54 protein-coding genes, 1 pseudogene and 1 riboswitch are annotated in these 55,766 nt (G+C 67.6%); of the genes and pseudogenes, 33 read left to right on the forward strand and 22 right to left on the reverse strand.

All coding sequences use genetic code 11. The annotated features are described in order from the left end of the window. Positions 1-213: 213 nt before the first annotated feature. Complete coding sequence (locus ACM0O9_RS10855; protein ID WP_005420993.1) at positions 214-828, forward strand: DUF938 domain-containing protein; 615 nt, start codon at positions 214-216, stop codon at positions 826-828. Positions 829-900: 72 nt separating this feature from the next. Here the strand turns inward: ACM0O9_RS10855 and ACM0O9_RS10860 are convergent, their stop codons facing one another. Further along, entirely contained in the window at positions 901-4,587 is a 3,687-nt protein-coding gene (locus tag ACM0O9_RS10860; protein WP_065195962.1) for an indolepyruvate ferredoxin oxidoreductase family protein, read from the reverse strand. 172 nt (positions 4,588-4,759) lie between these two features. On the opposite strand from ACM0O9_RS10860, the gene ACM0O9_RS10865 reads away from it, so the two are divergent. Next, complete coding sequence (locus ACM0O9_RS10865) at positions 4,760-5,395, forward strand: tetratricopeptide repeat protein (protein ID WP_014035497.1); 636 nt, start codon at positions 4,760-4,762, stop codon at positions 5,393-5,395. Between the two features lie 624 nt (positions 5,396-6,019). Here the strand turns inward: ACM0O9_RS10865 and ACM0O9_RS10870 are convergent. Then, the gene (locus ACM0O9_RS10870; RefSeq protein WP_005420987.1) at positions 6,020-7,504 is read right to left on the reverse strand and encodes an AAA family ATPase; all 1,485 of its coding nucleotides are present in this window, start codon (positions 7,502-7,504) and stop codon (positions 6,020-6,022) included. Positions 7,505-7,627: 123 nt separating this feature from the next. Between ACM0O9_RS10870 and ACM0O9_RS10875 the strand changes: the two genes are divergently transcribed. The 9 genes from ACM0O9_RS10875 (at position 7,628) to ACM0O9_RS10915 (ending at position 16,604) form a co-directional block, all read left to right on the forward strand. Next, complete coding sequence (locus tag ACM0O9_RS10875; protein WP_005420986.1) at positions 7,628-8,257, forward strand: nucleotide-binding protein; 630 nt, start codon at positions 7,628-7,630, stop codon at positions 8,255-8,257. A gap of 49 nt (positions 8,258-8,306) precedes the next feature. Continuing rightward, positions 8,307-8,783, forward strand: coding sequence for a SixA phosphatase family protein (locus ACM0O9_RS10880; RefSeq protein WP_005420985.1), 477 nt, complete (start codon positions 8,307-8,309; stop codon positions 8,781-8,783). 4 nt (positions 8,784-8,787) lie between these two features. Beyond that, positions 8,788-9,405 carry a YceI family protein gene (locus ACM0O9_RS10885; protein WP_005420984.1) on the forward strand — a complete coding sequence of 206 codons (618 nt, stop codon included), beginning with the start codon at positions 8,788-8,790 and terminating at the stop codon, positions 9,403-9,405. Further along, on the forward strand, positions 9,402-11,459 hold the full coding sequence (locus tag ACM0O9_RS10890; protein WP_065185545.1) for a phospholipase D family protein: 2,058 nt from the start codon (positions 9,402-9,404) through the stop codon (positions 11,457-11,459). The genes ACM0O9_RS10885 and ACM0O9_RS10890 overlap by 4 nt, the downstream gene beginning before the upstream one ends. Positions 11,460-11,469: 10 nt before the next feature. Next, the gene (locus tag ACM0O9_RS10895) at positions 11,470-11,904 is read left to right on the forward strand and encodes a hotdog fold thioesterase (protein ID WP_065195963.1); all 435 of its coding nucleotides are present in this window, start codon (positions 11,470-11,472) and stop codon (positions 11,902-11,904) included. Between the two features lie 118 nt (positions 11,905-12,022). Beyond that, positions 12,023-12,814, forward strand: a complete 792-nt coding sequence (locus tag ACM0O9_RS10900) for a lysophospholipid acyltransferase family protein (protein WP_065195964.1) — start codon at positions 12,023-12,025, stop codon at positions 12,812-12,814. 52 nt (positions 12,815-12,866) lie between these two features. Then, positions 12,867-13,856 carry a YheT family hydrolase gene (locus tag ACM0O9_RS10905; protein WP_050562730.1) on the forward strand — a complete coding sequence of 330 codons (990 nt, stop codon included), beginning with the start codon at positions 12,867-12,869 and terminating at the stop codon, positions 13,854-13,856. Between the two features lie 56 nt (positions 13,857-13,912). Beyond that, positions 13,913-15,982 carry a tetratricopeptide repeat protein gene (locus ACM0O9_RS10910; RefSeq protein WP_065185547.1) on the forward strand — a complete coding sequence of 690 codons (2,070 nt, stop codon included), beginning with the start codon at positions 13,913-13,915 and terminating at the stop codon, positions 15,980-15,982. Between the two features lie 10 nt (positions 15,983-15,992). Next, positions 15,993-16,604, forward strand: a complete 612-nt coding sequence (locus ACM0O9_RS10915; protein WP_065185548.1) for a YbhB/YbcL family Raf kinase inhibitor-like protein — start codon at positions 15,993-15,995, stop codon at positions 16,602-16,604. A 126-nt stretch (positions 16,605-16,730) separates the two neighbouring features. Here the strand turns inward: ACM0O9_RS10915 and ACM0O9_RS10920 are convergent, their stop codons facing one another. The 3 genes from ACM0O9_RS10920 to ACM0O9_RS10930 form a co-directional block, all read right to left on the reverse strand. Then, positions 16,731-17,189 carry an META domain-containing protein gene (locus ACM0O9_RS10920; RefSeq protein ID WP_065185549.1) on the reverse strand — a complete coding sequence of 153 codons (459 nt, stop codon included), beginning with the start codon at positions 17,187-17,189 and terminating at the stop codon, positions 16,731-16,733. A gap of 143 nt (positions 17,190-17,332) precedes the next feature. Next, positions 17,333-18,160, reverse strand: a complete 828-nt coding sequence (locus tag ACM0O9_RS10925; protein WP_414604045.1) for an META domain-containing protein — start codon at positions 18,158-18,160, stop codon at positions 17,333-17,335. Positions 18,161-18,233: 73 nt separating this feature from the next. Next, on the reverse strand, positions 18,234-19,028 hold the full coding sequence (locus ACM0O9_RS10930; RefSeq protein ID WP_065195965.1) for an undecaprenyl-diphosphate phosphatase: 795 nt from the start codon (positions 19,026-19,028) through the stop codon (positions 18,234-18,236). A 223-nt stretch (positions 19,029-19,251) separates the two neighbouring features. Here ACM0O9_RS10930 and glnA point away from each other — a divergent pair, with 223 nt between their 5' ends. The 11 genes from glnA to ACM0O9_RS10985 all read left to right on the forward strand — a co-directional run bounded on the left by glnA (position 19,252) and on the right by ACM0O9_RS10985 (position 31,560). After that, positions 19,252-20,661 carry a type I glutamate--ammonia ligase gene (gene glnA / locus ACM0O9_RS10935; protein WP_005420964.1) on the forward strand — a complete coding sequence of 470 codons (1,410 nt, stop codon included), beginning with the start codon at positions 19,252-19,254 and terminating at the stop codon, positions 20,659-20,661. A gap of 341 nt (positions 20,662-21,002) precedes the next feature. After that, positions 21,003-21,341: a P-II family nitrogen regulator gene (locus ACM0O9_RS10940; protein ID WP_004134334.1), complete on the forward strand. Its 339-nt coding sequence runs from the start codon at positions 21,003-21,005 to the stop codon at positions 21,339-21,341. A gap of 22 nt (positions 21,342-21,363) precedes the next feature. Then, positions 21,364-22,794, forward strand: coding sequence for an ammonium transporter (gene amt / locus ACM0O9_RS10945; RefSeq protein ID WP_065178700.1), 1,431 nt, complete (start codon positions 21,364-21,366; stop codon positions 22,792-22,794). A gap of 217 nt (positions 22,795-23,011) precedes the next feature. Further along, entirely contained in the window at positions 23,012-23,758 is a 747-nt protein-coding gene (locus tag ACM0O9_RS10950) for an N-acetylmuramoyl-L-alanine amidase (RefSeq protein WP_053497808.1), read from the forward strand. Between the two features lie 67 nt (positions 23,759-23,825). Next, a complete protein-coding gene (mltA, locus tag ACM0O9_RS10955) occupies positions 23,826-24,992 on the forward strand; it encodes a murein transglycosylase A (protein ID WP_065196051.1) in 1,167 nt (388 codons plus the stop codon). A 107-nt stretch (positions 24,993-25,099) separates the two neighbouring features. Further along, positions 25,100-25,414, forward strand: a complete 315-nt coding sequence (locus ACM0O9_RS10960) for a hypothetical protein (RefSeq protein ID WP_005420957.1) — start codon at positions 25,100-25,102, stop codon at positions 25,412-25,414. A 104-nt stretch (positions 25,415-25,518) separates the two neighbouring features. Further along, a complete protein-coding gene (locus tag ACM0O9_RS10965) occupies positions 25,519-27,564 on the forward strand; it encodes a TonB-dependent receptor (RefSeq protein WP_414604046.1) in 2,046 nt (681 codons plus the stop codon). Between the two features lie 171 nt (positions 27,565-27,735). Continuing rightward, complete coding sequence (locus ACM0O9_RS10970; RefSeq protein ID WP_005420952.1) at positions 27,736-28,797, forward strand: two-component system sensor histidine kinase NtrB; 1,062 nt, start codon at positions 27,736-27,738, stop codon at positions 28,795-28,797. Next, positions 28,790-30,238, forward strand: coding sequence for a nitrogen regulation protein NR(I) (gene ntrC / locus ACM0O9_RS10975; protein ID WP_139726581.1), 1,449 nt, complete (start codon positions 28,790-28,792; stop codon positions 30,236-30,238). Before ACM0O9_RS10970 ends, ntrC begins: the two co-directional genes overlap by 8 nt. 93 nt (positions 30,239-30,331) lie before the next feature. Then, positions 30,332-30,901, forward strand: a complete 570-nt coding sequence (locus ACM0O9_RS10980; RefSeq protein ID WP_065178703.1) for a superoxide dismutase family protein — start codon at positions 30,332-30,334, stop codon at positions 30,899-30,901. A 32-nt stretch (positions 30,902-30,933) separates the two neighbouring features. Next, on the forward strand, positions 30,934-31,560 hold the full coding sequence (locus tag ACM0O9_RS10985) for a superoxide dismutase family protein (RefSeq protein WP_414604047.1): 627 nt from the start codon (positions 30,934-30,936) through the stop codon (positions 31,558-31,560). Between the two features lie 121 nt (positions 31,561-31,681). On the opposite strand, the gene ACM0O9_RS10990 is transcribed toward ACM0O9_RS10985, so the two are convergent. Continuing rightward, positions 31,682-32,569: a hypothetical protein gene (locus ACM0O9_RS10990; RefSeq protein WP_065178704.1), complete on the reverse strand. Its 888-nt coding sequence runs from the start codon at positions 32,567-32,569 to the stop codon at positions 31,682-31,684. A gap of 93 nt (positions 32,570-32,662) precedes the next feature. Here ACM0O9_RS10990 and ACM0O9_RS10995 point away from each other — a divergent pair, with 93 nt between their 5' ends. Then, on the forward strand, positions 32,663-33,958 hold the full coding sequence (locus tag ACM0O9_RS10995; RefSeq protein WP_005420942.1) for an acetyl-CoA C-acetyltransferase: 1,296 nt from the start codon (positions 32,663-32,665) through the stop codon (positions 33,956-33,958). Positions 33,959-34,119: 161 nt separating this feature from the next. Here ACM0O9_RS10995 and ACM0O9_RS11000 read toward each other — a convergent pair whose 3' ends face one another. The 3 genes from ACM0O9_RS11000 to ACM0O9_RS11010 form a co-directional block, all read right to left on the reverse strand. Then, positions 34,120-35,415: a heme biosynthesis HemY N-terminal domain-containing protein gene (locus ACM0O9_RS11000; protein WP_139726583.1), complete on the reverse strand. Its 1,296-nt coding sequence runs from the start codon at positions 35,413-35,415 to the stop codon at positions 34,120-34,122. Positions 35,416-35,421: 6 nt separating this feature from the next. Beyond that, entirely contained in the window at positions 35,422-36,396 is a 975-nt protein-coding gene (locus tag ACM0O9_RS11005) for a uroporphyrinogen-III C-methyltransferase (protein WP_329915835.1), read from the reverse strand. Positions 36,397-36,500: 104 nt separating this feature from the next. After that, a complete protein-coding gene (locus ACM0O9_RS11010; RefSeq protein WP_065195988.1) occupies positions 36,501-37,310 on the reverse strand; it encodes a uroporphyrinogen-III synthase in 810 nt (269 codons plus the stop codon). Positions 37,311-37,345: 35 nt separating this feature from the next. Here ACM0O9_RS11010 and ACM0O9_RS11015 point away from each other — a divergent pair, with 35 nt between their 5' ends. The 5 genes from ACM0O9_RS11015 (at position 37,346) to ACM0O9_RS11035 (ending at position 40,431) form a co-directional block, all read left to right on the forward strand. Further along, entirely contained in the window at positions 37,346-37,813 is a 468-nt protein-coding gene (locus ACM0O9_RS11015; protein ID WP_005407593.1) for a YiiD C-terminal domain-containing protein, read from the forward strand. A 32-nt stretch (positions 37,814-37,845) separates the two neighbouring features. Continuing rightward, the gene (locus tag ACM0O9_RS11020) at positions 37,846-38,271 is read left to right on the forward strand and encodes a hypothetical protein (protein WP_065195989.1); all 426 of its coding nucleotides are present in this window, start codon (positions 37,846-37,848) and stop codon (positions 38,269-38,271) included. 57 nt (positions 38,272-38,328) lie between these two features. Next, positions 38,329-38,766: a rhodanese-like domain-containing protein gene (locus ACM0O9_RS11025; protein WP_053497787.1), complete on the forward strand. Its 438-nt coding sequence runs from the start codon at positions 38,329-38,331 to the stop codon at positions 38,764-38,766. A 100-nt stretch (positions 38,767-38,866) separates the two neighbouring features. Beyond that, positions 38,867-39,385: a protein-export chaperone SecB gene (gene secB / locus ACM0O9_RS11030; RefSeq protein ID WP_005407596.1), complete on the forward strand. Its 519-nt coding sequence runs from the start codon at positions 38,867-38,869 to the stop codon at positions 39,383-39,385. A gap of 20 nt (positions 39,386-39,405) precedes the next feature. Next, the gene (locus ACM0O9_RS11035) at positions 39,406-40,431 is read left to right on the forward strand and encodes an NAD(P)H-dependent glycerol-3-phosphate dehydrogenase (protein WP_065195990.1); all 1,026 of its coding nucleotides are present in this window, start codon (positions 39,406-39,408) and stop codon (positions 40,429-40,431) included. Between the two features lie 143 nt (positions 40,432-40,574). Here the strand turns inward: ACM0O9_RS11035 and ACM0O9_RS11040 are convergent, their stop codons facing one another. After that, complete coding sequence (locus ACM0O9_RS11040) at positions 40,575-41,030, reverse strand: YybH family protein (protein ID WP_065178709.1); 456 nt, start codon at positions 41,028-41,030, stop codon at positions 40,575-40,577. Positions 41,031-41,165: 135 nt separating this feature from the next. Between ACM0O9_RS11040 and ACM0O9_RS11045 the strand changes: the two genes are divergently transcribed. After that, positions 41,166-41,840: a hypothetical protein gene (locus ACM0O9_RS11045; protein ID WP_414604178.1), complete on the forward strand. Its 675-nt coding sequence runs from the start codon at positions 41,166-41,168 to the stop codon at positions 41,838-41,840. A 60-nt stretch (positions 41,841-41,900) separates the two neighbouring features. On the opposite strand, the gene ACM0O9_RS11050 is transcribed toward ACM0O9_RS11045, so the two are convergent. The 5 genes and pseudogenes from ACM0O9_RS11050 to ACM0O9_RS11070 form a co-directional block, all read right to left on the reverse strand. After that, positions 41,901-42,275 (reverse strand): hypothetical protein, encoded by a 375-nt coding sequence (locus tag ACM0O9_RS11050; RefSeq protein WP_053497779.1) that lies wholly within the window; start codon positions 42,273-42,275, stop codon positions 41,901-41,903. A gap of 480 nt (positions 42,276-42,755) precedes the next feature. Next, entirely contained in the window at positions 42,756-43,787 is a 1,032-nt protein-coding gene (gene arsB, locus ACM0O9_RS11055; RefSeq protein WP_164229926.1) for an ACR3 family arsenite efflux transporter, read from the reverse strand. A 13-nt stretch (positions 43,788-43,800) separates the two neighbouring features. Then, positions 43,801-44,304 (reverse strand): arsenate reductase ArsC, encoded by a 504-nt coding sequence (locus ACM0O9_RS11060; protein ID WP_414604186.1) that lies wholly within the window; start codon positions 44,302-44,304, stop codon positions 43,801-43,803. A 36-nt stretch (positions 44,305-44,340) separates the two neighbouring features. Beyond that, a pseudogene (arsN2, locus tag ACM0O9_RS11065) lies at positions 44,341-44,760 on the reverse strand (arsenic resistance N-acetyltransferase ArsN2); the annotation flags it as partial. Position 44,761: 1 nt separating this feature from the next. Then, a complete protein-coding gene (locus ACM0O9_RS11070) occupies positions 44,762-45,091 on the reverse strand; it encodes an ArsR/SmtB family transcription factor (protein ID WP_065178712.1) in 330 nt (109 codons plus the stop codon). A gap of 17 nt (positions 45,092-45,108) precedes the next feature. On the opposite strand from ACM0O9_RS11070, the gene arsH reads away from it, so the two are divergent. Continuing rightward, a complete protein-coding gene (gene arsH, locus ACM0O9_RS11075) occupies positions 45,109-45,837 on the forward strand; it encodes an arsenical resistance protein ArsH (RefSeq protein ID WP_065185559.1) in 729 nt (242 codons plus the stop codon). Positions 45,838-45,852: 15 nt separating this feature from the next. Here the strand turns inward: arsH and ACM0O9_RS11080 are convergent, their stop codons facing one another. The 3 genes from ACM0O9_RS11080 to ACM0O9_RS11090 all read right to left on the reverse strand — a co-directional run bounded on the left by ACM0O9_RS11080 (position 45,853) and on the right by ACM0O9_RS11090 (position 48,124). Next, entirely contained in the window at positions 45,853-46,539 is a 687-nt protein-coding gene (locus ACM0O9_RS11080; RefSeq protein WP_053497771.1) for a L,D-transpeptidase, read from the reverse strand. A 158-nt stretch (positions 46,540-46,697) separates the two neighbouring features. Continuing rightward, complete coding sequence (locus ACM0O9_RS11085) at positions 46,698-46,970, reverse strand: hypothetical protein (protein ID WP_005420910.1); 273 nt, start codon at positions 46,968-46,970, stop codon at positions 46,698-46,700. Positions 46,971-47,182: 212 nt separating this feature from the next. Then, the gene (locus ACM0O9_RS11090) at positions 47,183-48,124 is read right to left on the reverse strand and encodes a DUF2268 domain-containing putative Zn-dependent protease (RefSeq protein WP_065185661.1); all 942 of its coding nucleotides are present in this window, start codon (positions 48,122-48,124) and stop codon (positions 47,183-47,185) included. 215 nt (positions 48,125-48,339) lie between these two features. Here ACM0O9_RS11090 and ACM0O9_RS11095 point away from each other — a divergent pair, with 215 nt between their 5' ends. From ACM0O9_RS11095 to ACM0O9_RS11105, 3 genes are all read left to right on the forward strand, one after another. Then, positions 48,340-48,915, forward strand: a complete 576-nt coding sequence (locus ACM0O9_RS11095; RefSeq protein WP_049465985.1) for an OmpO family porin — start codon at positions 48,340-48,342, stop codon at positions 48,913-48,915. Positions 48,916-49,181: 266 nt separating this feature from the next. Next, positions 49,182-50,156, forward strand: coding sequence for a Dyp-type peroxidase (locus ACM0O9_RS11100; protein ID WP_414604179.1), 975 nt, complete (start codon positions 49,182-49,184; stop codon positions 50,154-50,156). A gap of 86 nt (positions 50,157-50,242) precedes the next feature. Continuing rightward, positions 50,243-50,653, forward strand: coding sequence for a hypothetical protein (locus tag ACM0O9_RS11105; RefSeq protein ID WP_414604180.1), 411 nt, complete (start codon positions 50,243-50,245; stop codon positions 50,651-50,653). 59 nt (positions 50,654-50,712) lie between these two features. Here the strand turns inward: ACM0O9_RS11105 and pnuC are convergent, their stop codons facing one another. The 4 genes from pnuC to ACM0O9_RS11125 all read right to left on the reverse strand — a co-directional run bounded on the left by pnuC (position 50,713) and on the right by ACM0O9_RS11125 (position 55,405). Then, positions 50,713-51,282, reverse strand: a complete 570-nt coding sequence (gene pnuC / locus ACM0O9_RS11110) for a nicotinamide riboside transporter PnuC (RefSeq protein ID WP_414604181.1) — start codon at positions 51,280-51,282, stop codon at positions 50,713-50,715. An 8-nt stretch (positions 51,283-51,290) separates the two neighbouring features. Then, positions 51,291-53,480 (reverse strand): TonB-dependent receptor, encoded by a 2,190-nt coding sequence (locus tag ACM0O9_RS11115; protein ID WP_414604182.1) that lies wholly within the window; start codon positions 53,478-53,480, stop codon positions 51,291-51,293. Positions 53,481-53,550: 70 nt separating this feature from the next. Continuing rightward, positions 53,551-53,646: riboswitch (TPP riboswitch) on the reverse strand. A 98-nt stretch (positions 53,647-53,744) separates the two neighbouring features. After that, positions 53,745-54,869 (reverse strand): phosphotransferase enzyme family protein, encoded by a 1,125-nt coding sequence (locus ACM0O9_RS11120; RefSeq protein ID WP_414604183.1) that lies wholly within the window; start codon positions 54,867-54,869, stop codon positions 53,745-53,747. A 128-nt stretch (positions 54,870-54,997) separates the two neighbouring features. Further along, a complete protein-coding gene (locus ACM0O9_RS11125) occupies positions 54,998-55,405 on the reverse strand; it encodes a glycine zipper 2TM domain-containing protein (protein WP_065185565.1) in 408 nt (135 codons plus the stop codon). Between the last annotated feature and the right edge of the window lie 361 nt (positions 55,406-55,766).

Raw genomic sequence — 55,766 nt, forward strand, 5'->3', positions numbered from 1 at the left:
CTGCGGGCTTGGCTGCGGCATGGATGCCGCGGCCAAGCCCCCAAGGACGGGTTTACGGCGTCCCCCGCAACCGGACCAACCCTGCCATCCCACGGAATGCCAGCTTTTGACGTTGCTCTGGCTCTGGCTCTGGCTCCGGCGGGTGCAGGGCTGCAAGCCCTGCAGACACCCCCTCGTGCACAATGGGGCCGACCCCGCCTGGACACCGTCCTGATGTCGAGCAAGCCGTATTCAGAAGCCTGCGAGCGCAACCGCGAACCCATCGCCACCGCACTCGACCCGTGGATGGGCGACCGCCATCGGGTGCTGGAGATCGGCAGTGGTACCGGCCAGCACGCAGCCTTCTTCGCCGAGCGCTGGCCGTGGCTGCGCTGGCAGCCCAGCGACCATCCGGACCATCTGCCCGGCATCGAAGCCTGGCGTGCGGAGGCCGCGCTGCTGAACCTGCTGCCGCCGGTGGCGCTGCAGGTGGAGCTGCCACCGGCAACGGGCCTGGACCTTCCAGAAAGCAGCACGTTCGACGCCGCATTCAGCGCCAACACGCTGCACATCATGGGCTGGGAGTACGTGCAGGTGCTGTTCGGCGCGCTGCCGCCACTGTTGCGTCACGGTGCGCTGCTGGCGATCTACGGTCCGTTCAACTATGGCGGCCGCTATACCAGTGACAGCAATGCGCAGTTCGATGCCTGGCTGAAGGCGCGCGACCCGCGCAGCGGTATCCGTGACAGCGAAGCGGTGCAGGCGCTGGCGGCCGACAACGGGTTTACCCGGTTGGGTGACGTGGCGATGCCGGCCAATAACCGGCTATTGCTGTGGCGGTTGGGGTGAACCACCGGCAGTGCCGGCCGTTGGCCGGCAACCGATTGCCAGGAAGATGCCGGCCAGCGGCCGGCACCACCTTCAGGCCACCTGCACGATATGCAGCGCCTTCGGATTGCGCCACTGCGCCAGCAGGGCCGCTTCGCGCGCCTTGGCCTGCTCGAAATGCGCTTCCTTGACATGGCCGAAGCCGCGGATGTGCTCGGGAATGCTGGCAATCTCCACCGCCAGCGACAGACGGTCATCCTCCAGCCCGTCCAGCAGCATCTGCACCGTCGCCTCGTAATCAGCAATCAGCTTGCGCTCCATGCGGCGCTCCTCGGTGCGTCCGAACACATCGAAGCGGCCGCCACGCAGGAACTTCAGCTTCGCCAACAGACCGAAGACCTTGAACATCCACGGGCCGTATTCCTTCTTCAACAGCCGTCCCTGCTCGTCCTTCTTCGCGAACAGCGGCGGTGCCAGATGGAAGCGCAGCTGGTAGTCGCCCTCGAACTGCTGCTGCAGGCGGCGCTGGAAGTCACCGCTGGTGTACAGGCGCGCCACTTCGTACTCGTCCTTGTAGGCCATCAGCTTGAACAGGTACCGCGCCACGGTCTCGGTCAGCGCAGTGGAACCGCCGATGCGGTCGGCTTCGGTGGCGCGTACGCGCGCTACCAGGTCACGGTAGCGCTTGGCGTAGGCGGCATCCTGGTACTCGACCAGGAACGCGGCGCGGCGCTCGATCATTTCATCCAGCGAGCGCGACAGGCGGGCGTCGTCCAGCGGCAGGAACGCCACTTCGCCACCGTGCGAGGGCAGGCCACGCAGTTCGCGTTCGTCGCCGGTGTTGCGCGGTGCCGCAGTGGCACCCCATTCATTGCCCTCCCACTCGCCTGGCGGCAGCGGATGCAGCGGGCCGGGGGTGGATTCGGTATCGGTATGGCGGTTGCGCACCAGGCCGGCCGCCTGCTGCACGGCCTGCGGATCGACCACGGCCAGGCGGCCCCAGGCGAAGGCCTGCTGGTTCATCGCCACGGCGGCGCCATTGAGCTCGATGGCGCGCATCAGTGAATCGAACGAGAGCGGCACCAGGCCCTGCTGCCAGGCGTAGCCGAGGATGAACAGGTTGGCGGCAATGGCGTCGCCCAGCAGCGCGGTGGCCAGCTGGGTGGCATCGAGCAGCAGCGGCTCCTGGCCGCCCAGTGCCACGCGCACGCCGGCGATGATGTCGGCGGCGGGGAACTGCATGTCCGGGCGGGTGGTGAAGGTGCCCGGCATCGCTTCGTAGGTGTTCAGCACCACCTGCGAACGGCCGGCACGCACCTTCGACAGTGCCCAGTAGTCATTGACCACCACCATGTCGCAGCCCAGCACCAGGTCGGCCTCGCCAGCGGCGATACGCACGGCATGGATGTCTTCAGGGCGACGGGCAATGCGGATATGCGTGGTCACCGCGCCGCCCTTCTGCGCCAGGCCGGTCTGGTCGAGCACGGTTGCACCCTTGCCTTCCAGGTGGCCGGCCATGCCCAGCAGCGCACCGATGGTCACCACGCCGGTACCGCCGACGCCGGTGATCAGGATGTTCCAGGGCTGTTCCAGGCTGTCGCGGAGGGTCGGCGCCGGCAGGTTGTCCAGCAGCGTGGACGCATCGCGCTTGCTGCCCTTGCGCGGCTGGCCACCGTGCACGGTGACGAAGCTGGGGCAGAAGCCGTTCACGCAGGAATAGTCCTTGTTGCAGTTGGACTGGTCGATCTCGCGCTTGCGCCCGAACTCGGTTTCCTTCGGCAGCACCGACACGCAGAAGCTCTTCTTGCCGCAGTCACCGCAGCCTTCGCAGACCAGCGAGTTGATCATCACCCGCTTCTGCGGGTCTTCCAGCTTGCCGCGCTTGCGGCGGCGACGCTTCTCGGTGGCGCAGGTCTGTTCGTAGATCAGGATCGAAACACCCTTCACTTCGCGCAGGCGCTTCTGCACTTCGTCCAGCTCGCTGCGGTCATGGAACTCGACGTCGCTGGGGAAGTGCTCGCGCTGGCCGGTCCACTTGCCGATGTTGTCCGACAGCACCACGATGGTGTGGATGCCTTCGGCACGCATCTGTCGTGCGATGTCCGGCACGCTCAGCGGACCGTCCACCGGCTGGCCGCCGGTCATCGCCACCGCATCGTTGTAGAGGATCTTGTAGGTGATGTTGACGCCGGCGGCGACCGCCTGGCGGATCGCCAGCGAGCCGCTGTGGAAGTAGGTGCCGTCGCCCAGGTTCTGGAACACGTGCGGGGTATCGGTGAACGGCGCCTGCCCGGCCCAGGTCACGCCTTCGCCGCCCATGTGGGTGAAGGTGTCGGTGCTGCGGTCCATCCAGGTCACCATGTAATGGCAACCGATGCCGGCCAGCGCACGCGAGCCTTCCGGCACGTTGGTGGAGGTGTTGTGCGGACAGCCCGAGCAGTAATGCGGCACGCGCGGGAAGCTGGCGCGCGGCAACGCAAGCTCGGCTTCCTTCTCCTGCATCCACTGCAGCCGCTGCTCGATCGATGCGTTGTTGAAGAACTTCTGGATGCGGCGGCCGATCACGCCGGCGATGGTGGCCGGGGTCAGCTCGCCGGTCGACGGCAGGATCCATTCGCCGCTCTCGTCGTACTTGCCGACGATGGACGGGCGCTGGCCCCAGCTGGCCGGCCAGTTGAAGAACTGTTCCTTCATCTGGCGCTCGATGAAGGCACGCTTCTCCTCCACCACGATGATGTCTTCCAGGCCCTGCGCGAAGCGCGCGATGCCCTGCGGCTCCAGCGGCCAGGTCATGCCGACCTTGTACACGCGGATGCCGATGTCGGCGCAGGCGGCTTCGTCCAGGCCCAGGTATTCCAGCGCCTGCAGCACGTCCAGGTAGCTCTTGCCGGTGGTGACGATGCCCAGCCGCGCGCGCGGCGCGTCCATCACCACCTTGTCGATGCCGTTGGCGCGGGCGAACGCCTGTGCGGCCTTCACCGCATAGCGGTGCAGGCGCATTTCCTGGTCCAGCGGCGGGTCCGGCCAGCGGATGTTGAGCCCGCCGGTCGGCATCTCGAAGTCTTCCGGCAGCACGATGCGGCGCGCCATCGGGTCGACCTCGACCGAGGCCGACGATTCGACTGTCTCGGCGATCGTCTTGAAGCCGACCCAGCGCCCGGTATAGCGGCTCATCGCCCAGCCCAGCAGGCCCATGTCGAGGATGTCCTGCACACCGGCCGGATTCAGTACCGGCATCATCGCGCTGACGAACTCGTCCTCGCTGCCATGCGGCAGGGTTGAACTGCGGCAGGCATGGTCATCGGCGGCCAGTGCCAGCACCCCGCCGTAGCGCGAGGTGCCGGCGGCATTGGCGTGCTTGAACACGTCGCCGCAGCGGTCCACGCCCGGGCCCTTGCCGTACCACATGCCGAACACGCCCTGCACGTTGGCGCCGGGGAACAGGTTGGTCTGCTGGGTGCCCCACACCATGGTGGCGCCCAGGTCCTCGTTCAGGCCGGGGGTGAACTTCACCTTGGCCGCGTCGAGGTGTTTGCGTGCGCGCCACAGCTCCAGGTCGAAGCCGCCCAGCGGGCTGCCGCGGTAGCCGCTGACGAAGCCGGCGCTGTCGATGCCTTCGTGTGCGTCGCGCAGCCGCTGCATCAGCGGCAGCTTCACCAGCGCCTGCACGCCACTCAGATAGATCCGCCCCTCGTTGCGGGTGTACTTGTGGTCGAGCGTGTAGTCACGGTCGATCAGGTCGGTGGAGGAGGGCGACGTGAGTTGCGCGGTACTGGTCATGGCTGGCCCGGTCAGGATCGGCTGGCACCGGCCGCGTGCAGGCACGCGGCGGGAAAGGCGCGAATTGTAGCAGCGAGGTCCGGCCGCCCCGGCACTCGCGCCGGCGGCCATGCTGGGGTTAGGATCGGGGAGAGAGAGAGAGGGGGCTGCGGTTGCGGCCTGGGGAGAAGGGATGTCAGTTGCAGGAAAGATCCTGGGCAGCATGTTGCTGGTCTCGGGAACGGCCCCGGTGTGGGCCGCGCCGGCGGTGCCGGCACCACAGGAGTTCTACTTCGACAGCGATGCGGCCGCCGTGCCCATGATCGTGGTCCAGTCCGACGGGGATGCGCTGGTGGCGCAGCTGCTCAAGCAGCGCGAGCGCGGCCGGCGGACCGTGGAGGCCACCGTGCAGCTGGCGTCGGTGGCCATTGCCCAGGGCCGTACCGAACTGGGTGAACAGCTGTATCGCGAAGCGCTGAAGGATGCCCCGGTGCAGGGCAGCCTGGGCCGTGGCGTGCGCTGGAACTACGGCTGGGACCTGCTGCGTCAGGGCCAGCCCGAAGCCGCCCTGGAGCAATGGCAGGCCGCTGCCGGTGGTTCGCTGAGCAAGCCGGGCTGGTTGCCACCGACCTATGCGCTGGCGCTGTGGCGGGCCGGGCAGAAGCAGGAGGCGGTGCAGTGGTATGCCGCCGCAGTGCGTACCGAGCCGACGCAATGGAGCGACAGCAGCCGCTATGCGCAGTTGCTGCCGTTGTGGCGCGACGACGAGCGTGCCTCGCTGGCCGAAGTGCAGCAGGCCTGGGCGGCCGCGCCGCCGGCCTGGCCCTGAGGGAGGGGGTTGCGCCGGGTTGCACCCGGCACCCGCAGAGGCAACAGCCGAAGCAACAGCAACAGCGGGCAATCCGCGGGATGGCGGGGTGGTGTGGGTTGGCAGGACACGCCGTAAACCCCGCTCCGCGGCCCGGCCCAGCCGCTGGAGGCTGGGCGTTCGGGCGCTTGCGAAGCAGTGCTTCGCAAGCAAAGCGCCCTCACCCATGGGGGCTCGATGGCGCCATCCATGGCGCCATCGGTCCTGCAGCCCCAGACCGCGTCGACCCCGACAGGTTATCGGCGGCGGTGGGTAGATCCACGCCATGCGTGGATGAATCCGCATCGGAATCAACTATTCGATATCTGATCGAAATGCAGCCGAGCGTGGGCTCGGCTCTACAGAAAGCGGCCAGCCGACCGGCTTTTGCTTTTGATCATCTTTTTTCTTCTCCGTGGCGGACGCCCCCGGAAACTGTCAGGGGGCGGGTGGGTAGGCTGCGCAGGGGCGTGAGCCGCATGGATGCGGCGACCGAGCTTACAGGGACGTACTTGCAGCGCCCCCTGCGCAGCCTACCCACCCGGCCAACCACGACTGTCGCTTTGAGCGACCAACCACGAGGGGCTGCGCCGTTCGCGGGAAACCTCAATCGTCCGCGGAAACCGTCCGCCCCGACGCCCACGCGCGCAAGGCCTCGACCTGCTCGGCCATCAGCACCGACAGCGGCCTCGTCGCGCGGATCTCGTTCATCAGCAGCTCGGTGTCCAGCGGCCGGCCTTCGGCGTGCGCTGCGTACAGTCCGGCCACGATCGCCTGCTCGATCTCCGCGCCGGAGAAACCATTCGCCGCGGCCGCCAACGCCGGCAGTGCAAAGTCGTCCCCATTGAGCTGGCGTCGCCCCAGATGCAGCCGCAGCAGTTCCACGCGCACTTCGGGGGTGGGCAGGTCGACGAAGAAGATCTCGTCGAAACGGCCCTTGCGCAGCAGCTCGGCCGGCAGTTCGTGCACCTGGTTGGCGGTGGCGACGATGAAGACCGGCGCCTTGCGTTCGGCCATCCAGGTCAGCAGGTAGCCGAGCACGCGGCGCGATACGCCACCGTCCTCGCCACCACTGGCCAGGCCCTTCTCGATCTCGTCCATCCACAACACGCAGGGCGCCAGCTGCTCGGCCGAGGCCAGCGCCTGGCGCAGGTTGGCCTCGGTCTCGCCGTGGTACTTGTTGTACAGCGCACCCACGTCCAGGCGCAGCAGCGGTACACCGAAGCCGGCGGCGGTGGCCTTGGCCAGCATCGATTTGCCGCAGCCCTGCACGCCCAGCAGCAACATGCCGCGCGGCGGGTCCAGGCCGGCCGGTGCCGAGCCGGCGATGAAGGCCACCCGGCGCTGGCTGATCCAGCGCTTGAGCCGGTTGGCGCCGGCCACGTCGCCGAAGCGTGCGCTGTCGTGCTCGAAGAACAGGTGGCCGCTGCGGTTGAGCAGCTCGAACTTAAGCCGTGCCAGCTGCGGCAGGTCGTCGTCGCGCAGCGCGCCATCGGCGTAGATCAGCTGGCGGGCAATGCGGCGGGCATCGACCAGGCTCAGGCCCTGCAGGTTCTTCAGGATCTTCTTCACCGCCTCGCTGTCGACCTCGACGCGGCGGCCGCCGTGTTCGCGCGCATAGGCGTCGGCCTCCTCGCGCAGCATCTTCAGCAGGGCGTTGGCATCGGGCAGGCGCGGGTTGAAGCGCACCGCCAGTGCTTCCAGCTCGGCCGGCAGCTCGACCTTGGCGCCGATCAGCACCAGCACGTGCGGTTCGCTGTGGCGGCGCTGGATCAGGTCGCGCAGTGCGCGCTGGTGGCTGGCATAGCCCAGGTAGGGGTGGAAATCGAGCAGCAGGTAGACACCGCGCTGATCAGCCTGGCGGATCATCTGCAGCGCGGCGCTGGCATCGGGCGGGCCGACCGGCGGATCCTCGCGGTCCAGGTCGATGCGGCGCAGGCCCTCGGTGATGGACCAGCGGTGCAGGGCCCGCCACACGTGCATAAGCGTCTGCCGGAACAGTTCAACGATGCGCCCCTCATCCTGGGTCTCGATCACGATCAGGGGGGTATTGGCGCGGATCAGTGCGCTCAGGTCCTGCAGTTCGCTCATGCCGGTTCGATCCTTCGGGGGCGCCACGATAGCAAAGGCGATGGCCACGGGTTCAGCACGGCGCTACCTCCCGTCACCACCGCCGGTGTACGCTCGGGGCACGTACCCGGAAGCGAGGCTGGCATGAAGACGATCCTGGTGGCCGGTTCCAAGGGCGGGGTGGGCAAGACCACCGTCGCCACCCACCTGGCCGCGTACGCGGCATTGCAGGGCAAGGCCACGGTGATCGCCGATGCCGACCCGCAGGGCTCCAGCACCCGCTGGGCACAACGGCGTGCCGGGCTGGAAAGCGCGGTGCTCCCCATCGATGTGTATCGGAAGAAGCAGTGGGCGCAGAAGCTGCCCGACGGTACCGATACCGTCATCATTGATGCACCCGCCGGTGCGCTGGCCGACGATATCCCCCATTTCCTGGACGCGGCCGACGCCGTGGTGGTGCCGGTGCTGCCCTCGGCGCTGGATATCGAAGCCATCGTCGGCTTCCTCAACAGCCTGGCCCAGAACCCGCGCGTGCACAGCCGCAAGCTGCCGGTAGGGCTGGTCCTCAACCGCACCAAACCCTGGACCCAGACCTCGCAGCAGGCATTGCAGATGCTGGCCGAATGGCCGTACCCGGTGGTCGCGCAGCTGCGTGACAGCCAGAGCTACGTGGTCATGACCGGCCTGGGCCGCAGCCTGTTCGACTATCGCTCCGCCCAGGTGCGCGAACACCAGGCGGACTGGGAACCGCTGCTGTCCTGGCTCAAGCTTTGATGCCTGCCTCACTTCTCCTGCTGCATCCTCTTCTCCATGGAAACCCGCGATGCGTGAACTGATCCTGCTGCGCCATGCCCATGCCGAACCCGCCGTTTCCGGCCAGGCCGACCTCGACCGGCCGCTGTCGCCGGTGGGGCTGGCCGAAGCTGAAGCCGCCGGCAAGTGGTTGAAGGAAAACAACCTGCTGCCGGACTGCGTGCTGTGCTCGCCGTCGCGACGTACCCGTGAGACCCTGGAAGCGGTGATGACGGCCATCGGCTATGTCGAGAAGCGCCTGGAAGACCGGATCTACGAAGCCACCCCGGGCACCCTGGCGGCGCTGGTGGACGAACGTCGCGACCTGGACCGGGTGCTGATCGTGGGCCACAACCCGGGCCTGGAGCAGCTGGTGGCCCTGATGACCGACGGCACCAGCAGCGACTACCGGGGCATGCCGCCGGGCGGCGTGGCCGTCCTCGGCTTCCCGCGCGAGGTCTCGATCGAGCCGGGCGTGGCCAGCCTGAACGCGTTCTGGTGGCCGTGATCCGATGAGCCAGGCGCGGCGCAGCCGCTTCCTGCTGCCCGCGTTGCTGGCGCTTGGCCCGGCCTGGGCCGCTGTGCCCCCACCAACCCCGTTGCCGCCGGTGTCCGCCGAAGCGCCGCGGGTACTGCGCCTGGATACCCAGCGCTCGCGGATCGGTTTCGAGGTGCGGACCCGTTTCGGCCAGCGCATCGAAGGCGTATTCCCGCACTTCGAGGGGCGCATCGAGATCCTGTCCGACGGGCGCCACCAGGTGCACCTGAAGATGTTCACCCGTTCGGTGGAGATCCCTGGCAAGGCGCGCTACACCGGCTGGATGCGCGGCGAAGAGTTCTTCGATGCAGGGCGCCATCCGGTGGTCGAGTTCGACTCGCTGCCATACTGGCCGGAGACGGTGGAACAGGGGGGCGACATCAACGGCCGGCTGACCCTGCGCGGCGTCAGCCATCCCGAGTCGCTGCGGGTCGAGAAGGCGGAGTGCGCCCGACCCGGCTATGATTGCGATGTCGTCAGCCGCGGTACCGTGCAGCGAGGCCGGTATGGAATGGACAGCTGGCAGCTAGCCCTGAGTGACCGAGTGACCTTCGTATTGCGTGCGCGCCTGAGCGAGGCGCCGAAACCGTGAACCTCCTGCTGCGTTTACTGGCGCTGGCAACGGTGTTGCTGGGCAGCGGTTGTGCATCGCTTTCGCATGCCGAGCGCGACCGCGCCGAAGCGATCGCCGTGCAGGCGCGCTCGACCGTGGTCGGCTGCCAGCGCGCCGACCGCTGCGCGCAGGACTCACCGCTGCGTGCGCTGGCCGGCCGGGCGTTCACCGAATCCACCCCGGAACAGCCGCGCCACTACGCCACCCTGCTCGACGAGGGCGAAGGTGCGCTGGTGGCGCGCCTGAACCTGCTGCGCAGCGCCACCCGCAGCATCGACCTGCAGACCTACATCTTCGACAAGGACGACAGCGCCCGGCTGGTCATCGACGAGCTGCTGGCTGCATCGCGGCGCGGGGTGAAGGTGCGCGTGCTGATCGATCAGCTCTCGGCGATCTCCGACCTGCAGATCCTCGGCGCGCTGTCCGGCGCGCACCAGAACTTCCAGCTGCGGGTCTACAACCCGACCTTCGGCAAGGCCCGGCTGAACTACTTCGACTATGCCGGCAGCGTGCTGTGCTGCTTCCGCCGCTTCAACCAGCGCATGCACAACAAGCTGCTGGTGATCGACGATGCGATCGGCGTGGTCGGTGGCCGCAACTACCAGGACGACTATTACGACTGGGACCGCGAGTACAACTTCCGCGACCGCGACGTGCTGATCGCCGGCCCGGAGGCGCGGGCGATGGCCGCCAACTTCGATGCCTTCTGGCATGCCAGGCGCAGCGTGCCGGCCGAGCGCCTTAACGATGTCGGCCGCACCCTGCTGCGCGAGGGCGTGCCGACCCTGCCGCCGGCCAGCTTCCGCCGCCCCGAGCGGGTGCAGCGGGTCAGTGCCGAAGCCAATGACATGGACTTCGTCAGCCGTTCCTTCGTCGATACCGCCTTGCCGGTGGCCTCGGTGCGCTATGTCGCCGACCTGCCGCGCAAGCACCGGCGCGAGAAGGCCGATGCGCCACTGGCGGGCCAGCACGTGACCGAGCCGCAGCTGGATGCGCTGATCGCCGGCGCGCAGGAGGAGGTGATCCTGCAGACGCCGTACCTGGTGTTGTCCAAGCCGGCGCAGAAGCTGTTCCGCGAGCTGCGCAAGCGCCCGCAGCCGCCGCGGGTGGTGGTGTCCAGCAACAGCCTGGCGGCCACCGACAACCCGATCGTGTATGCGCTGTCGTACAAGTACAAGCGGCGCAACATGCGCGAACTGGGCTTCAACATCTTCGAATACAAGCCGTTCCCGCTGGATGCACCGGTCGACTACCGCAACCTGTTGCCTGATCCGATGGCCGCGCCCGGAGGTGACGACGACGGCGGGCGCAATCCGCTGATTGGCGGCAGCGCCGCGGGCAGCAATGCCGGCGACAGCCGCGATCGCGATGAGCATCCGGCACCCACCGGCAAGCAGGGGCCGGTGAACCACCCGCGCACCGGCAGTGCCTACCAGAACGCGCGCGAGCGCCGCCGCGCGGCCGGCAGCGAGGTCGAGACCCGCCTGCTGCGCACCGAGACCCGGCCCTCCTTCCTGGGCAGCAAGGCGGTCAACAAGCCGTTGCCGGTCACCCGCAAGGGCGCGCGCATGGGCCTGCATGCCAAGTCGCTGGTGGTCGACCGCCGCATCGGCGTGGTCGGCACCCACAACTTCGATCCGCGCAGCGAGAACTACAACACCGAAGGTGCGGTGATCATCGACGACCCGGCCTTCGCCGAGCAGCTGGCCGAGAGCATCCTGCGCGATACCCACCCGCAGAACTCGTGGACGGTGGCGCCGCGGGCCAAGCCGCCGGTGCTGTCCGGGCTCAACTACAGCGTCGGCAAGGCCTCCGAGGCACTGCCGATCCTCGACTTCTGGCCGTGGCGCTATGCCACCGACTACGAGTTCAAGCCCGGCCCGGACTGCCCGCAGCCGCTGCCCCGGCAGGACCCGGACTTCCACCGCTGCTATGTCGCCGTGGGCGATTTCCCCGAGGTCAATGTCGGCCCGAAATGGCTGCTGGTCCGAATGCTGACCGCATTCGGCGCCGGCCTCGTTCCCATCCTCTGAAGGTGCCCGCATGACCCTGGTGTTCCGCGAAGCCGTTTCCCTCGAGCAGCTCAACACGCTCAGCCGCAACACCGTGATCGAGTCGCTGGGCATCGTCTTCAGCGCGGCCGGCGACGATTGGCTGCAGGCCACCATGCCGGTGGACGAGCGCACCCGCCAGCCCTACGGCATCCTGCATGGCGGCGCGTCGGTGGTGCTGGCCGAGACCCTGGGCAGCAGCGCCGGCAACCTGTGCGTGGATACGGCCAAACAGATCTGCGTAGGGCTGGAGATCAACGCCAACCATGTACGCGCCGTGCGCTCGGGCACCGTGACCGGCACCGCTCGTGCACTGCACGTCGGCCGCAGCACCCAGCTGTGGGAGATCCGCATCGAGGACGAGCAGGGCCGCCTGGTGTGCATCTCGCGGCTGACCCTGGCGGTGGTGGCGGCCGGCCACGGCTGAGTCCCGGACGGCCGGTGACGGCAGCGGAACCCAGCGTTCCCCGCCGATTGCCCCGGTCGATGGGTGTTATGGCCTAAATCGGCTGGCAGCGATGACGGCCCTCCGGTATCGTGCGCGGATGACTTCCCCCACTCCGGCCCCCCGCGGCGGCGTGGCGCGTGTGTGCCGTTACCTGTACCGCGTACCGCTGCTGTTGGTCCACATCATCGTGTTCCTGCCGCTCATCCTGATCGGCATGCTTCGGCCGTGGGGCGAACTGCGCGTGGGCGAGACGACCCTGGGGGCCAAAGTGGTCAACTGGTGGCAGGGCGGGCTGATGTGGATCTTCGGCTTCCGCCTGGTGCAGATCGGCACGCCGCTGCCCGGCGCCGTGCTGTTCGTCGCCAACCACGTCAGCTGGGTCGACATCTGCATCCTGCACAGCCAGCGCATGATGGGCTTCGTCGCCAAGCGCGAGATCGCCAGCTGGCCGCTGGTCGGCTGGCTGGCCGCGCGTGGCCAGACCATCTTCCACCAGCGCGGCAACACCGAATCGCTCGGTGGCGTGATGCAGGTGATGGCTGACCGCCTGCGCGAAGGCAAGGCGGTGGGCGTGTTCCCGGAAGGGCGCACCCGCGGCGGCCACGAAGTAGGCCCGTTCCATGCCCGCATCTTCCAGGCTGCGGTTGAAACCGGCGTGCCGGTGCAGCCGGTGGCACTGGTGTACGGGCTCAAGGGCGATGCGCAGACCATTGTCGCGTTCGGCCCCGGCGAGAGTTTCTTCGCCAATTTCCTGCGCCTGCTCGGTGAGCCGGCGCGGCGTGCAGAAGTGCACTTCCTGACACCGATCGGTGCGCAGGACCTGGAAGGCCGTCGGCGCATCGCGGAGACGTCGCGCGCGCGCATCGTGGCGGCCATGAGCACCGAGTGAGGGTGCGGTGGCCCTGATCCCGCCACCCGTCCTGGACGCCGGCACGCCGACGCTGCACGCGGCTGACTACCAGCCCCCGCGCTGGCTGCGCAATCCGCACCTGCAGTCGATGCTCAGCTCCAGCCGCATGCGCCTGCAGCGCGGCCTGCTGCTGCTGGCCGCGACCGGTGCGATCAGCGAAGAACTGATCCTCGACGGCGGTGATGGCGTGCGCCTGCAAGGCTGGCACAGCCACATCGAAGGCCGCGAACCCAAAGGCATGGCCCTGCTGCTGCACGGCTGGGAAGGCAGCGCCGAATCCAGCTACATGCGCATGGCGGCCGCGCGCATGCTCGAACAGGGCTTCGACGTGGTGCGGCTGAATTTCCGCGACCACGGCAATACCCATCATCTCAACCCTGGCATCTTCCACTCCAACCTGATCGACGAAGTGGTGCATGCCGCGGGCGATATCGCCCAGCGCTGGCCGCAGTTGCCGCTGGTGGCCGCCGGTTACTCGCTGGGCGGCAACTTCGTGCTGCGCCTGGCCCTGCGCGCGCCAGCGGCCGGCGTGCCGCTGCTGCGCGTGGCCTCGGTATGCCCGGTGTTGGACCCGGCGCTGACCATGGAGAGCATCGAGAACGGCCCGGCGATGTACGACTGGTACTTCCGCCGCAAGTGGGCCGGTTCGCTGCGGCGCAAGCGCGACCTGTTCCCCGAACTGAGCGACTGCGACGACCGCGTACTGAAACTGGACATCCGCGCGCTGACCGCCTGGCTGGTCGAGCGCCACACCAGTTTCGGTTCGTTGCAGGCCTATTTCGATGGCTACTCGATTGCCGGTGATCGCCTGTCCACGTTGCAGGTGCCGGCCGACATCCTGATGGCGCAGGACGACCCGGTGATCCCCTACGCGACCTTCAGCGACTGGCAGCTGCCGCACCAGGCGCATCTGGAAACCGCCAGCTGGGGCGGACACTGTGGCTTCCTGGAAAACTGGCGCGGTGACGGCTTCTCCGAGCGCTGGGTGGCGCAGCGCCTGCAGCGCGTGCTGCAAGGCTGAACCGGCACGGGCGCGCAGGCCGCTACAATGCGGGTTTGCCCTTGAACCGGACCGCCATGCAAGACCAGATCATCCAAGCGTTGCGCCAGAACGAGGCCGACCGGGCCGTGCAGCTGGCCCAGGCGTGGACCCGTGATGAACCCGGCCAGGCCGAGGCCCACCGCTGGCTGGCGCTTGCGCTGCAGCAGCAGGGCAAGGCCGAGGACGCGATGGAGGCCCTGCAGCAGGCGCTGCAGCTGGCCCCGGACAACGCCCAGCTGCACCTGCAGCACGCCGGCCTGCTGCTGGCCCTGCGCCAGTTCGACGGCGCAGGCGAAGCACTGACGCGCACCACCGGGCTGGACCCGAACGCATTCGCCGCGTACCTGATGCAGGCCCACCTGGCGATCGGTCGCAACGATTTCGATGAAGCGCAGCGCCTGTCCACGCTGGCCTCGCGTGTCGAACCGGACCACCCGGAGCTGCTGACCATCGATGGCATGATCGCGCTGCGCCGCGATGATGCCGATCGCGCGCTGACGCTGCTGTCGGCCGCCAACCAGGCCCTGCCCAACGACATCCGCGTGCTTTACGCACTGGGCTTCGCCTACCTGGGCAAGAACATGCTGGCCTTCGCCGAGCAGGCGTTCCGGCGCGTGCTGGAACTGAACCCGACCATCGCCTCATTGCATGGCCTGGTGGTGCAGCTGGCCATGCGCCAGGGCAACCTGGAAGCTGCGGCAGAGGCGATGCAGATCGCGCTGCAGCAGGAAGGCCTGGATACGCCTTCGATGCGCCGCCTGGCCGGCGAACTGGCACTGCGCAGCGGCCAGCCGCTGCAGGCGCTGGAGCACCTGCTGCCGTTGCTGGAATCGCTGCCTGATGACCGCGACGTGCTGCAGCTGCTGCTGATGTCCTGGCAGCGCCTGGGCCGCGAAGACGAGGCCCGCGCCCGCCTGGATGCAGCCCTGGAGCAGCACCCGCAGCTGCACGACCTGTGGCTGGCACGCCTGGCGGTGGAGGAGGTCGGCAGTGCCACCGCCGCCGCCACGGTCGAGCGCTGGATGGACGCGATGCCGGGCCACCTGCCGGCGCTGGAAGCGCGCCTGCGGCTGCACGACATGGTGGGCGAACACGCCCAGGCCGAAGCGATCGCCGAGCGCATCGTCAGCCTCGAACCGGGCCGCGTCAGCGGCGAAACCCGCCTGGTCGAAGGCCTGCTGCAGCGCGATCCGGCCGCTGCGGTCGCCCGCGTGCAGGCGCTGATCGGCATGGCGCCGGAAGGCCACCGTGCCGACCTGCGCACCTGGCTGGGCGAGATCCAGGATCGCGCCGGGCAGCACGAAGACGCGCTGCAGACCTGGCTGGCCCTGCAGGCCGACCAGGCCCCGCAGCGCCTGCCGCTGCCGCCGCAGGCCAAGGCACCGCCGAGCTGGCCGGACAAGGGCGAGATCGACGGTGATGCCACTTCCGCGCCGATCTTCCTGTGGGGTGCGCCGGGGTCGGGCGTGGAGCGCGTGGCGACCGGCCTGGCTGCGGCCAGCCCGGTGCTGCGCAGCGACCGCTATACCTCCAACGCACCCGACGACGCGTTCCAGAACTACCACACGCTGCAGGACCTCGCTTCGGGCGTGCTGACGCCGGAGCGGCTGGTGCAGCGCTGGCGCGAACAGCTGCCGTCGCGCGGCGTGCAGGACGACGCGATCATCGACTGGCTGCTGTGGTGGGACAACGCGCTGCTGTGGGCGCTGCGCCCGCAGTTGCCGCAGGGCCGCCTGCTGGTGGTGCTGCGCGACCCGCGCGACATGCTGCTGGACTGGGTGGCCTATGGTGCCGCCGCGCCGCTGGCGATGACCTCGCTGGCCGAAGCCAGCGAATGGCTGGCGCGCGCGCTGGCCCAGGTCGCCGCTTTGCACGAGGACGATCTGTACCCGCAGGTGCTGCTGCGCATCGACCAGATCGGCAACGATCCGCAGGCGATGGCCGAACTGCTGGGCCGACTGTTTGAGCGGCCGATGCCGCCGGCCGCGCAGCTGGGCGCGCCGCGCTTCCCGCCGGGCCACTGGCGCAACTACCGCGACGTGATGAGCGCCGCCTTCGCCAAGCTCACCCCGATCGCGGTGCGCCTGGGTTACCCGGAAGAGTGAGGACACGCCGATGCAACTGAGCAGCCACAGCCTGACCAACGGTGCACCGATCGACCGCGAATTCGCCGCAGGCGATGCCGCGGGCTTCGCACCGGACCGCAATCCGCACCTGGCCTGGAGCGATGTGCCGGAGGGCACCCGTTCGTTCCTGCTGGTATGCGTCGATCCGGACGTGCCGACCGTGCCGGAGACGGTCGGCCGCACCGACATGAGCGTGCCGCGCGACCAGCCCCGCTGTGATTTCGTGCACTGGGTGATGGCCGATATTCCGGCTTCGGTGCGCGAGATTGCCGCAGGCAGCTGCAGCGACGGCTTCGTGGTGAAGGGCAAGACCACGCCGGCCGGGCCGGCCGGCAGCCGCCAGGGCCTGAACGACTTCACCGGCTGGTTCGCCGGCAACCCGGACATGGCCGGTGACTACCTGGGCTACGACGGCCCCTATCCGCCGTTCAACGACGAGCGCGTGCACCGCTACTTCTTCCGCGTGTTCGCGCTGGACGTGGCATCGCTGCAGCTGCCGGAACGCTTTACCGCCGCCGACGCCTACCGGACCATGCACGGCCACGTGCTGGCCGAAGCGGCACTGCACGGCACCTACACGTTGAATCCGGCGCTGGGCTGAGGCGGCATAACGGGTCGTGCCGGCCGCTGGCCGGCAACGCCCGTGTGCTGCTGCATTCGCCCGTGGCAGCCGGCCAGCGGCCGGCTCTACCGCTGACGAAGACGGGCGACCCTGCGGCCGCCCTTTTCATTCGTCCGTACCGGCTACCGGCGCGAACACCAGCACATCGCCGTGCGCATTGCGCAGCAGCAGGCGGCCACGCTCATCCAGCGCAAGCGTCATCTCTGCGCGTGCATTCACCAGCGTGCCGGCGACACGTTCCTGTTCGGCCACCTCGGCCCGCATGCAAGCGGCTGTGGTGATGATGCCGCCCTCAAGAACCAGCCGGTCACCTTGCAGGTGATAGGTGCTGCTTGACTGGTTGCACAGGTTCAACTCGCTCATGTAGCCGGGTTGGAAGCGCAGCGTGTAGGGCGGTCGACCGCGCACGAACAACGCATCAATGCGCCGGCCCTGCGCGTCGGTGGCGCGCGCGAGTTGCCACGGATGTGCCTCGAGCTGCCCGGTGGTGGGCGTGCTGGCAGCGGCCACATCCGTAGACATGGCCAGCAGCGCGGCAATGATGAGGGCGGGGACGTGCTTCATGCCGATCTCCCTGATGCATGCGGGTAGTGCCGGCCGTTGGCCGGCAACATCCGTGTGTTGGCGGTGCTCCGCAAGGCAGCCGGCCAGCGGCCGGCTCTACCCACCACGAAGAAGGGCGACCTCGCGGCCGCCCTCCTGTGGTTTTACTTCTTCTCGATGGCCGACTCGACCACCATGTCCAGCACGTAGGCCTGCGACGGCGCATCGGCCGGTGGGTTCTTCACTTCGTAGCGCTTCACGCGCACTACGTTGCGCACGCCGTCTTCGTGGGTGTAGCCCTCGATGTTGCCGTAGAGGTTCTCGAACTTGCCCGGCTCACCCTGCTTCAGGCCCTTGTCGTCGAACTTCACTTCGCGCACCTGCAGGCACTGGTAGTCCGGGATCAGCGGGTGCGAGCACTTCTCGGTCTTCGCGGCCACTTCCAGGAACACGGTTTCGCCGGCGCCGCCGTAGCGGGTTTCAGCGGTCGGTTCCGGGTTGAACACCAGCACGTCGCCCTTGGCGTTGGTCAGGGTCAGCTTGCCATCGGCATCCTGCTCGGCCTTCAGTTCGCCCTGCAGGCGGCTCGACACGGCTTCGTCCAGCGCCATCAGCGCCTTGTCGGTGCAGGCCATCATGGTCGAGGCCATCGCACTGACCGTCAGCTTGCCGTCGGCCAGGGTGTAGCCGCCGCCCATGCGGTTGCAGGTGTTGCTGACCGACAGGCGGCCATCAGCGAAGTCCAGGGTGACCGGCTTGTCTTCGCGGGCGAACAGCGCGTCGATGCGCTTGCCGTCGGCGCCGGTGGCCTGCTGCAGCAGCCAGTGCTGGCTCTGCAGGCGCTGCGCATCCAGGTGCGCCAGCGTCTGCTGGTCCGCTGCCTTTGTCGCGGCCGGGGCCACGTCGTCGCCGCCATTGCCGGCCGGGGCCGGGGTCTGGCTGCAGGCGGCCATCAGGGCCAGCGGGAGGAGCAGGGTGAGCTTGCGGTTCATGGTGATTCTCCTTGGGGAACCGTGGGGGAAACGGGGTGGGGCCGGCCATGGGGTTACCGTGCCCCAGTGCTGTTCAGCTGCCGGAGGGCAACCACAGCAGCAGCGCCGCGCCCAGCGCGATGCGGTAGAGGGCGAAGGCCGTGAACCGGTGCGACTTGATGTAGCCCATCAGCCACTTCACTACGACGAAGCCGGTGATGGCCGCGGCAAGGAAGGCCACGCCCACCTCGGTCCAGTTCTCGCTGCCCAGCTGCCCGTCCCTGGCCAGTTCCAGGAAGGTGTAGGCGCTGGCGGCGAACATGGTGGGAATGCCGACCAGGAACACGAACTCGGCGGCAGCGGCGCGGCGGCTCAGGCCCAGCAGCATGGCCAGGAAGATCGCCGAGGCCGAGCGCGAGGTACCGGGGAACACGCCCGCCACCACCTGCGCCAAGCCGACGCCGATCGCCACGGTCCAGGTCACCTGGTCGCGGTCGGGCAGGCGCGCGGTGTAGGCCTCCACCAGCAGCATCCAGACGCCACCGATGATCAGTGCCCAGGCCACCGGGCTGACCGTCTCCGGCAGCGACCAGCCGGCCTTGCGCACCACCAGGCCGACCACGGCGGTGACCAGGAACGCGGCGCCCAGCTTGAACACGTACTCACGGTTCTCGCGTTGGTTCAAGCCGGTGGCCAGCTGCAGCAGGCGCTGGCGGAACACCAGCACCACGGCCACGATCGCGCCAGCCTGGATGACGATGTTGAAGAAGTCCGAGCGGGCACCCAGCCAGTGCTGGGCGATGAGCAGGTGGCCGGTGCTGGAGATCGGCAGGAATTCGGTCAAGCCTTCGAGGATGCCCAGCAGCAGGGCGGAGAGCAGGTCGGACATGGACGGTGCGGGCACGGGCGGCGGAAGGAAGGAGGTCGAGAGGATAGACGATCCCTGCTGCACCAAACGGGTGCGTCTGATGGCGGGTGCACCGGTTTGGTGCGCACCGTTCTGCACCGGCGCGGAGCAGCCATATTGAAATCAACAACTTGCGGGAATCAAAAAGTTGGCACGGTCATTGCTGTACCTCAGCAGGCATTCATCCCCATCCGAGGTCGTACCGATGTCCGTGGAAAACGTTGAGAAGCTGATCAAGGACAACCAGATCGAGTTCGTCGATCTGCGTTTCGTGGACATGCGTGGCGTCGAGCAGCACGTCACCTTCCCGGTCAGCATCGTCGAACCGTCGCTGTTCGAAGAAGGCAAGATGTTCGACGGCAGCTCGATCGCCGGCTGGAAGGGCATCAACGAATCGGACATGGTGCTGCTGCCGGACCCGTCCAGCGCGTACGTCGATCCGTTCTACGCCGATCCGACCATCGTGATCAGCTGCGACATCCTCGATCCGGCCACCATGCAGGCCTATGGCCGCTGCCCGCGCGGCATCGCCAAGCGTGCCGAGGCCTACCTGAAGTCCTCCGGCATCGCCGAAACCGCGTTTTTCGGCCCGGAGCCGGAGTTCTTCATCTTCGACTCGGTCCGTTTCGCCAACGAAATGGGCAACACCTTCTTCAAGGTCGACTCGGAAGAAGCGGCGTGGAACAGCGGCGCCAAGTATGACGGCGCCAACAGCGGCTACCGTCCGGGCGTGAAGGGCGGCTACTTCCCCGTCCCGCCGACCGACACCCTGCACGACCTGCGCGCGGAAATGTGCAAGACCCTGGAACAGGTCGGCATCGAAGTGGAAGTGCAGCACCACGAAGTGGCCACTGCGGGCCAATGCGAGATCGGCACCAAGTTCAGCACCCTGGTGCAGAAGGCCGACGAGCTGCTGCGCATGAAGTACGTCATCAAGAACGTCGCGCACCGCAACGGCAAGACCGTCACCTTCATGCCCAAGCCGATCGTCGGCGACAACGGCAGCGGCATGCATGTGCACCAGTCGCTGTCCAAGGGCGGCACCAACCTGTTCTCCGGTGACGGCTACGGTGGCCTGAGCCAGCTGGCGCTGTGGTACATCGGCGGCATCTTCAAGCACGCCAAGGCCATCAATGCCTTCGCCAATTCGGGCACCAACAGCTACAAGCGCCTGGTGCCGGGCTTCGAGGCCCCGGTGATGCTGGCTTATTCGGCCCGCAACCGTTCGGCGTCGTGCCGCATTCCGTGGGTCTCCAACCCGAAGGCGCGCCGCATCGAAATGCGCTTCCCGGATCCGATCCAGTCCGGCTACCTGACCTTCACCGCGCTGATGATGGCCGGTCTGGACGGCATCAAGAACCAGATCGACCCGGGTGCACCGAGCGACAAGGACCTGTACGACCTGCCGCCGGAAGAAGAGAAGCTGATCCCGCAGGTCTGCTCCTCGCTGGACCAGGCGCTGGAAGCACTGGACAAGGACCGCGAGTTCCTCAAGGCCGGCGGCGTGATGAGCGATGACTTCATCGACGGCTACATCGCGCTGAAGATGCAGGAAGTGACCAAGTTCCGCGCGGCCACCCACCCGCTGGAATACCAGCTGTACTACGCCAGCTGACCGGGCGCGATGGCGGTGGGTCCCCCCTCCCACCCGCCGCCATCGCTTCCGTTCTCGCGGCTGGGGAGCCGCAAGGCGGGCGCAGGCCCGCCGTTGTAGAGCGGGTCGCTGGCCCGCTGCAGTACAGCGGACTGCCGGTCCGCTGAAACAGGGGCAAGAGAGACCGGATACGCGACCAGGGCCGCCCTCCCTCCCGCGTCGGTCGTGCAAGGAGAGAGGCACGGCCGTCCCGGCCCTGTACGTGTCCGGTGCAACAGCCACGGTCATCACCTGATGACCCGTGGTTGCCCGATGCCAACGCGCGCTGGCGCGCTGGCCCCATCCACCCTCGGGACATGCGCATGAAACTGATCTCCGCCATCATCCGACCGTTCAAGCTCGACGAGGTCCGCGAGGCCCTGTCCGATGCAGGCGTGTCGGGCATCACCGTGACCGAAGTGAAAGGTTTCGGTCGCCAGAAGGGCCACACCGAGCTGTATCGCGGCGCCGAGTACGTCGTCGATTTCCTGCCCAAGATCAAGATCGAAACGGTGGTCACCGACGAGCGTGCCGACGCGGTGATCGAAGCGATCCAGTCGTCGGCAGGCACCGGCAAGATCGGTGACGGCAAGATCTTCGTCACCGCCGTTGAACAGGTCATCCGCATCCGCACCGGCGAAATCGGTGCCGACGCGCTGTAACCCCCTTCCGGAGATTCCCCCCATGAAGATGCGCCTTCTCACCGGGTGGCAAGCCCGGTTCCACCTGGTGTGCCTGCTGATGCTGCTCAGCGCGCTGGCCGCCGGCGCCTGGCCTAGCAGCGCCCACGCCCAGGCCCAGGTCTCGCCGTTGCCCAGCGAAAGCGTGGCGGTCGAGCCGTTGCACGATCCGGCCGCCAGCGCCGCTGCGCCGGCCGTGGCCGAAGCGGCCGCCGCCTATGATCGTGGCGACGTCGCCTGGATGCTTACCTCCACGTTGCTGGTGCTGCTGATGGTGGTGCCCGGTCTGGCCCTGTTCTACGGCGGGCTGGTGCGTTCGAAGAATGTGCTGTCGGTGCTCAGCCAGATCCTGGTGGTGTTCTCGCTGGTGCTGCTGCTGTGGGTGGCCTACGGCTACAGCGCGGTGTTCAGTGCGGGCAATCCATTCTTCGGTTCGTTCACCGAATTCGCCTTCCTCAAGGGCTTCACGCCCGACTCGGTGGGCAACACGCCGATCAAGGGCCTGCCGGACTACCTGTTCGTCGCCTTCCAGTCGACCTTCGCCGGCATCACCACCGCGCTGATCGTCGGAGCCTTTGCCGAGCGCATCAAGTTCCGTGCGGTACTGCTGTTCTCGGCACTGTGGTTCACCCTCAGCTACATCCCGATGGCACACATCGTCTGGGGTGGCGGTTACCTGGGTGAACTGGGCGCGATCGACTTCGCCGGTGGCACCGTGGTCCATATCAACGCGGGCGTGGCCGGCCTGGTCGGCGCGTGGTTCGTCGGCAAGCGCCTGGGCTACGGCCAGACCGCGCTGAAGCCGCACAACGTACCGTTTACCTACATCGGCGCCATGCTGCTGTGGGTGGGCTGGTTCGGCTTCAATGCTGGTTCCGCCGCCGCCGCCGATACGGTGGCCTCGCTGGCCTTCCTCAACACCGTGCTGGCCACCGCTGCCGCGGTGCTCGGCTGGACGCTGGTGGAAGCGATCGGCAAGGGCAAGCCGTCGGCACTGGGCGCGGCCTCGGGTGCGGTGGCCGGCCTGGTCGGCATCACCCCGGCCTGCGGCACGGTCGGCCCGCTTGGCGCGATCGTGATCGGCTTCGTCGCCGGCGTGGTCTGCGTGTGGGGGGTGACCGGCCTCAAGCGCCTGCTCAAAGTGGACGACACGGCCGACGTGTTCGGTGTGCATGGTGTCGGCGGCATCGTCGGCGCGATTCTCACCGGCGTGTTCAGTGCACAGTCGCTGGGCGGTACCAAGGCCGATCTGGATATCGCCCATCAGGTGTGGGTGCAGGTGGTCAGCGTCGGCCTGACCGTGGCGTGGTCGGCGGTGATGACCGCGGTCATCCTGCTGGTGGTCAAGGTCGTGGTCGGTCTGCGCGTGACCGAAGAGGCTGAACGCACCGGCCTGGATGTGACTTCGCACGGCGAGTCTGCCTACGAGGCCTGAGGCATGACGGGCGGCCCTGCGGGGCCGCCTTTTGCGTTTGGTCGGTGCCAGGCTTGCCTGGCACTGCTCCTGCTCTGGTGGGTGCCGACCGTTGGTCGGCACGGCCGGAGTGGCGCATCCACGCATGGCGTGGATCTACCGCATCCTCTCTGGTGGGTGCCAAGCTTGGTTGGCACGGCGGCATGCATCATCGGGCCTGATCGCGCACAATCGGGCCATGCACCCGATCCGCACGTCCCTGATGCTCTCGGCCTGCCTGCTGGTGGCCGCCTGCGCCTCCACGCCGCAGGAAACCCGCAACCCGCTCGCCACCTGGGTGCCGTCACCCAACCAGAACGCGCGCACGCCGGTCATCATCGTCATCCACCACACCGAGCAGAAGTCGGTGCAGCAGAGCCTGCATACGTTGCGCACCGCCAACAGCGGTGGACCGGTCAGTGCGCACTACCTGATCGGCGCCGATGGCCATCGTTACCAGCTGGTCGCCGATGAGCGCCGTGCCTGGCACGCCGGGGCCGGGCGCTGGGGCACCATCACCGATCTCAATTCGGCCTCGATCGGCATCGAACTCGACAACGATGGCCGCAGCCCGTTCAGTGCGGCACAGATCGAATCGCTGATCGTGCTGCTGCGCGACCTCACCACGCGCCTGAACATCCCGCCGCGCCAGGTGATCGGCCATGCCGACCTGGCGCCGACGCGCAAGCAGGATCCGAGCCGCTTCTTCCCATGGCAGCAGCTGGCCGAGGCCGGCTTCGGCGTGTGGCCGCGCGCGGCCGATGGTGCCGCACCGGAAGGCTTCGATGGGTGGAATGCGCTGGCCCGCTTCGGTTATCCGCTCGACAACCGCGAAGCCACCGTCGCCGCCTTCCACCGCCGCTTCCGTGGCCGCGACGACCTGCCGAAGACGCTGGATGCCGAGGACGCCCGCATCCTGCATTCGTTGCTGCTGCAGATGCCGTGACCCCGCGCATGAACGCTTGACCCCGCGCTGGGTTGCCGCCCAGCGGCCGGCACTCCACCATGGCGGCATGATCGATTCCGCTACCTTCTTCAAGCGCATGCACTGGACCCTGTTGGCAGCGGTGGTGCTCGCAGGCTGCTCCACCACCGCTCCGCGCGCAGGCTCCGAAGCGCCCACGCCGACCTCGCCGCCGGCGGCCACTTACGCCAAGGTCGACTGGAAAGCCCTGCCCGCAGTCTCCGATGCTGATCTGCAGGCCGGCTTCGTGGCTTGGCGCAGCAGCTGCGCCCGCCTGAAGAACGACGCTGTCTGGGCCAAACCCTGCGCCACCGCCGCCGCGGTGTCAGACAAGGACCCGGCCGCGATCCGCCAGTTCCTGCAGCGCGACCTCGATGCCTACGCGCTACGTGCCGGTGGCCATCAGGCCGACGGGCTGATTACCGGCTACTACGAGCCGATCTACCCCGGCAGTCTTACCCGTACCGATAAGGCCACGGTGCCGGTGTACGGCACGCCGGATGATCTGGTGGTGGTGCAGCTGGAGAGCCTCTACCCGGAACTGAAGGGCAAGCGCCTGCGCGGGCGCGTCGAAGGCAAAGTACTCAAGCCCTATGACGACGCCGGCACCATCGCGGCCAAGGGCGCCAAGGCGCCGGTGCTGGCCTGGCTGACCGACCCCATGGACCTGCAGCTGCTGCAGATCCAGGGGTCTGGCCGCGTGCGCCTGGCCGATGGCAAGCAGGTGCGGCTGGCCTACGCGGAACAGAACGGCCACCCCTACCGTGCGATCGGCCGTTGGCTGGTGGACCAGGGCCAGCTGAAGAAGGAAGACGTCACCATGGACGCCATCCGCGCCTGGGCCCGGGCCCATCCCGCGCGCGTACCGGAACTGCTGCGCAGTAACCCCAGCTACGTGTTCTTCGTGCGCAACCCGGACAGCCCGGAGGGGCCACGGGGTTCACTGAACGTGCCGCTCACTGCGGGCTACAGCGTGGCGGTGGACCGCACCGTGGTGCCGCTGGGCAGCCTGCTGTGGCTTTCCACCACGCGCCCGGACGGCAGTCCGGTGGTGCGCCCGGTGGCCGCGCAGGACACCGGCGGCGCCATCGCCGGCGAAGTGCGCGCCGACCTGTACTGGGGCAGCGGCGATGCCGCCGGCAAGCTGGCTGGCGACATGAAGCAGAAGGGCAACATCTGGATGCTGTGGCCGAAGGGCGTGCCCCTGCCCAACTGAACCGGCAAGGGTTGGATCCCTTCCAAAGGAAAGGGCTCTGACCCCGGATGCCTGATAATGGCGCCATTCCGCAATTTCCGGCCGCGCCTGCGGCCAGGGCTCCTGCAATGACCTACGCAAAGCACACCGCAAAATCCGGCGCGAAATCGGCCGCAAAGAAGTACTACAAGCACTGGGCCGAATCGGGCCTGGGCAAGGGCAATGTGCTGATGGAAGCGCGCGGCGAGAAGATCGTGCGGCAGGTGGAAATCTACGGGACCAAGATGGTCTGGGCCGACGAGCATGCCCACAGCGACGACCGCTTCCTGCTGGCCGACCAGCCAGTGTCGTTCCTGGATTTCGACGAGGACGACGAAATTTCCGCGCGTGAATTCGAAGCCGCCTGGAAGAAGGCACGGGAAGCCACCGGCTACCCGGTGTAATCCCCCCGGCACCCGCCCTTGTAACGCCGAGCCTTGCTCGACGCCGCAAAAATCGGGCGCGTGAAATGTTATATGATTACATTTCACCGTATCCGCCCCTTCCCATGAAGACTCCTACCCTGGTGGCCGCCCTCGCGGCCGCACCGTTCGCCCCTGAAGCCTTCGCACAGTCGGCCGACGCCGCGCTCACTCTCGGCAAGGTGCAGGTGCACCAGCACGGCGAAGGCCAGCTCAGTGCGCATCAGGTACTGACCTCGGTGGATGTCCTGGGTGCAGACCAGATCGAAAACCGCAACGTCTCGCACAGCTGGGAACTGCTCGGGCAGATGCCCGGCATCCAGCTCACCGAAACCCGGCAGGGCGCCGAATCGGGCAAGGTCAGCTTCCGCGCCTTCAACGGTGAGGGCTACCTCAATGCCATCAAGACGCTGATCGATGGCATCCCCAGCAACGTCAACAGCGGCAACCAGCGCTTCATCGACATGCTGTTCCCGCTGGATATCAGCTACATCGAAGTGGTGCGCGGTACCAACGACCCGCGCTACGGCCTCCACAACATCGGCGGCAACGTGAACTTCGGTACGCGCCAGGGGGGCAGCTACACCGATGCGCGCCTGGCCTACGGCAGCTACAACACCCGTGATGCGCAGGTGGCGATTGGCCGCGAAGCCGATGGCTTCGCGCAGAACTATTTCGTCGGCACCCAGGCCAGCGACGGCTACCGCGACCACGACACCTCGAAGAAATATTCGCTGGGCGGCAAGTGGTTCTACGGCTCGCTGGACGACGGCCTGCGCGTGGGCCTGACCGCCCGTGCGTACCACCACGAAGCCGACGAACCCGGCTTCATGACCGCCGACGAGCTGCGCACGCACCGCCGTGGCAGCGAGCTGCGCAACGGCAACGATGGTGATGACCGCGACATGCGCCAGCTTGCCGCGCACTTGGACATGAAACTGTCCGACGCACTCACCCTTGGCACGCGGCTGTACTACAACCGCTACGAAGACGACCGCCGCGTGACCTTCAGCGACCTGCCCACCGGCAACCTGCCGCGCCAGCGCCGCGTGTGGGACGAGCGGCAGCATGGCCTGCTCAGCACGCTCACCTGGCAGGCCAGCCCCGCGCTTACTGTCGAGGGCGGCCTGAACTACGAGCAGCAGGACAACGGCTACCTCCGCGAGCGCTACGCCTACGCCGAACCCACTGATTTCAGCCAGCCGCCGGCGCGGGTGCAGAACAACGATCGCCACAGCTTCGACAACTGGGGCGCCTACGTGCAGGCCGTCTACCAGCCCGTCGAGGCCTGGAAGATCGTGCCGGCCTATCGTATCGATCGCTTCAGTGGCAGCACGCACCTGATGAACGGCGTCAGCGGCCGCCTGCAGGACTACGGCAGCATCGGCCAGCCCAAGCTGAGCGTCATCCACAGCCTGGGCCAGACCACCCATGTCTACGCGAACTGGGGTCGCACCTTCCAGGTACTGACCGGCTCCACCGCACCGGCCTACCTCACCCCAGGGCAGGCACCGATGCAGCCGTCCACCAACACCGGCTTGGAGCTGGGCCTGAAATTCCAGCCGTTTGCCGGCAGCCAGGCACGCCTGGCGGTGTGGCAGCAGGACGCGGAAAACGAGGTGTCCAACATGCCGGCCACCGGCACCACGGTCACCCTGGGCAAGACCCGCCGGCGCGGCGTGGATGCGCAGCTGAGCCTGCAGCTGGGCGAAGACTGGACGGTGTGGGCGTCGCACGCCTACCAGGAAGCGAAGATCACCCGCGACGACCGCGATGCCAGCATTTCACTGCAGGGCCGCGAAGTGGCCGCCACCCCGCGCCATATCAGCAACCTGGGCGTGGATTACCGCGCCTGTGATGCGCTGCGGTTGGGCCTGCAGGCACGTGCACAGGGCGATTACTACCTGGAAGAACGCAACGTGGCCGGCAAGTTCGGTGGTTTCGCCGTGCTCGACCTCAGTGCTGCCTATCAGCTCACCCCGCGTTTCAGCGTGGACCTGCAGCTGAAGAACGTGACCGGCCGCGAGTACGCCTACGCCTGGTACGACAGCTTCTTCTGGGACAGCGCCCGCCCGATGTTCTCGCCGGCGCCGGGCCGCAGCGTGTTCGTCGGCCTGAACATGAAGCTGTAATCGGCCACGCACCCGGTAGTGGTCGAGCCTGCTCGACCTGCGGCAGGGGTCAGAGCCCTTTCCAGGCGGAAAGGGATCCGACCCCGGACCCCGCAGCGCATGCGGTCAGATCCCTTTCCGCGAGGAAAGGGCTCTGACCCCGAACCCCGCGTTTTGCACTACATTGGTGCAATGTCCGACCCCTCTCCCCCGCCGTCCCTCGATGCCCTGGGCACGCCGCTGGCCTGGGCCGGGGCCGATGGCTGCATCGCCGGCTGCAATCCGGCGTTCGCCCGCTGGCTGGGCGTCAGCGCCCGGCGACTGCTGGGTCGCCCATTGGCCGCGCTGGAAGTGCAGGGCGAGGCACTGGCCCATTTCCTGGCCCGCGATGAGCGCGACAGCCTGCGCCTGAACCGGCTGGCGCTGGCGGTGCCCGGCGAAGCGCCGCGCTTCGCCGAGGGCTGGATGAGCCGCCGCGACGATGGTGGCTGGCTGCTGGAGGCGCATCCGGTCGATGAATTCCCCGGGCTGGACCCGACCCAGGCCCTGCCCAGCGCGCTCAGCGCGGCGCTGAAGGGCTTGGCCCACGAGCTGCGCAACCCGCTGGCCGGGTTGAAGGGTGCGGCCCAGCTGCTGGCCCGGCGCGCCGCACAGCGCGAGGCCAGCGAACGCGAGCTGATCGAGCTGATCGGCTCGGAGATCGAACGTCTCAACGGCCTGCTCGACCAGCTGCTGTCGCCGGCCCCGGCCGCACCGCACGCCGAACTGAACATCCATGCCGCGCTCGAACGCGTGCTGCGCCTGGCCGAGAACGAGGCCGGCTGGGCGGTACGCCTGCAGCGTGACTACGACCCCAGCATTCCCGAATTCCATGGCGATGCCGACCGCCTCACCCAGGCGGTGTGGAACCTGGTGCGCAACGCAATCCAGGCCGGTGCCGGCAGCATCACCCTGCGCACCCGCGTGGAGCATGGCGTGCGCATCGCCGAGCAGCTGCACACGCTGGCGTTGCGCCTGGAGATCGCCGACGACGGCCGTGGCGTACCGGAGGAACTGGCCGAACACCTGTTCCTGCCCTTGGTGAGTGGCCGCGCCGAAGGCACCGGGCTGGGTCTGGCGCTGGCCCAGCAGGTGGCGCGCGAGCATCGCGGCACGCTGACCTACCGCTCGCGCCCGGGCCATACCGTGTTCACCCTGCTGTTGCCGATCGGCAACGGCGCCGCCCCGGCCGAGGAGGCCCCGCGCGATGTCTGAGTCCCCCACCACCGCGCAGCGCATCTGGGTGGTCGATGACGATCGTGCCGTGCGCTTCGTGCTGTGCACCGCGCTGCGCGAGGCGGGCTACCAGGTTGTCGATTTCGACAGCGCTGCGGCTGCCCTGCAGGCCCTGGGCGAAGGCGCGCCGCCGGCGCTGCTGTTCACCGATGTGCGCATGCCTGGCGACGATGGCCTGGTGCTGCTGGACAAGCTCAAGGCCGCGTTGCCGCAGCTGCCGGTGGTGGTGATGTCGGCCTATACCGATGTCGCCAGCACGGCCGGTGCGTTCCGCGGTGGCGCGCATGAATTCCTGTCCAAGCCGTTCGATCTGGACGATGCGGTGGCACTGGCGCAGCGGGTGTTGCCGGCCGTTGCACCGGCACTCGCGGCACCCGCACCTGCGGCGGAAGCGCATAGCGACCAGCCGCCGCAACTGGTGGGTGATACGCCGCCGATGCGCGCGCTGTTCCGCGCCATCGGTCGCCTGGCGCAGGCACCGCTGGCGGTGCTGATCACCGGCGAGACCGGCACCGGCAAGGAGCTGGTGGCCAATGCGCTGCATCGCGAATCACCGCGCGCGCTGGGTCCGTTCGTCGCGCTCAATACCGCTGCAATCCCGTCCGAGCTGCTGGAAAGCGAGTTGTTCGGCCACGAGGCCGGTGCCTTCACCGGTGCGCAGCGCCGCCACATCGGCCGCTTCGAGCAGGCCAACGGTGGCACGCTGTTCCTGGATGAGATCGGCGACATGCCGTTGCCGCTGCAGACCCGCCTGCTGCGTGTGCTGGCGCAGGGTGAGTTCTTCCGCGTCGGTGGCCGCGAGCTGATCCGCGTCGACGTGCGCGTGGTGGCCGCCACCCACCAGGATCTGGAGGGACTGGTCGCGCAGGGGAAGTTCCGCGCAGATCTGCTGCACCGCCTGGACGTGGTGCGCCTGCAGCTGCCGCCACTGCGCGAGCGCCGCGAGGACATCGCACAGCTGGCCAGCACCTTCCTGGCCGCCGCCGCACGCAGGCTGGACACGCCACCGAAGCGCCTCACCGCCGCGGCGCTGCAGGCGCTGCGCGAACACGACTGGCCCGGCAACGTGCGCGAGCTGGAGAACGTGTGCTGGCGGATGGCCGCGCTGGCCGCCGCCGACACCATCGGCGTGGCCGATGTCGATACCGCGCTGAACCGCGCGCGCGGGCGCCGCAGCAGTACCAGCGCAGCCGATCCGGGGCAGTGGGAAGCGCTGCTGGCCGAATGGGCGCGCCGTCAGCTGGCCGAAGGCGTGGAAGGGCTGCACGCGCAGGTGCGCGAGCGGGTCGACCATGCCCTGCTGGAGGCCGCGCTGCAGATCACCCACGGCCGCCGCGCCGAAGCCGCTGCCCGTCTCGGCCTCGGCCGCAATACCCTTACCCGCAAGCTGGGCGCCGGGCGCCGTCGCGGGGGCCATTGAACGGTCCCTGCACGCGATCCTCGCACCGGCTTGCCGAACCGTTGATCGTTCATGGACGATGCAATGCTTAGTGTCACCTGCAAGGAGTCTTCGATGCGTCTGTCCTTTGCCATCCTGCCGTTGTCCGCCGCCGTGCTGCTGTCTGCCTGTGGCAGTGCACCGAAGAAGGCCGAACCCACGCCGCCACCGCCGACCGTGGTCAGTGCTGCGAAGCAGGGCGAGGCCAATCTCGCGCCGGCCTCGGCCAGCATCGTCAGTGGCCGCATCGCGCTGATGGTGGAGCCCGGTGGCATCCACATCACCGGCCTGGTCGGTGGCCTGCAGCCGATGCAGCAGGCCGGCTTCCACATCCATGAGCGCGGCGACTGCAGTGCGGTGGATGCCAGCAGTGCCGGCAATCACTTCAATCCCGGTGGCGCTGCGCATGGCCGCGCCGGCACCGGCAAGCACCACCTGGGCGACATGGACAATCTGCGTGCCGATGCCCAGGGCCGCGCCAACGTCGATATCCACGTCAAGGGGGTTACCCTTGGCGGAGGCGCCGCCACCGATATCGCCGGACGCGCACTGGTCGTGCATGCCAACGCCGACGACTATCGCAGCCAGCCCGCCGGCAATGCCGGCGTCCGCATCGCCTGTGGCGTGATCCGGGTCGTCCGCTGATCACTGCAGGCATCATCGAGGGAGAGATTCCAATGCGTCTGATCCACACTTCGCTGTTTGCGGCCATCGCCGCGCTGGGCCTGGCGGCCTGCAACCAGCAGCCCGCCGCGCCGCAGACTGAAACCCCGCCGGCCGCGCCGGCCGACGGCGCCACCACCGAGCCGGCTGCAGCCCCGGCACCGGCGGCGGCACCGACGGGCGATGCTTCGGCAACGGCCGAACTGGCACCGACCCAGGGCAACGAGACCAAGGGCAGCGTCACCTTCAAGGTGGTTGATGGCAAGGTCCACGTGACCGGCCAGATCACCGGCCTGAAGCCGGGCAGCGAACATGGCTTCCACATCCACGAGAAGGGCGACTGCAGCGCGCCGGACGGCATGAGCGTCGGCGGCCACTTCAACCCGGGCAAGCAGGATCACGGCAACGTCGCCACCGATCCGCACCACGGCGGCGACATGCCCAACATCAAGGCCGACGACAAGGGCGTGGCCACTATCGACGGTCCGGTCTCCAGCAACGTCAACATCGGCAAGGGTGATGACTTCGACATCATCGGCCGCGGCCTGATCGTCCACGCCGACGCGGACGACTACAAGACCCAGCCGACCGGCAACGCCGGCGCGCGCCTGGCCTGTGCGGTGATCCAGAAGGCCCCGTAAGAAACAAAGAACGCCGGCACAAGCCGGCGTTTTTCCTGATGGGTAGTGCCGGCCGCTGGCCGGCAATCACAGATCCGGAGGGTGCCGGCCAGCGGCCGGCACTACCCACATATCACCCGGATCAGCGCGCCAGCAGTTCGCGCGCGTCCTGCCCGGCCTCGCAGTGCACGAACAGTACCGGCACTCCATGTGCTTCCAGCACCGCGGCCATCTGTCGCTGGCGCATCAGGAACTGCTCGTAGATGCCCTTCAGGCGATCGCAGTCGTTCTTGCTGTGGCTGTAGTGCGCGCACCAACCGGCCGGGTCGAACAGCGCCATGCGTGCTTCGCCATGCGTATAGCGCAGCAGCGGCTCGGGCGCGGCATTGAGCCACTCGTCCTCGCCCGGCGCCATGATCGCGGTCTCGATCAGCGGCCACAGTGCGGCCAGGCCCTGGTTGTCGTACTGCATCGACATCATCGCGGCCAGGTCGTTCACGGTGAAATAGCGCGCGTGCTCGATGCGGGCACCGAAGGTGTTCTGCGCCATCAGCGCGGTGTCGGCGTGCGCCATGCCGTTGGCCAGCAAGGTTTCTTCCAGCGCATCGGCGACCGCGCTGGTGGTGGCCACGTCGCTGCCGGTCAGCAGGAACGGCACCACGCGCAGGCCACCGCCCACCAGCGTGGCATCGGCCTGGAACGGCAGTGGCACGTCACCTTCGGCATCGGTACCGAAGGCCAGCAGGCGCGGGCCCTGGTTGCGGCCCGGGGCACGCATCTGCAGTTCTTCCAGGCGGCGATGGATCGGCCAGCCCGGACGCAGCACTTCGGCCGGGTCGAAATGCGCGGCGGCGAACACCAGGTCCAGCTCGGCCACCTGTGGCACCAGCTTGGCCAGGTCACGGCCGACGCGTTCGGCCAGTTCACCGGCCTGTTCAGCGCTGAGCACCGCCTGGCGGGGGATTTCGCCGCCGGCCAGTTCCAGGGCCAGCACGCCAAGGGCATTCATCGCGGGGTCGGGTTTGCTCATGGTTCCACGGTTGGCCCATCACAGGGCGGCAGCTACACTTGGCTCCATTATGCCTGCTCCGTCGTGCAGGCCATGTTGCAGACACCCTCATCCATGCCAGGTATCTCCATGCCCAACGCTCGTCCCGTCGCCATCCTCGGTGGCGTCCGCATTCCGTTCTGCCGCCAGAACACCGCGTATTCGGATGTCGGCAACCTCGGCATGTCGGTCCGTACGCTGGGTGCGCTGGTCGAACGGTTCGGCCTGCATGGTCAGCAGCTGGGTGAAGTGGCAATGGGTGCAGTGATCAAGCACTCCAGCGACTGGAACCTGGGCCGCGAAGCCACGCTGTCGTCCGGCCTGTCGCCGCTGACCCCGGGCATCACCCTGCAGCGTGCCTGCGGTACCTCGCTGGACAGCATCATCACCGTGGCCAACAAGATCGCGCTGGGCCAGATCGAATCGGGCATCGGCGGTGGTTCGGACACCACCTCCGACGTGCCGATCGTCTACGGCAAGAAACTGCGTGCACGCCTGTTGGCGGCCAACCGCGCCAAGAGCACCGGCGACAAGATCCGTGCGCTCACCGCCGGCTTCAAGTTCTCCGAGCTCAAGCCCGAGTTCCCGGGCGTGGCCGAGCCGCGCACCGGCAAGAGCATGGGCGACCACTGCGAGGACATGGCGAAGGAGTGGAACATCTCGCGCGACTCGCAGGATGAGTGGGCGGTGTCGTCGCACAAGAAGCTGGCTGCCGCCTACGAGCGTGGCTTCTTCAACGACCTGATCGCACCGTTCCGTGGCGTCGAGCGCGACAACATCCTGCGCCCGGACACCTCGCTGGAAAAGCTGGCCACGCTGAAGCCGGCGTTCGACAAGGTTTCAGGGCGTGGCACGCTCACTGCCGCCAACTCCACCCCGCTGACCGACGGTGCCGCTGCGGTACTGCTGGCCAGCGAAGAGTGGGCACGCGCGCATGGCCATGAACCCCAGGCTTACCTGCGTGACGCGCACGTGGCCGCGGTGGACTTCGTGCACGGCGAAGGCCTGCTGATGGCACCGACCATCGCGGTGCCGGAGATGCTCAAGCGCAACGGCCTGACCCTGCAGGACTTCGACATCTACGAGATCCACGAAGCCTTTGCCGCACAGGTGTTGTGCACCCTGCGTGCGTGGGAGAGCGAGGACTACTGCCGCAACCGCCTGGGCCTGGACGCGCCGCTGGGCCGCATCGACCCGGACAAGATCAACCTGCTGGGCTCGTCGCTGGCCACCGGCCACCCGTTCGCCGCTACCGGCGCACGCGTGATCGCCACGGCAGCCAAGCAGCTGGCCGAACGCGGCGGTGGCCGCGCACTGGTGTCGATCTGCACCGCTGGCGGCATGGGCGTGGTGGCGATCGTCGAACGCTGATCGCATCCATCGGTGGGTGCCGACCGTTGGTCGGCACGATCCGGCCGGCACTCCTGGAACTGAAAACGCCGCCCATCGGGCGGCGTTTTTTTTGTTCGGATTGTTGCTCTGGTGGGTGCCAAATTCACCGGTGGATGCCGGCCAGCGGCCGGCACTACCCATCAGGGCAACCGCGGGTTGCCGAATTCGTCGCGCTCTTCGTTGGCGTCATACACCGGCGGCTGTGCAACGATGGGCTGCTCCTCCACCGTGGCGCGCAGCGGCGTCTCGGTGCCACGCACCAGTTCCACGCTGTCCTCGCCGCGCTGCAGGCGCAGCGCATTGGCCAGGCACTGTGCGGCCAGCGCGTGTTCGCCACGTTGCGCGAACACTTCACCCAGCGCTTCCCACGCCGGTGCACCGGCGCCAGCGGCAATGGCCTCGTGCAGGAACGCATCGGCGGCATCCCACTGCTGCTGGCCCAGGGCCACGCGGCCCTGCGCCAGGCGCAGCGCGGCCGAGCCGTCATGCACGTTGCGCCAGCGCGCCAGATTGGCCTGGCGGGTGGCCAGGCGCTCGGCGGGCAGGCGGCCATACAGCGCCACCAGATCGTCATTCCAACGCTGGTCCAGTGCCTGTTCCAGCGCCAGCAGCGCCGGCTCATCCCAGTCCAGCGCCACCGCACGGCTGGCATAGGCGCCCACTACGTCCGGGGTGGGGCGCAGTGCCTTCGGCGTGGCCTCCCACTGTGCGGCCAGCGCGTTGACGTCGGCCGCTTCCAGTAGCGCCTGTGCGGCCAGGCGTGCTTCCAGTTCGCTGTTCGCGTCGGCCGGCAGCACCTTGCTCTGGCGCAGCGCACCCAGCTGGCCATACGCTTCGTGGGCGCGGCCGGCCTGTGCCAGCGCTTCGGTACGCAGCCACAGGCCGCGCGGCGGCAGCGGCTGGATCGCCGCTACGTCCAGCGCATTGATCGCATCGACCGGCAGATCGCGCGCCAGCAGCTGTTCGGCGCGCAGCAGCGCCTGCAGGGTGGCGTCGCTTTCACCCAGGCGCTGCAGCAGCGCCTCTCCGGCGGGGCCGTCGGCGCGTGCCTGCGCGCTGCGCACGGCGGTGGCCAGTGCCACCGCGCTCACTTCCGGGTCCCTGGCGGCGCCGTCCAGCAGCTTCTCCGCACGCTGCCACTGGCCATGCTCGTAGGCCTGCAGGCCGTCGATCAGGCGCACCCGGCCCTGCTTGCGGCGGTAGCGGCCCCAGGCACGGAACGGTGCAGCGATCAGGCTCCACAGCAGCCACAGCACCAGCACCGTGATCACCGCCAGCAGCGCTACCTTCGGCAGGTTGCTGTGATAGTCGTAGCCGCCGTAGCGCAGGGTCACTTCGCCGAAGCGGTTCAGGTCATCGGCGCCGAGCCATTGCGCGGCAACCACGCCGATGGCCACGGCCAGCAACAGCACGACCAGGGATTGCAGGGGTTTCATGCGGGCTTACCTCCGGTCGGTCTGGGTGCGCAGTTGTTGCAGGGTGCTGCCAAGGACAGCGTCGTTGGCCTGCAGCGGCAGTTCGCGCAAGGCCTTCAGTTCAGCACGTTGTGCGCGCAGGGCCGGTGAATCCGGCCAGCGCCGCTGTGCCCACTGCTCCACGCGGTCCAATGCGGTGTTGCGGCCCGCGCTGTCGCCGCGCTCGATCGCGGCACGCGCCAAGGTCAGTTCCAGCTGCAGGGCATCGTCGGCGTTGCGCTGTTCGGCGGCAGTCAGTGGGCCGTTCTGGCGGCTCGGGGTGATGTCCACGAACGGTGCCAGCGTGGCCTGCCACCAGGGCTTGGCGGTGCTGCTGCCGGTCGTGCCGGTGATCTGCGAGGGCAGGCCCTGCAGCGCCCGGGCCACAGCATCCAGACGCTGCAGCGACTGCACGCGCGGGCCACTGCCGAGCGCATCCAGTGCCTCGCGCTCCTGCACCAGCGCCTGGCGCAGGTTCAGGCCGTCGGCGTCGGGCAGATCGGCCAGCGCGGTGGCGGCCTGTGCATACAGGCGGCGTGCGCCGTCCACGTCGTCGGCGTAGTTCAGACGCTGCGCAGCCTGGGTCAGCAGCAGCTCGGCCTCGTCGCGCTGCACCGCCTGGCGGCCCTGGTTGGCGCTGTCGGCCAGCTTGGCCAGGTTCTCTTCCAGCAAAGCGCTGCGCTGCGAGAGTCCCAGCATCTCGTCGCGCAGCACGCGGTTGGTGGTCGCCGCGTCCTGCAGGCGCTGGCTGGTCGCACGCTGGTCACGGCGCAGCGCATCCAGCGTGGCCTCCAGGCCCTTCAGCTGTACGGCGGTGGTCTGTGCCTGCGCTGCCTGTTCGTTCTGTTGCTGCTGCCAGACGTACCAGCCGGCATAGCCGCCCGCGCCGAGCACGACCACGGCGGCCAGCGGCAGCAGCCAGCGCACGGGTCGATGGGGCGGGGATGGCGGAGTATCGTTCATCGGGCTTCCTTGTCGGCAACGTCGCCGGTCGGGGGCCGGCAGGCCGCGTTGTGCACAGCATCACCGTTGCCGACGACAGCGGCAAGCGTGACCCACGTCCCTGTTCAGGTCGCTGCCGGGACGGTGAGCGTGGCGTGTGCGGCCGCCACCAGCTGCGCAGCGGTGGGGCCGGCGCTGCGTGTGATGCGCTGCAGGCCGAGCGCCTGCGCCTGTTCGCCGAGGCGGTCACTGGCAACCACCACGCGGGCAGACGCCCGCAGGCGCTGCTGCCCGGCCGGCGGAAGCTGTTGCCAGAAATGCTGCAGCGCTTCGCCACTGCTCACGGCCAGTACCCACGGCTGTGCTGAATGCGCCAATCGCGCCAGCGTTCGCGGGGGCAGTCGCAGCAGGCGACGCTTGTAGACGTCGGCACGTTCGATCGTGGCGCCCGCCGCCTGCAGCTGCGCGGCAATCAGGCCACGCCCGGCGGGCGCGGTCACCAGTCCGATGCGCAGGCCCTGTACGTCGGCCAGCACCGGCAGCGCCAGCAGGCCTTCACTGTCCATCCGCTGCGGCGCGTGCACCTCGGTGATGCCATGTGCCTGCAATGCGCGCGCAGTGCCTTCGCCCACGGTCAGCCACGGGCTGCGCTGCACGCCGGCCAGCGGCAGCAGGGACGCGGCTGCGGCAACGGCGGCCGGGCTGGTGAACACCACCCGGTCGCAGTTCAGCGCGCGTTGCAGCTGGCGCACCACAGCCGTGCCCTGCAGGCGCTGCAGGCGCCAGGGCGCCAGGGCCAGGACATTCCCGCCCAGCCCGGCAACGGCGCGGCGCAGCGCCACGTTCTGGCCCCGCGGGCGCAGCGAGATCAGGGTCCAGCGCGGGCCGGAACGGGTGGCGCCAGTGGGTATCGTATGGTCGACCATTGCCTGCATTATGCGGGCCCTTCGTTGTCGTGGTCGCTGCTCCGATGTCCGTTGATGCCCTGACTTCCTCGTTGGCCGCCCTGCAGGACGTGCTGGACTGCATGCCGGCGGTCCGCGCCATGCAGATCCAGCTCGACGGCTATGCCGATGGCGTGCTGCGCATCACCGCGCCGCTGGCGGCCAACGTCAACGACAAGGGCAACGCCTTCGGCGGCAGCCTGGCCTCGGTGCTGACCCTGTCCGGCTGGGCGCTGGTCAGCCTGCGCCTGCGCCTGGCCGGCCACGATGCCGAGGTCTATGTGGCCGACAGCAACCTGCGCTATCTGGCGCCGGTCTATGAGGACCTGCACGCCCACGCCGAAGCGGCCGAAGCCACCGGCTGGGACGCCTTCCTGAATACCTTCCGGCAGCGCCGCAAGGCCCGCATCAGCATCATCGCCACCCAGCCCGGTGCCGATGGCAAGCCCGCCGCCGAATTCAGCGGTCGCTTTGTTGCCTTCGCCAAAGGGTAGGATGGCAGGCTGACGTTCTGGGGAAACCACCGATGCGCCGCCTCATCCAGTTCCTGATGTATTCCCTGCTGCTGGTCAGCGCCGTGGCCTCGGCCGACGACCTCAGCCGCAAGCAGCGCAAGCTGCTGGAAGAGACCCAGGTCGCGTATGGCGCGACCATCCGCTGGGGCAGCATGGACGATGCCATCGGCTACCTCGACCCCAAGCTGCGCAAGGAAAAGCCGCCGACCGAGTTCGAGCTCAACCGATACGCGCAGCTGCGCGTGTCGTCCTATCGCGAGCGCAGCAGCGCCTCGCTGGACGGTGGCCTGGTCGAGCGCCGGGTCGAAATCGGGGTGATCAACCAGAACACCCAGGCCGAGCGCACCGTGGTCGTGGTCGAGCGCTGGCGCTGGGATCCGGAGGCCAAGCGCTGGTGGCAGACCGCCGGCCTGCCGGACCTGTGGAAGGGGCAGTGACGGGCCGCGTCCGGCTTGTGCGACAATCGGCGCCCGCTTAATCGACCCGTGACCTGAGTGAATTACGAAGAGTTGCTGGCCTTTGCAGGCCGAAACCCGATGCTGTCCGCGGCCCTGGTCGGCCTGACCGTGGCCATCATCGTCACCGAGATCCGCCGCCTGTTCCGGGGCTTCAAGGGCATCAAGCCCGCCGAACTGACCCAGCTGATGAACGCGGGCGGCACGGTGGTGGTCGACCTGTCGGCCAGCGGTGACTTCGAAAAGGGCCACATTGCCGGCAGCCGCAATGCCCAGGCCAGTGCCTTCGGCCCGGAAAACAAGCTGGTGGCCAATGCCAAGCAGTCGCCGGTGGTGCTGGTGTGCCGCAGCGGCAACGCTTCGGAAACCGCCGCCAAGGCGCTGAAGAAGGCCGGTTTCGAGAAGGTCTACGTGCTCGATGGCGGCATTCCCGCCTGGCAGCAGGCCGAACTGCCGCTGGTCAAGGGCCGCAACTGATTGCCGCAGGTGGCGGATCCGGCCTTGTCTGGGCCTGGTCCCGCCCCCATCGCAGTAGTTCGACCATCGTTTTCATTGCATTCACCTGGAGTTACTGGAAATGTCCGAAGAGATCACCAACGGCGCCGCTGCGCCGGTCGATGCCGCTACCGGCCCCGCTTTCACCGTCGAGAAGATCTACGTCAAGGACGTCTCCTTCGAGTCGCCGAACGCGCCGACCATCTTCAATGACCAGGTGCAGCCGGAGCTGCAGCTGAACCTGAACCAGCAGGTGCAGCGCCTGGGTGAGAACGCCTTCGAAGTCGTGCTGGCCGTGACCCTGACCTGCCAGGCCGGTGAGCGCACCGCCTACGTGGCCGAAGTGAAGCAGGCCGGCGTGTTCGGCCTGGTCGGCCTGGACCCGCAGTCGATCGACGTGCTGCTCGGCACCCAGTGCCCGAACATCCTGTTCCCGTACGTGCGCCAGCTGATCAGCGACCTGATCCAGGCCGGCGGCTTCCCGCCGTTCTTCCTGCAGCCGATCAACTTCGAAGGCCTGTACGCAGAAACCCTGCGCCAGCGCCAGGAGCAGGGCGACGCACCGTCGCTGGCTGACTCCGAGCCGGCCGGCAACGCCTGATTCCTGCCGCGACGTCACGGATGAGCACTCCCGCTGACAAGATCGCCGTGCTCGGCGCCGGTTCCTGGGGAACCGCGCTGGCCAGCCTGCTCGCACGGCACGGTCACCCGACCGTGCTGTGGGGGCGCGACGCGGCCGTGGTCGAGGCCATCGACCAGCGCCACGAGAACCCGCGCTACCTGCCGGGCATCCCGCTGCCGGACAGCCTGCGTGCCACCACCGATCTGGCGTCGGCGGTGCAGGGCGCGGCCTGGATCCTGGTGGTGACGCCGTCGCACGCGTTCGGCGAGACCGTGCGTGCGCTGGCGCCGCTGCGACCGGCCGGTGCCGGCGTGGCCTGGGCCACCAAGGGCTTCGAACCCGGTTCGGGCCGTTTCCTGCATGAAGTGGCGCGCGAAGTGCTGGGTGAGGATGTGCCGCTGGCCGTCGTCACCGGGCCGTCGTTCGCCAAGGAAGTCACCCAGGGCTTGCCGACCGCGATCACCGTGCACGGCGACGTGCCCGAGTTCGCGCAGACGGTGGCCGAGGCGATGCATGGCCCGGCGTTCCGCGCCTACACCGGCGACGACATGGTCGGTGCCGAGCTGGGCGGCGCGATGAAGAACGTGCTGGCGGTGGCCACCGGCGTGGCCGATGGCATGCAGTTGGGCCTCAACGCCCGTGCCGGCCTGATCACCCGTGGTCTGAACGAGATGCTGCGCCTGGCCGCTGCGATCGGCGCCAAGCCGGAAACGCTGATGGGCCTGGCCGGCCTGGGCGATCTGGTGCTGACCTGCACCGGCGACCTGTCGCGCAACCGCCGCCTGGGCCTGGCCCTGGGCCGCGGCCAGACGCTGCAGGATGCCGTGCGCGAGATCGGCCAGGTGGTCGAGTCGGTGCAGACCGCCGACGAAGTGATGCGACAGGCACGCCGCCATGGCATCGACCTGCCGATCTCCGACGGTGTGCGTGCCGTGCTGCATGGCGAGCAGACCCCCGAAGAAGGCTTGCGCGCACTGCTGGCGCGGGAACAGAAACCGGAGTATCCGGACACGCTGTTCAAGTGAATCGAAAAACCCCGGCCAGGTGCCGGGGTTTTTTCTTGTGCGCCTCATCCACGCATGGCGTGGATCCAGGACGGAACCCGCTTCTGGTAGCGGCCAACCTTGGTTGGCGCCCAGTAGCGCCGGGCCATGCCCTGCGGAATCCCTCACCGCGCCCGCGGCGGCGCGTTGCTGTTGTCCATGTCCGAAAAGATCAGCCAAGGCCCATCACGCTCACGCTTCAGCGTGAGCGTGAACTTGCCGGTATCGCCCACGTTGTTGCCGTAGCTGTACGCACCGACGATGTAACCCGTGTTCCCTTCCACCGCATACGCCAAGGCACGCAACCGCAACGGACTGCCGCCCTGTCCGGCATATGCAGCCTCGATCGCAGTGCGCCCGCGCACGGGTGGCTGGTTGCTCTGCAGCACAAAGCCATCCTCGGCGAAGAGCGCAGCCAGTGCCCTGGCATCACCCCCGCGCCACGCCTGCTCGTAGTTGCGCAGCACACGGTCCAGCGGTGCGGGCAGGGCTGCGTCCGGGAGAGGCTGCGCAGGCTCCGCGCCTTCTGCATCGTGGACATTTGCCGGCGATGCCATCAGCAGGGCACTGCAGAAGATCATGGCGAGTGGTGTACGGCGCATGCGTCCGGCTCCAGGCGATGACGGGAAGCTGCGAACGCATCCTGGCGCGCCGCTGGTTAGAATCACGCGGCCGCCGATTCGGTGGATGCAGCGCAGATCAGACAAGGACACGCGATGAAGACGCGAATCACAGGGATGGCGATGATGGCCGCGCTGCTGGCAGCCTGCGGACAGGCACCGGAGAAGACTGGCGAGGCCGCGCCTGCTGCGGCGCCAGCACCAACCACCGAAGCTCTGGCCGCCACGGCCACGGTGGTCGAGAAGGAACCGTCCATCGAAGACAGCGTGGATCCCGCGGTGTGGGACAACGAAGGTGAACCGGAAGACCCCAGTGCCGGCGGCGAACAGACCTGTGCGGACAATCCGCTGGCGACCCACTTCTTCACCCTGGTCGGCGGCAGTACCGTGGACGACTGCGGCCGCAAGGACCCGAAGGTGCTGGCGGCCTTCAACAGCCTGATGAAGGGTACTTCGGCAGCCGAATCCAGCGACAAGGAGATTCCCTCGCTGCGCCAACGCCTGTTGAGCGGACCCAGTGGGCCCGGCGAGCTGCTGGTGCTGCATGGCGAGCCATGGTGGTTCTACACCGCTTGCCAGGCCCACGACTGCCCCGGCACCGCCTTGGCGATGCTGTATTCGCCGACGGAAGCGAAGATGGTCGGCCGTCTTACCGCGCGCTGCCGTGTGTGGTGGCTGGGCGAGCCGACGGCGGAACAGCGTGTGCAGATCGAACAGCGCCAGCCACTGCAGGATGCCGCGCTGAAGGAAGACAGCGCGCTTTGCGAGTGATGTGGCGCGCGCCGCAGCGCCGGGCCGTGCCCGGCGTTGCAGTGAGCGTTGTTCCCCGTGTCACCCTTCCGGGCGCATGCGTGCGCTGACCTGTGCGGTCAGCGACAGACTGGCCATCATCAGGCCCTCCATCACGCGGTCGCCCACGTACTCCTCGTCGGGACCGTTCTGGCGCACGCGCTCGGCAGCCAGCAGCATTTCCAGCGCCACGCGCAGGCCGGTCAATGCGCAATCCGCGTCGGCCAGCGCCATGCGGCGGCCCGGCATCTGATGACGTTCGGGCCAGGGTTGGCCGTCGGCGGCGGCGCCCTTGCCGATGCGGTCGAGGGTGGCGATGAAACCGAGAGGATCCTGCTGGTGCGGTGCTTCCGAAGGCGCGTCCGCGTTGGCGGGCACGTATTGCGTGCGTAGTCGGGAGGATTCGGGTGTGCTCATGGCAATGCTCCGTGCAGGACAGACGGCAGCCGCCACGCAAAGGTGGCGGGCGGAGACGTGGCTCGAAAACCGGGCGCTTGTTGAAACCGGCAGGCACAGGGCCTCCACGCTCCGCCCGCCATAGCCGGCAGACGGATTGCCCGCCGGCGCCACGAGGGGTGACGCCGGCGGGCAAGCGTTGTTAAACAAGCGCACGGGTTTTCGAAGCCCGGCCATCCTTTTTCGATGGCACGTCATCTGTACGCGTGCTGCTGCGCGGTGCCAATCAGAACAGTTGCATTCAACGCTTGATCAAAGACGCTTTTGGCATTTTTGCACGCTGTTAAGCTGTCGCAGACGCAGGCGCCGCAACGGCCGTAGCGGCATGGGGAATATGCGACATGGGTCGAAGTTGATGACGTGGCGTACGGGCACCCCACCAAGTCGATGACGACAGTGCGGGGCGAAGAACGCAATTCGACTCCCACACACTTTGATCTGTCAGTGCTCTTCGCGTCTCTCGTACCAGGCTTGTGTACGGTTCACGATCCGCACCACGGACAGCATGACCGGTACCTCGATCAGCACACCCACCACGGTGGCCAGCGCCGCTCCCGAGTGCACGCCGAACAGTCCCACCGCTGTGGCCACAGCCAGTTCGAAGAAGTTGCTCGCACCAATCAGCGCTGACGGGCCGGCCACGCAATGCGCCACGCCCAGACGGCGGTTCAGAAGGTAGGCCAGGCCCGAAGTGAAATAGACCTGGATCAGGATCGGCACCGCAATCAGCGCGATCACCAGCGGTTGCTTCACGATCTGCTGGCCCTGGAACCCGAACAGCAGCACCAGCGTCAGCAGCAGCGCGGACAGGGACAGCGGGCCCAGCCGTCGAAGCGCGCGCTGCAGGCCCGCCTCGCCGCTGCGCGAAAGGATCCAGTGCCGCAGCACGGCGGCCACCAGCACGGGCACCACAATGTAGAGACCCACCGACAACAGCAGCGTGTCCCAGGGCACAGTGATCGCCGACAGGCCCAGCAACAGCGCAACCACCGGTGCGTATGCGACCACCATGATCGCGTCGTTCAAGGCCACCTGGCTCAGGGTGAAGTTGGCATCACCGCGGCACAGGTTGCTCCACACGAACACCATGGCGGTGCAGGGCGCGGCCGCCAGCAGGATCAGCCCGGCGATGTAGCTGTCGATCTGTGCTGCGGGCAGCCAGTCCGCGAAGGCATGGCGCAGGAACAGCCAGCCCAGCAGCGCCATCGAGAACGGCTTCACGGCCCAGTTGATGAACAGTGTCACGCCGATGCCCTTCCAGTGCTGCTGCAACTGGCGCATCGCAGTGAAGTCGACCTTCAGCAGCATCGGGATGATCATCAGCCAGATCAGCACCGCAACCGGCAGGTTGACCTTGGCCACTTCGGCGGAGGCCAGCGCCGCGAAAGCACCGGGCAGGACGTGGCCCAGCAGCGTGCCCATCGCAATGCACAGCGCAACCCACAGCGTCAGGTGTCGCTCGAACAGGCTCATGGCAGTGGCACCGTCACTGCGCGCCGTCGGTCGGCAGCAACTGGCCGATCCGGTCCAGCGCGTGCTGCAGCGTTTCGCGTTCGGACCACGCCGATTCGGGCAGTGCGAGCAGCGCACGCAGGCGCGTTTTCACGATGGCATGGGCCAAAGCGAAGGCTGCGGCCTTGTCGGCATCGCTGCCTGCCACGGCGGCGGGATCGGGCAGGCCCCAGTGGCTGCGGATGAAGTCACCGAACACCACAGGGCAGGCTTCGGCAGCGGCCGCGTCACACACGGTGATCACCAGGTCCATCGGGGCTGCGTCCACGAACTCATTCCACGACTTGCTGCGCAGCCCTTCAATGGGCATTCCTTCGGCCTGCAACTGGGCGAGCGCGAAGGGATTGATCTGGCCAGTGGGCTGGCTGCCCGCACTGAATGCGCTGAAGTGATCGCCGCCCCAGGCGCGCAGGGTGGCTTCAGCCAGCACGCTGCGCGCGCTGTTGCCGGTGCAGAGGAACAAGACATTGCGGGTCATGTGGCTTCCGTGGTCAGTGAGTGGCTTGGACATGCACAGCGCGCTGGCCGGGCAGAGACTAGTGAACTCGGCAGAGCTGCGGATCGCCTCGGCTATCTGCGCGCGATCGCATCCGGCATAGCCGTGCCGCGCGAACCATGGGCCTGCCGACGTCGTCAGCAGCACCAGTTCCCAGACCTGCATGCGGCGGGCCATGTCCTCGGCCGCTGACAGCAACGCGCGCCCAAGGCCGGTATTGCGTTGGTCGTCGGACACCACCAGCGAGCGAAGCAGGGCCGACGCGCCGAAGATCTGCAATCCAACGGCACCCACGGGAACACCTTCGAGGTCTGCGACGAGAAACGCCACCTCGCTGCTTTCCAGATCGGCCACGGGCAACTGCGCCCGCTGCAGAAGGTCCCGGATGTAGGACAGGTCGTCGCGTGTGCCGGTACGAATCATCGGATCGGGTTTCATCTCAGCACCTGCATGCCGGTTCGTTCACCGTGCACCGCTCATCCGGGGAGCCCGCGCAGCAGTTGTGCGTCAGGTACTGGACCAAGCCGTTCATCGCATCGAAGTTGGCGCGGTAGCAGACGTGGCGGCCTTGGCTTTCGCTCTCCACCAGCCCGGCCTGCACCAGCTCCTTCAGGTGGAAGCTGAGCGTGGCTGGGGGTACCTGCAGGGCCGTGGCGATGTCGCCCGCCATGCGCCCTGCCGGGCCCGCCTCCACCAGCAGTCGGAAGGCAGCCAGGCGGGTGGCATGGCCGAGGGCGGTCAGGGCGGTGATTGCATTAGATGTTTCCATATTTCTAGAATAGTCGAATGAATGAGCCAATCACAAGCCTGGACCTGCCCAACCTGCTGGAATCGTCATTGCCCCAGCCCAATCATCACCAGCTCGCCGCGGCAGATCTGGGGCCGCCACGCATTCTCCTGCTCTACGGCTCGCTGCGGCCCCAGTCGTTCAGCCGCAAGCTTGCGCTGGAAGCCGAGCGGCTGCTGCGCCACCTGGGGTGCGAAACCCGGGTGTTCGATCCGCATGCGCTGCCGATGCTGGACAGCGTGGACAGGAATCACCCCGAAGTGCAGCGACTGCGCGAATGGTCACAGTGGTCGGAAGGGCAGGTCTGGGTCAGCCCCGAGCGGCATGGCACGGTCACCGGCGTGTTCAAGAACCAGATCGACTGGTTGCCGCTGGAAGATGGCAGCGTGCGGCCCACGCAGGGCAGGACGCTGGCGGTGATGCAGGTGAGCGGCGGCTCGCAGTCGTTCAATACCGTCAACACGTTGCGCGTGCTCGGCCGCTGGATGCGCATGCTGACCATCCCCAACCAGTCGTCGGTGGCCAAGGCCTGGCAGGAATTCGATGACGACGGCCGGATGAAACCCTCGCCGTACTACGATCGCGTGGTGGACGTGATGGAAGAACTGGTGAAGTTCACGCTGCTGACGCGGGGCCGGTCGGACTACCTGGTGGACCGCTACAGCGAGCGGAAGGGCGACGCGCACGCCGCGGCCTTGGCGCGGGCTGCAGGGGCGACGGCTTCCTGAGTTCCAGCACGCGCGCTACCTGCTCGCGCGCTGCGCGCCCTTGCTGTTCTCGTCCTTTGCATCGCCACGGCTCTGCGCGAACGCCGGGAACGTCTTCGCGATCGAATCCTTGTCCGGCAGGATGTAGAACACACCGCCCTTCTGGAACGTGGATTGCACGATCTGTTCGTAGAAGCCGGGCGAGACGTTGATGCAGCCGTGGGTGACGCGGTTGTCGTCCGGCGTCGGCGTCGCCAGTCGTTCGGCGCGCTTTTCCTTCGGGCTGCCCGGCGGCAGCGGATGCATCGACACGGCGGAATCGTAGTCCACCCACAGCACGCGCCCGGCATCGTCGGAGGGGCCATAGGCACCAATGAAGCGGCCCGCAGGCGTGGTGCGGTCGTGGCCGGGAATCGCGCTCAGGGCAAGCTTGGCGACGCCGGGTGCGGAATGATCGCCGATGGCCGAACCGAACAGTGCCGGCGCGGCGCCGCGCAGCTTGCCGTCGCCGCCGAAGACCAGGACCTGCGCGGCGGCCTTGTCCATGATCGCGAACGGATAACCCTGATTGTCCTTGCTGGCGACCACCCAGCCGGCCAGCTCGATCACTGTTTCGGAGACGCTCTGGTCGGGCGGAAGTTCATCAACGGCGGCCGCCGGTGGTGCGGGTGCGTCCTTGTCCCTGGCGTTGGCTACGCCGCTGCATGCAACGGCCAGTGCCACGGCCAGAGTGGCGTGCAGGGCGCGGCGTGCAGGGGAGGAGGAGGTACGAATGGGACGGCTCCTGGCAATGCAGATCTGAGGTGGAAGGACGCCAGTGGCCGGCGAGGGCCACTGGTTCCCGATACACAGGTGGATCAATTCAAACAGTGAGGGAGCGATCAGCCGCGCGGCTTGCGTCCGACGGGTGCCCTTTCAAGCTGCTGCACGCGGCCTTCGATCTGGTCCAGGCGCTGGTTGGCCTGCTGTGCCGACTGGTTGGCGGACTCGGCACTCTGTGCAGCGCCCTGCACCTTTACATCGAGCTGATCGAGGCGCGAGTTGATGGTTGCGAACTCGTCCTTGTAGGTGGCACAAGCGCCAAGGCTCACGGTGGCGATGAGCGCTACAGCAAGTGCGCGGGCCGTCTTCATGTGTTGCGGGTTCAGGTTCATTGCACTCCCTCCTTCGTCTGGGGAAGCTGGAATATAGCGGCGTTTGTTCCCCACGCTGACAAGCGCTTTCAGCTGAAGTTGGAAGACGTGGAAGGGTTGTGAAATATGTTCGTCAGCGAAGCTTAACGAGTGAGATCAGGCGAGCTGATGTGCGCAGAGGCGACGGCCTTGCGGTTGCTCGAATCGCCCAATTCATCAGCCTGAAGACGGCCTCATTCTTTCCCGTTTTCCACTGGCCCACACGCCGGGCGCCATTCACTTGCGGCGAACAATGCCGGCGCACTTTCCGGGCGCACCTCCAGCAGCGTGGCGACGGCACCGGCTTTGTCATCGGTGCGGGCAACGTAGTCAGCGGCAATGCGGTAGCCGATCCAGTAGCCAAGATCGCCGCGGCGCGTTTCGTCGCCCGCTCCGTTGTAGAGCCATTGCGACAGATCAGTACCGGCGCTGTCCCGGGCGAACTGGCGTTCCAGGGCGCATTCGCGGCCCTGCGTCCAACGACGCAGATGCGCGTTGGCCGGTTGCCCCGAGATCAGTTCGCCCACGTACTCGGCGCCTCCTTCCAGCAGCGTCTGATAGAGCAGGGTCGGTTGCGCAACGTCTGCGGCTGCGCCCGGCTGCTGGATGTGTACATACTCATGGGCGATCAGGTGCACGAAACGGTCGCTCACATCGGCCTGCATCCAGTCGGCGTTGCACAGTGCTTCCAGTCCGATCACCACGCCGTCGGGCGTGGTGACACCGCCGCTGTTGCCCCGACCCACCAGCACGGTGACCGGCGGAAAACGTGCGGAAGGAAGCAGGGTACCCAACCGATCGAGTGCCTTGGCAACCCGCTCGCGGATCTCCGGCAGCGCCCTCGCACAGCTACGCGCTTTGGCAAACAGCGCAGGTTTGTGCTGGATCGCATCTGCAAGACGATCCATCGCGCCGATACGGCTGTCAGTGAAGCTGCGTAGTGCATCCGTACCCGCATGCAGATAGCCGCGCTGCAGATCGTCGGCACTCGGCTTGCCTCCGCTTGCATCCAGCACGTTGAAGAAGCGCGTGACATCGTCGGTCTGAATCACGATGCGCCCGGAAGGGCGGGTACGCTCGGCTGCGTTGGCTACCTGCAACATCATCGGCAGGGCGAAGAGCAGCAACGCCCGCACTGTGCGTCGGGCATGCAGCGGAAACAGCAGTGACGGGATGGCTACGTGCGGCATGAGGAGTTCCCTGAACGCCAGCCTTATTTATACACCAGTCAGTTCAATATTCAGGGTCGATTAGACCCCCTAACGGATAATTCACACCTGTCGACCGCCTCCTCTCTCTCCCCCTCCCGGGAGGCGGCCGACGAAACCAAAATTATTAAAGGTGTGTCCCGATGAACAAGAATTCGCTGCTCGCCCTGGGTCTTCTGGCTGCCCTGCCGTTCGCTGCATCGGCAACCGATGGCCTGTCGTACAACTACGTTGAAGGCGGCTATGTGAACACCGATGCCAAGGGCGGCGACGCCGATGGCTGGAAGGTGAAGGGTTCCGTGGCGGTGCACCCGAACTTCCACATCTTCGGCGACTACAGCGCGCAGGAGACCGACACGTTCAAGAATGACGTCGACCAGTGGCGCATCGGTGCCGGCTACAACTACGGCATCGCACCGAACACCGACCTGGTGGCCCGTGTCGCCTACCAGAAGTTCGACATGAAGCACGGCCTGGACTTCAACGGCTACTCGACCGAAGTCGGCGTGCGGACCGCGTTCAACCCGTACGTGGAAGGCTACGTGATGGCCGGCTACGAGGACTACACCAAGAAGCACGGCATCAACCCGGACGGCGAGTTCTACGGCCGCGTCGGCGCCACCGCCAAGTTCAACCAGAACTGGGGCCTGAGTGGCGAAGTGAAGCTGGCCAAGGCCGGCGACCGCGAGTGGTTCGTGGGCCCGCGCTTCACCTGGTAACAAACGCCCGTCGTTAGAGCGTGTTGTGCTGGCGTGTGACTCTCTCTCTCTCCCACACGCCAACCGAAGCCCGGCCTCGCGCCGGGCTTCTTCTTTCTTGTGCATCCGGAGAGTGCAGGGCCGCAGCAGTTCCATGTAGCGCAGGAATGCACGGTGCTGCGCGCAGGACGGAACGAGAACCGCTCCGTCCCGGGCCAGGCGGTTCGGCTATGATCCCGGCACGTCGCCATTGACGATGCACCCGCCTCAAGCCAGCAGGAACTGCCGTGAATTCCCAGCCCCCACCGATCACCGCCCTCAATCACACGCTCGACAACGAGCCGCAGCAGATCACGGCGCCACTCACCCATTCGGCGGCGTTCCTGGTGCTGAAGATGAAGGACGACGTGGCGTCGATCGCCAAGGCGCGCGAGGTGCTGGCCAGTACCGACGATCTGATCAAGAACACCGCCATCCGCGAGATCGAGCGCACCTTCACCTGCAACGTGGCCATTGGCCATCGCGTGTGGCAGCCGCTGGTAGGGTCCACGCCGCCACGCGAGCTGAAGCCGTTCCGCGAGATCAAGGGCGCGACCCACACCGCTGTGTCCACGCCCGGTGACCTGCTGTACCACATCCGCGCACGCACCATGGACCTGATCGTGGCGTTCGAGCGCAACCTGCTGATGGCCTTCGGTGATGCGGTCGAGGCGGTCGATGACGTGGCCGGCTTCCGCTACTTCGATGGCCGCGACCTGCTCGACTTCGTCGACGGCACCGCCAACCCGGAAGGACTGTCGCTGCCGGAAGCCACCATTGTTGGCGATGAAGACCCGGAGCATGCCGGCGGCAGCTACGTGGTGGTGCAGAAGTACCTGCACAACCTCGATGCCTGGCGCGCGCAGAAGACCGAGGCGCAGGAGGCGATCATCGGCCGCACCAAGCACGACAACATCGAGCTGGATGATGCGCCGGCCGATGCGCAGAAATCGCACAAGACGCTGTGCACCATCGAAGACGCTGACGGCGAGCACGAGATCCTGCGTGACAACATGCCGTTCGCCAACCCGGGCCGTGGCGAGTACGGCACCTACTTCATCGGCTACACGCGCCGCCTGTGGGTGATCGAGAAGATGCTCGAGCGCATGTTCATCGGCAATCCCGCGCCGCTGCACGACCGCATCCTCGACTTCTCCACCGCCACCACCGGCGTGACCTTCTTCGCGCCGTCGCGCAAGGTGCTGGCCGACCTGGGCGAGTGATCGCGCCGGGCCATCACGGCCCGCCATCTGCCTGTCATCTATGGCGCCGACCATGGCGCGCTGGATGGGAGTGCAGGAGGCTGGCGATGGTCATGGCAGGGAACAGGACCGGCGTACGCCGCTGGTGGCGGCCACTTGCCGCGTTGTTCGGGGCATTGGCACTGGGGAGTGCCAGCGTTTCCGCGCAGGAGGCTCCCGCACACTGGATGGCCTACGCCACCGCCGTGGGTGGCCAACTGCAGCAGCGCCTGCAGCAGGAGCAGGACCCGCAGGCGCAGCGCGTGCTGGAATGGCTGCAGGCACATCCGGACACACCGACGCCGCTACCGGTAAGCCTGTGGATCGCCGCGGACGGCCGCATTTCGAAACTGGAATTCGACAGCCTGGGTGATGCCCAGGTCGATGCCGACCTGCGCGCGACGCTGCAGGCTGCGCCGTTGCAGGCGGCCCCACCGGCCGACATGCGCCAGCCGCTGCGTCTGGCCCTGAGCCCGTAGATCCACGCCATGCGTGGATGGCGCGCCGATTGCCCGCAACAGCCACGCATGGCGTGGCTCTACTGCGTTGCGACCTGCGGCTCGCGCGCGGCCGCGCTCCATGCGCGCAGGCCGAACACGGCCAGGCCGAGGAAGAACACGTACAGCGCGGCAGTTACGTGCAGCGACTTGAACAGGTACGCACCCACATAGACCACGTCCACGGCGATCCATACCCACCAGCAGGCGACGTGGCGGCGCGCCTGCCACCACTGGCCGACCAGGCTCAGTGCGGTCAGCATCGCGTCCAGCCACGGCAGCGCGGCATCGGTGAAGGTGTGCATGGCCGCACCCAGCGCCACGCCACCGCACAGGCCGAAGGCCAGGTCGCGCAGCAGCTTGCCTCGCGCCAGTGGCACGATGCGGATGCTGCCCTCATCGGCGGCGTGCTGGCGCCAGTTGAGCCAGCCGTAGACCAGGAAGCCACCGAAGGCGACCTGCAGCAGGGTGTCCGAGTACAGCTTGGCCTCGGCGAACACCAGGCCATACAGCGTGACCGACAGCAGGCCCACCGGCCATGCAGACAACCGGCGCCGGGCCATCAGCCAGACGCCGAGCACGCTGCACAGCGCGGCGGTCCACTCGAGCACGACGCCGTTCACAGCGCGAACGTCACCGACAGGCGCGCCTGTCGCGGTGCGCCGGGGAACAGGTAGTAGTCACCGCCGCTGCTGCCGGTGTCACGCCAGTAGAAGCGGTTGAACACGTTGTCCACCGACAGGTTCCAGGTCACCGCACGCTCGTGCAGCCGGTGCTGGAAACGCAGGCCGGCATCGAATACCGAATAGTCCGGTGCGCGCACGCCGCCGTCGGCACGTGCCACGTTGGCACCGGCATAGCGCCAGCCGCCGGTCACGTCCAGGCCCCGCACGAACGGCAGCGCGTAGGCCACGTGCACGCTGGCGCGTACCTTCGGCACGTTCACCAGCTGATGGCCTTCATAGGCTGGCGTGCCGGTGTCGCGCGCACGCGCCTGCAGCACGCTGGCGCTGGCCACGATCTGCAATGCATCCGTCAGCTGACCGTTGGCGGTCAGCTCCAGCCCGGTGTGGGTCTGCGTGCCTTCCTCGACGAAGGTGTAGCCCACGTCGCTGTTGTCCGGCTTGGCGTACTGGTACGGCTGCGAAATGCGGAACACGGCTGCGCCCAGCGCCAGCGCCTCGACCGGCACGTACTTCAGGCCCACTTCCAGCTGCCGCGACTGCACCGACGGCAGGAAGGTATCGGCATTGCTGGTCCAGAACGGCGCTTCCTGGCCCAGCGAAATGCCGCGCACGTAACTGGCGTAGGCGTTGAGCTGGTCGGTGGCTTTCCACACCACGGCGGTCTGTGGCAGGAAACGCGACAAGCGACTGTGGCGTTGCGGGGTGCCGCGCTTGTCATAGGCGCGCTCGTCCAGGCGGACGAAGCGTCCACCGGCCAGCCACTGCCAGTCGTCACCGAAGCTCATCCGGTCCAGCGCGAGGAACGCGGTCTGGCGGCTGTCCAGGCGTCGTGCGGATGGGCCCGGCATCTTCGGCGATGGCGCGAACACCGGCACCGGTGCGTCGTGGATGTTGCTGGTGCCGACGTACTCGTTGACGCTCGGGCGCCTGTCCACGGTGCGGCGGAAGTAGTCGGCACCGAGGGTCAGCTGGTGGCCGACGCTGCCGGTCTCGAAGCGGCCACGCAGTTCGGCACGGGCCTGCTGGTTGCGGCGGGTGTCGTCCGGGCTGCGGTAGTCGTAGACGTCATAGTCGCCGTTCGGCGCGAAATAATTGCCCGGCACGCTGCCGTCGGCGCACTGCGTGGCGTAGTAGCAGCCGTAGGCGAAGGCGACGTTGTCATCGATCACCGAGCGGCTATGGCCCACCGAGACGCGCGACTGCCAGGCCTCATTGAAGTCGTAGGTGTGCAGCGCGGTGATGTTGGTGCTGGCGATATCCACCGGGCGCTGCCACGGCTGGTAGCCGAGCAGATGCTCGCGGTCGACACCGCGCGGCAGGTCACGCGCACCCAGCAGCTGGTAGCCGGACACCGAGCGCTGCGAGCTGGTCTGGTAGTTGGCATCCACTTCCAGCTTGCCGCGCTCGCCGATCAGCCAGTCGGCGGCCAGCGAGTAGAAGTTGCGGCGGCCATCGGCGTGCTCGACGTAGGAATTGCTGGAATCCCATGCGGCATTCAGGCGCAGGCCGAAGCGCGGGGTGATCCAGTGGCCGACATCGACGGCGACGTAGCGCGAGCCTTCCGAATCGGTACCGAGCGTGGCGGTGCGCACTTCGGCCGGGCGCTTGCCGATGTAGTTGATGATCCCGCCCGGCGCCATCACCCCTGCCGCCAGCCCGGCTTCACCCTTGAGGATCTCCACCGACTGCACGTTCTCCAGCGCCAGACGCTGTTCGCCGACGATGGACAGGCCGTTGAAGCGGTAGCCGGTGGCGGCGTCCAGGGCGAAGCCGCGGATGGCGATGTTCTGGTAGTAGCCCACCGGCGCGTAGGCATCACCCAGCGAGGCGTCGTTGCTGGCCAGCTCGGACAGCGAACGTAGCTGGCGGCGGTCGAGATAGTCGCGCTCGAGCACGTTCACCGACGCCGGCGTGTCCTTCCACGAACCGCCACCGAAGGCGTTCACGCGCGAGGTATCGGCCTTCGGCTTGCCGGCCTGCACGCGCACCGCCGCCAGTTCGGTCGGCGAGCGCTCGGCGCCGGTGGCAGCCGCATCGGGGGACGCTTCGGCCTCGCTGGCGTGCAGCGGCAGCGCGGCGCAGAGGGCGAGGGAGAGCAGGGTGGGGCGCAGGCAGCGGTTCATTCGGTTCGTCTTCGGACAACAAGGGAGACGAAGCGACGGCGCGCAGGTGCACCGGCCCATGACGGGGGTGTGGCTGCGGCTCAAAGCTCCCTACGCCGGTGCAAACCGGATCAGGTTCCAAGGGACTCTCTCAGCCTGGCAGATCCAGGCACCCCCGCTTCAGGTGACCATTTCACTACAAATGGTACGGATTTGCGAGCGCCACTCAGGGTCAGATCCCCTTCCTGCGGAATGGGATCTGACCCCAACGCTGCGTCAACCGGATCACGCGGCGGCGTGCAGGGCCTGCAGCAGTGCCTGCCCCGGGGCGGTATGGAACCACGCCGGATGGCCGAGCATGAAGGGCTGCCACGCCACATCGGCATTGGCGGTCGAGCCGGTGACGCCCTCGAAATACTCCACTTCGGACAGTGCGAAGTCGAAATGCACCATCGGCAGCAGGTCGGCCAGCAGGTGCACGCGTGCCGCCGACAGCGGCAGCACCTGGCGGTAGCCATCGAGCAACGCCAGCGCGATATCGATGCGCACCGCCTCCATGCCGCGCTCCAGCTCCAGCCATGCCACGGCGTTGCGCTCGACTGCGGTAGCCAGGTCGAACAGTGCACTGGTGGGCGAGGCCAGGCCGAAATCCAGCACGGTGCTGACCTGCCCGTCGCGCCACAGCAGGTTGGAGACATGCCAGTCGTTGTGCGCCCACAGCCGTGGTTCGTCGCGCAGGCGCTCGGCCAGTCCCGTGTGCCACGGCAGCACGTCACGCCGCAGCTGTGCTTCCCACGGAATGCGCGCGAGGTAGCGGGCCAGGCCGGGGCGCGCGTGCAGACCTGCCTTGATTGCGGCGATCGGATCGTCGGCGCGGATCAGGTCGTCGCGCGCCACCAGCAGATGGGTGCTGCGCTGGGGCGCGTGGTAGCTGGCTGCGGCGCGGTGCAGCTGTGCGAGTGCGCGTCCGGCTTCACGGGCCTGCGCGACATCGGTCAGCAGCGACCACGACACCGCGTCGCGGTACAGGTCATCGCCTGCGCCGACGTCGTGCAGTTCAAACGTCCAGTCATCGTGTTCGACCGCGGTGTGACCATCGGTCGCTGCCAGCACCTGCGTCACCGGCACGCCAGCAGCGTCGAGATGGGCGATGAAGCGGTGTTCTTCTTCCAGGCAGGCCGCGTTGCGCACGCTGTGGTGATGGCGCTTGATGAATACCGCGCCGCGCGTGCCATCGACGATGGCGGCAGCCGACAGCGGTCGCGGGCTGTGCCAGCGCGGTTGGCTGCCGCTGTCCAGCTGCGGATAGCACTGTCGCAACCACGCGATGTCCGCCGCGCTGATCGGTGGCCAGTCGGCAGCGACCTCGTCGTTGTTGAGGCCCTGCACGCGGTGGGAGGAAGACGTCATGCCGCAGCCCGAGAGGGGAAAGTCACATCCAAGGCTGCGCATTCAACGCCATGCGCGCGGCCAACGCAAACGGGCGGGTCATCGACCCGCCCGTCTCTGCCATCGGCAGGGTAACGCCGCTGTGCCGCTTACCAGCCGCGATGGCGACCGCGGTCGTGGTAGTAGCGGTTGTCGTAGTAACGCTCGCGCTGCCAGCGGCGGTCGTCGCCACGATCGTAGTAACCGCTGCGGTAGTAGCCACGATCGTAGCGGCGGTCGTAACGGTTGTCGTAGTAGCGATTGTCGTAATAACGACGGTCGCGGCGGTCGGAGGTGGTCAGATTGCCGATCGCGCCGCCGGCCACGGCACCACCGACGGTGGCGGCAGGATCACCGTTGGAGAGCAGGTTGCCGGCCACGCCACCGACCACGGCGCCGACCAGGGTGCGCTTGTCCTTCCTCGACATCGCGCTGGCATCGCTGACCATGGCGACACCGGCAACCAGTGCCAGAGCCATCGCCAGACCACGGAAGCTGAGTGTGGAAGTACTGAGCATGTTCGTTCTCCTGTGAGGTGCATGCCACGCTGGGCAGGGAGGGCGCGGGGCGCCCCGGCTGCCGTGATGTCCACGCTGGCGTTCCAACATTGCCGGAACATTGCCTGGTGCACCGAGCGGCTTGCGCATTCATCTAGCGGCAGGCGGCATGAAGCAAGGCTGAAAGCGGCTGCGGCCGCTCAGCTGGCGGAAAGGAAAAGGGCCGCGGAGGTGGCCCCTCCCTTCTCTGCCAAGGCGTTGGCATGTCCGACGCCCATCGCTTTCTGGGCCTGCCGCGCCTGCTCCTGCGGGGTCTCCTGCTGCGGCTGCAGCACGTCAGGCGCGCTCTGCACCGAACCGCTGCGAAGCGCCAGGCTCTGCC

It is taken from the genome of Stenotrophomonas sp. FR012, assembly GCF_047520565.2.
GTDB lineage: Bacteria > Pseudomonadota > Gammaproteobacteria > Xanthomonadales > Xanthomonadaceae > Stenotrophomonas > Stenotrophomonas sepilia.

Coding starts and splice junctions, on each gene's coding strand:
- ACM0O9_RS10855 (WP_005420993.1), top strand. CDS start 214: ATGTCGAGCAAGCCGTATTCAGAAGCCTGCGAGCGCAACCGCGAACCC.
- ACM0O9_RS10860 (WP_065195962.1), bottom strand. CDS start 4,587: ATGACCAGTACCGCGCAACTCACGTCGCCCTCCTCCACCGACCTGATC.
- ACM0O9_RS10865 (WP_014035497.1), top strand. CDS start 4,760: ATGTCAGTTGCAGGAAAGATCCTGGGCAGCATGTTGCTGGTCTCGGGA.
- ACM0O9_RS10870 (WP_005420987.1), bottom strand. CDS start 7,504: ATGAGCGAACTGCAGGACCTGAGCGCACTGATCCGCGCCAATACCCCC.
- ACM0O9_RS10875 (WP_005420986.1), top strand. CDS start 7,628: ATGAAGACGATCCTGGTGGCCGGTTCCAAGGGCGGGGTGGGCAAGACC.
- ACM0O9_RS10880 (WP_005420985.1), top strand. CDS start 8,307: ATGCGTGAACTGATCCTGCTGCGCCATGCCCATGCCGAACCCGCCGTT.
- ACM0O9_RS10885 (WP_005420984.1), top strand. CDS start 8,788: ATGAGCCAGGCGCGGCGCAGCCGCTTCCTGCTGCCCGCGTTGCTGGCG.
- ACM0O9_RS10895 (WP_065195963.1), top strand. CDS start 11,470: ATGACCCTGGTGTTCCGCGAAGCCGTTTCCCTCGAGCAGCTCAACACG.
- ACM0O9_RS10900 (WP_065195964.1), top strand. CDS start 12,023: ATGACTTCCCCCACTCCGGCCCCCCGCGGCGGCGTGGCGCGTGTGTGC.
- ACM0O9_RS10910 (WP_065185547.1), top strand. CDS start 13,913: ATGCAAGACCAGATCATCCAAGCGTTGCGCCAGAACGAGGCCGACCGG.
- ACM0O9_RS10915 (WP_065185548.1), top strand. CDS start 15,993: ATGCAACTGAGCAGCCACAGCCTGACCAACGGTGCACCGATCGACCGC.
- ACM0O9_RS10920 (WP_065185549.1), bottom strand. CDS start 17,189: ATGAAGCACGTCCCCGCCCTCATCATTGCCGCGCTGCTGGCCATGTCT.
- ACM0O9_RS10925 (WP_414604045.1), bottom strand. CDS start 18,160: ATGAACCGCAAGCTCACCCTGCTCCTCCCGCTGGCCCTGATGGCCGCC.
- ACM0O9_RS10930 (WP_065195965.1), bottom strand. CDS start 19,028: ATGTCCGACCTGCTCTCCGCCCTGCTGCTGGGCATCCTCGAAGGCTTG.
- glnA (WP_005420964.1), top strand. CDS start 19,252: ATGTCCGTGGAAAACGTTGAGAAGCTGATCAAGGACAACCAGATCGAG.
- ACM0O9_RS10940 (WP_004134334.1), top strand. CDS start 21,003: ATGAAACTGATCTCCGCCATCATCCGACCGTTCAAGCTCGACGAGGTC.
- amt (WP_065178700.1), top strand. CDS start 21,364: ATGAAGATGCGCCTTCTCACCGGGTGGCAAGCCCGGTTCCACCTGGTG.
- ACM0O9_RS10950 (WP_053497808.1), top strand. CDS start 23,012: ATGCACCCGATCCGCACGTCCCTGATGCTCTCGGCCTGCCTGCTGGTG.
- mltA (WP_065196051.1), top strand. CDS start 23,826: ATGATCGATTCCGCTACCTTCTTCAAGCGCATGCACTGGACCCTGTTG.
- ACM0O9_RS10960 (WP_005420957.1), top strand. CDS start 25,100: ATGACCTACGCAAAGCACACCGCAAAATCCGGCGCGAAATCGGCCGCA.
- ACM0O9_RS10965 (WP_414604046.1), top strand. CDS start 25,519: ATGAAGACTCCTACCCTGGTGGCCGCCCTCGCGGCCGCACCGTTCGCC.
- ACM0O9_RS10970 (WP_005420952.1), top strand. CDS start 27,736: ATGTCCGACCCCTCTCCCCCGCCGTCCCTCGATGCCCTGGGCACGCCG.
- ntrC (WP_139726581.1), top strand. CDS start 28,790: ATGTCTGAGTCCCCCACCACCGCGCAGCGCATCTGGGTGGTCGATGAC.
- ACM0O9_RS10980 (WP_065178703.1), top strand. CDS start 30,332: ATGCGTCTGTCCTTTGCCATCCTGCCGTTGTCCGCCGCCGTGCTGCTG.
- ACM0O9_RS10985 (WP_414604047.1), top strand. CDS start 30,934: ATGCGTCTGATCCACACTTCGCTGTTTGCGGCCATCGCCGCGCTGGGC.
- ACM0O9_RS10990 (WP_065178704.1), bottom strand. CDS start 32,569: ATGAGCAAACCCGACCCCGCGATGAATGCCCTTGGCGTGCTGGCCCTG.
- ACM0O9_RS10995 (WP_005420942.1), top strand. CDS start 32,663: ATGCCAGGTATCTCCATGCCCAACGCTCGTCCCGTCGCCATCCTCGGT.
- ACM0O9_RS11000 (WP_139726583.1), bottom strand. CDS start 35,415: ATGAAACCCCTGCAATCCCTGGTCGTGCTGTTGCTGGCCGTGGCCATC.
- ACM0O9_RS11005 (WP_329915835.1), bottom strand. CDS start 36,396: ATGAACGATACTCCGCCATCCCCGCCCCATCGACCCGTGCGCTGGCTG.
- ACM0O9_RS11010 (WP_065195988.1), bottom strand. CDS start 37,310: ATGCAGGCAATGGTCGACCATACGATACCCACTGGCGCCACCCGTTCC.
- ACM0O9_RS11015 (WP_005407593.1), top strand. CDS start 37,346: ATGTCCGTTGATGCCCTGACTTCCTCGTTGGCCGCCCTGCAGGACGTG.
- ACM0O9_RS11020 (WP_065195989.1), top strand. CDS start 37,846: ATGCGCCGCCTCATCCAGTTCCTGATGTATTCCCTGCTGCTGGTCAGC.
- secB (WP_005407596.1), top strand. CDS start 38,867: ATGTCCGAAGAGATCACCAACGGCGCCGCTGCGCCGGTCGATGCCGCT.
- ACM0O9_RS11035 (WP_065195990.1), top strand. CDS start 39,406: ATGAGCACTCCCGCTGACAAGATCGCCGTGCTCGGCGCCGGTTCCTGG.
- ACM0O9_RS11040 (WP_065178709.1), bottom strand. CDS start 41,030: ATGATCTTCTGCAGTGCCCTGCTGATGGCATCGCCGGCAAATGTCCAC.
- ACM0O9_RS11045 (WP_414604178.1), top strand. CDS start 41,166: ATGAAGACGCGAATCACAGGGATGGCGATGATGGCCGCGCTGCTGGCA.
- ACM0O9_RS11050 (WP_053497779.1), bottom strand. CDS start 42,275: ATGAGCACACCCGAATCCTCCCGACTACGCACGCAATACGTGCCCGCC.
- arsB (WP_164229926.1), bottom strand. CDS start 43,787: ATGAGCCTGTTCGAGCGACACCTGACGCTGTGGGTTGCGCTGTGCATT.
- ACM0O9_RS11060 (WP_414604186.1), bottom strand. CDS start 44,304: ATGACCCGCAATGTCTTGTTCCTCTGCACCGGCAACAGCGCGCGCAGC.
- ACM0O9_RS11070 (WP_065178712.1), bottom strand. CDS start 45,091: ATGGAAACATCTAATGCAATCACCGCCCTGACCGCCCTCGGCCATGCC.
- arsH (WP_065185559.1), top strand. CDS start 45,109: ATGAATGAGCCAATCACAAGCCTGGACCTGCCCAACCTGCTGGAATCG.
- ACM0O9_RS11085 (WP_005420910.1), bottom strand. CDS start 46,970: ATGAACCTGAACCCGCAACACATGAAGACGGCCCGCGCACTTGCTGTA.
- ACM0O9_RS11095 (WP_049465985.1), top strand. CDS start 48,340: ATGAACAAGAATTCGCTGCTCGCCCTGGGTCTTCTGGCTGCCCTGCCG.
- ACM0O9_RS11105 (WP_414604180.1), top strand. CDS start 50,243: ATGGTCATGGCAGGGAACAGGACCGGCGTACGCCGCTGGTGGCGGCCA.
- ACM0O9_RS11115 (WP_414604182.1), bottom strand. CDS start 53,480: ATGAACCGCTGCCTGCGCCCCACCCTGCTCTCCCTCGCCCTCTGCGCC.
- ACM0O9_RS11120 (WP_414604183.1), bottom strand. CDS start 54,869: ATGACGTCTTCCTCCCACCGCGTGCAGGGCCTCAACAACGACGAGGTC.
- ACM0O9_RS11125 (WP_065185565.1), bottom strand. CDS start 55,405: ATGCTCAGTACTTCCACACTCAGCTTCCGTGGTCTGGCGATGGCTCTG.